A 57,671-nucleotide genomic window follows, 5' to 3' on the forward strand; every position below is an offset into this window, starting at 1 on the left:
ATGTACAAACTTTTTCAACAGTGTACAAACTTTATTGTTCCAAAACATCAGTGTCGATGATAAATTTTTTACCGCTGAACCTGTCGATGGTAAAGCATTGATTGAAGATTTACTGAACCAATACTTGGCTAACTGGTAATCATTAAGGCAGAACCATGTACAGCTCTCAATCTTCATTGTTAACACAACGACGTTTTCTTCCTTATTTTATTACCCAGTTTTTTGGCGCATTTAACGATAATATCTTTAAAAACGTGTTGTTACTGTTTGTTGCTTTTGCCGCAGCAGATACCTTATCCATCTCTAGCCACCTATTTATCAATCTTGCTGCTGGTCTGTTCGTGCTGCCGTTTTTCTTGTTCTCTGCTTCAGCGGGGGTATTAGCCGATAAATTCGAAAAATCATGGTTTATTCGCCGAGTAAAACTGTTTGAGATCGCCATTATGTGCATTGGTGCGGTGGGCTTTATGACTCAAAGCTACGGTTTACTGCTCATCATGCTGTTTTTAATGGGCACCCAATCGGCGTTTTTTGGCCCCGTCAAATACGCGTTGCTGCCTCAGCAACTCAAAACCAATGAGCTGGTCCCAGGCAATGCGTTAGTGGAAACCGGTACCTTTCTCGCCATATTATTGGGCACGATTGGCGCTGGCGTTATTGCTTCACTCGATCATGCCCATTATATTGCTGCTGGTGCAGTGATCTTTTTTGCCTTACTCGGCTATCTTGCTAGCCGCTCTATCCCTGTCGCTCCGGCGAGCGATCCTAACTTGGTGTTTACTTTTCGGCCTATTCAGCATACCCGTACAACGCTGGCGATTGCCAAACAAGACAGAACCATTTTTCAATCCATCATGGCCATCAGCTGGTTTTGGTTTTTAGGCGCCACTTATCTCACTCAGTTTCCCAACTTTACGAAACTCTTTCTTAATGGTACCGAAAGCGCGGTGTCATTTTTGCTCGCGCTTTTCTCAATAGGTATCGCTATTGGCTCTCTCGCTTGTGACAAACTCTCTAATCATCGTATCGAGGTTGGATTGGTGCCGCTCGGCAGCTTAGGTATTAGCTTGTTTGGCTATCTGATGGCGGCGAACGTCCCTGAGAGCTTGCCCCAATTTAGTCAGTTTCACGATTTTATTAGCCATCAATCCCTCTGGCCGCTGTTTATTTATTTGTTGTTACTAGGGGTTTCTGGCGGGATTTTTATTGTGCCCCTTTATGCCCTATTACAACATCGAGCGAAAAGTACTGAACGGGCTCAAGTCATTGCCGCGCTCAATATCTACAATGCGTTGTTTATGGTGGGCAGTGCTCTACTCGGCATTATCTGCTTAAGCGTACTTGAATTCACCATAGTGCAACTGTTTATTTTGCTTGCCGTGCTGAATGTGCTGATGACCACCTACTTGTTTTTACAAGTGCCTATTTTTGTCCTGCGTCTGGTGGTTTGGGCATTGACTCATACTATTTATCGGATGAAACATAAAAACTTGCATCATTTACCAGAGCAAGGCGGCGCACTGATTGTCTGTAATCATGTCAGCTATATGGATGCCTTATTGCTCAGCGCGGTTTGCCCACGCTTGATCCGCTTTGTCATGGAAGAAGATTACGCGAACATTCCTATTTTACGACCGTTACTCAGTCGAGCTGGGGTGATTCCGATTTGTGCCAATAAACGCAGTTCGATTCGCCGCGCCTTTGCTGAAGTCGATCAAGCGCTGCAAGATGGTCATTTAGTGTGTATTTTCCCCGAAGGTCGCCTAACCAGTGATGGTGAGATCGCTCCTTTTATGCGCGGAATAGACGTGATTTTAAAACGTAGCCCAGTACCGGTGATCCCGATGGCAATTAAAGGCTTATGGGGTAGCTTCTTTAGTCGTTATAATGGTCGTGCCTGTCGTAGTTTACCCCGTAAGCTATGGGGTAAAATTGAGATTGAAGCAGGCGAGGCCGTCACCAGTGGACAGGCCAACACCGAGCTAATGCAACAAAAAGTCGCTCAGCTACGTGGTGATTGGCGCTGATAGGTCTAGTCTAGTCTAGTCTAGTCTAGTGGTGTATAACGACGTTGCTGATCGGCAAACCAGTTTTTCACCGCTTGACGTGAAATCTTAATACCGCTCTCGGCCAGAGTGTCAGGCAACTGCCAGTAAGCGATGGGATGTTTAAATTTTTCTAGCTTATCCGCCAACCATGCGGCAAGTTGCGTTTGATCGGGCAAAGATTGGCAACGCAGCACGGCAATGCTGCGCGCGCCAAATTCGACGTCTTGCACTGGGACAACTATCGCTAACTCAATCTGCGGATGACGAGCTAACACGGTTTCAATCTCTTCACAGTGAATATTTTCTCCGCCGGAGATAAACAAGTTATCCGCGCGGCCAATAATGCACAGTTCATCGTTATACCAAGCCCCCAAATCACCACTATCAAACCAACCATCTTGATTGGTTAATGGCGTGAGTATCCCTTGTTGATAATAACCACTGGCTAGGGTTTCCCCTGCTATCCAAATCCGCTTATCGACTACTTTTACTTGCCGTTTCGGTAGCACTTGGCCAGCACTCGCTGTCTCATCTACCGGTTTGGCGGTCACCGTAGACGCTGCCTCTGTCATCCCATAACCAATCCAAGTTTCGATCCCTTGCTGAGCCGCTTGCTGAGCGAGGGTCAGTGGAATATGACTGCCACCCAGTAAAACATGGCTTAAGCTAAGGGGTTGTTGACTGGCTAACAATCGTTGCAGTTGCGTGACGACTAAAGAAGCATGGCTAACCTGCTTTATATCATCGAGTAATTGACCCGTGCCCAGTTTTAAACAGCCGCCCACTGCGAGCCAGCGATACACGATGGCCAGTCCAGAGACATGATAAAGAGGCAAACTCAGGAGCCAAGTATCTTGCTCGCTAAATGCAAACCGCTCTAATAAGCCCTGAGCAGAAGCAAAATGCTGACGATGGGTATGAGCGACCGCTTTAGGGACGCCCATGGAACCAGAGGTAAAAATAAGCGTCGCCAGATTATCCAGCGCATAAGCGGCAGAGCAAGCCACTCCTCCATCTCTATCTCTATCTAATACCGCGATTGAAGAACCTGCGCTTGAAAACACTTGATCGCTAGGCGATTCAATCATTTGCATTTGTGATGGATAAGATGCTTTCAGTTCATCGCTCAAAACGTTGAGTGATGGTGATAACCATAACCAAGCAGGCTGAGAGCCATACAGACGAGTGAGTTTTTCTGTCAGTTGCGCAGCGGGCTGCGGCATAGTGATGGCACACATCACCCCTTGTTGCATCGCCGCTAATAGCCACCATAATATTGATGGCTGATTTTTCCCAACCAAGGTAAGCACATCACCAGAGTGCACTCCGTTTTGCTCGAGTGCGCTGGCGTAACGATTAACTTGCTCACTCAATTGCTGCCAAGTGAAGGTCTGCTGCTCTAGCTGCAACGCAATACGCTGTGGATCGCGCTGCTGCCATTGTCGCCACGGGGTATTCATTAAGCGGATTGCCACACAAGTGTTTGTTGATCTAAGCGGTGTATCGGTAAGGTGCAGCCCGGCCAAGGTGTTTCTAGCTGAGCTTTAAATAAGCCTATTGTATCCAAGCCAGGGACACTCTCTGGTAATAACCAATGAGATAAACGAGCGAGCTGAGTTAAGCCTAAGCTTGATTCTATACTTGAGCTGATCACCGCTTGAATCCCCAGACGGCGCGCTTTTTCAATTAACGCCTGACAAGTTTGCACTGAGCCAATCAGCGTGGGTTTAATCACGATCGCTTTGGCTCCAGTTAACTCTTCTAACTGAAAGTCCGCTTGCTGCACCGCATGTTGTAAGGTTTCATCCCACGCGATGGCAATGCCGCTGTCAATGGCAAAAGCAAGGCTATCGCTTGGTGAGCGACAAGGCTCTTCTAAAAACGCTATCCTGCCGCGCACCGAAGGCGAGACATATTGGGCAAATTTAGCCGCTTTCTCTTTGCTCCATGCTTGATTGGCATCCAATCTTAACTGCAGATCTGGCATCGACTCTAAAAACAAATTCACCAACATGCCATCGCGGATCGGCTCATACAGGCCCACTTTAACCTTAGCGACTTTCTGACCTGGCATAGCGTTAAGTAACGGGATCAACTCATCAGGATCGCCACTACATAATGGAGCGCAATGGTATTGCCCCTCGGAACTAAGCTCGCCTGTTAGCTCCATCTGCGCCATCGATAAACCAAAGGCAACTGAAGGAAAGTCATTGCCAATCTGAACCTCTTTACCTTGTACCCACAAGGCTAACTGCTCTTTCGCTAACGCTCCTGCTTCTTGCAGAGACTCACGGCTAAAACCGGGCAATGGCGCAATCTCTCCGCGACCTACTTGCCCATCTTGCTCTAATTCAACAATAAATCCTTCACGTTGAGTCAATTTTTGCTCACGAAGGATCACGCCGCTATCCATGGGTAATTGGTATTGATAAAGCTTGGCACTGCGCATGATGGATCCTTTTGCTTAAATACGATGGAATGATTTATCTCTCACCGGATCAAACGTGGCCGATAAGAGATAAAGTTTAAAGCGGTGAATTACGGGTTACGGGGGAATTTATTAAAGTCTGGACGACGTTTTTCATTAAACGCGTTGCGTCCCTCCTGCCCTTCTTCGGTCATATAGAACAGCATGGTCGCATTGCCCGCTAACTCTTGCAGCCCCGCCTGTCCATCACAATCGGCATTCAACGCCGCTTTTAAGCAACGCAGCGCCATTGGACTATGTTGCAGTACTTCACGGCACCAACGTACGGTCTCTTTTTCTAAATCTTCAACCGCTACCACCGTGTTAACTAAGCCCATATCTAAGGCTTCTTGCGCATCGTAAAAACGGCATAGGAACCAAATTTCCCGAGCTTTCTTTTGCCCCACGATGCGCGCCATATACGAAGCGCCCCAGCCGCCATCAAACGAGCCGACTTTAGGACCGGTTTGACCAAACTGAGCATTGTCGGCAGCAATGGTTAAATCACACATCATATGTAATACATGACCACCACCGACGGCCCAACCGGCGACAGAAGCAATCACAGGCTTAGGGCAAGTGCGAATTTGACGCTGGAAATCCAGTACATTGAGATGATGAGTCCCACTATCATCTTGATAACCGCCGTAATCGCCACGAATTTTTTGATCGCCCCCAGAGCAAAATGCTTTTTCACCGAGGCCAGTTAAAATGATCACCCCAACACTCTCATCGTAGCGAGCATCGGCTAAAGCATGGATCATCTCTTTCACGGTCAGTGGGCGAAACGCATTACGCACCTGCGGACGTGCAATGGTAATTTTTGCAATGCCATCAGCCGATTTGTGATAGTGAATATCTTGATAATCGCCGCTGCAATCTTGCCATTCAACGGGAGCATAGAGTTCTTGTTCTGAAATGCCTACTGTTTTAGCCATGGTGAATTTCCACTGTTATTGTCTAGGTTTATAATTAACGTTCAGCGTTGCTACATGCCATTAACTCAATCATCAGTTGAGTAAAAGCTTGCGGTTGTTCATGGTGAACATTGTGTCCAGCCTGCTCAACAACGTGGTAATGCAAACCACTGCGCTGAGCAAGTGAATAAAATTTAGCATCATTTTGTCCACATACGTAATGAACGCGAAACGGGACAAGAGATAACGACAAGCGCACATCCGGTTGCCTTGCCAACGAAGTAGCCAATAGCATTTTTGCAACCGCTGGACCAAGGTTATCACTACGTAATGTGACTAAGGTTTGTCTTTGCTCATGATTCAGTGAAGAAAATACCGCTTGCTGATACCAATCGGCGAGAACTTGAGCAATTGGCTGGTGAGCAAAGCGCGTAGCCCAATGTTGGTCGTGCTGCCAACGAGCGTGCTTCTCTTCCTCAGTAATCAACCCAAAGTGACCACCTTCAATGACTAAGCCTTGAATATTGAGCGCGTCAAACCAGCCCTGAGTGCAACCCAGCATTGCCAATCTTGCCCCCAGTGAGTAGCCAACTAACCAGATAGGCGTTGTCGGAGGACAATGAGCGGTGACAACTTGAGCGACCTGCTGACAAGCATCAGCAAAATCACTGCAATCAAGATGGCGACTCTGACCATGTCCCGGCAAATCAATCGATAACAGCGAATACGCGCCACGCAACCGCTGGATAACCATTTGCCAATCTTGACTCGAGCCCAAAAAACCATGCAAAAAAACCACCACTGGTGGCGCTGCATTATTCTGTACAGATTGAGCTGGATCGGTCTTCAGTAACCACTGACTATAAAGCATGAATTTGTGACATCAGTTGCTGAAGGTGCCCTGCTGCTTGTTGTGATGGGGTTATCACCTCAAGCACTAACGTCCCTTTTCCGGCGTTTAAGTGCTGTTCAATGGCTTGTTGATAAGCCACTAGGGTTTCAGGCGCTTGATAATCAAGGGCAAATTGCTTAGCCGCGAACTCAAACGTTAAGCCGTGTGGCATTTGATATAAGGCAGAGCGCTGATCGTCGGGGACAGGTAATAAATCAAAAATGGCGCCGCCATCGTTATTGATCACCACAATCACTAGCGGTTGTGGTGGCGTGCGCACTAAAGCTAACGAATTGAGATCATACAAAAATGAGGTATCACCGAGTAACATCAACATCGGTTTATTCAATGCTCGCTGAACCCCTGCAGCCGTCGCCACCAGTCCATCAATACCGGAGGCGCCGCGATTGGAAAATACTTCGCGCTGTTTGAGCTCACTGAACATATCCACTAAACGCACGATTAAACTATTACCAATAAACAGAGTACTGGCAGCGCCACGTTCGGTGAGATCCAAAGCCACCGCCACTTCACTTAACTGGGGTTGCGATAGATGCAGCTTTGCAAGCTGGGCAATGCTTGAGGCATACGCTTTCAGCTCATCAGCCCAACCAGCATGTCGCGTTTGTAATGGGTGCTGCTTAACCAATTGATGCTCAACCCAAGATACCGCATCGCACAACCAATGCTGCTGCGCCGCATGGCTAGGGTTATTGCGCGCGATTTGCGAGCTAACATAGGTGTAATCACAACTCGCTTTTGTCAGTTGCTGTTCTAACCACTGGTTTAATCGTTTAGAGACAATGCGAGCGCCAAATTGAACCACATGCTGGCATTCACTCAGCAGGGCTCTTGCCGTGCTGTTTTGTAGCCATAAATCGTAATGTGCCCATTCGCTGCTCACCCCAGATTGAGGATCGCACAGCACAGGCCAACCAAGTTGCTCGGCAAACGTTAACGCCGCCTGAGCTTGAACTAAGGGTAAAGAGCCAATGATCACTAGCCCTTTTTGGCTTAACAACGCATTATCACTTGGCAATGGTGCGCTCAGGGTTTGATAACGTTGGCTGTAAGGCTGCTGATCTTGACGCCATGCGTCAACCGTCGCGAGATAGTCTGCGTACAATTCACGTCCATGACTAGAATAAAGTGGCTCTGGATAAGGGCAGTTAATATGAACTGAGCCGCCCAGCATCCTTTGTTGCTGCAAGGCATCGTCAACCGTGGTTAATAACCAAGATAATGGCAAGCGCAAGGTTGGGCTTGGTAAATCAATAGCTTGAGTCACATGCGAGCCATAAATATTATTTTGTACGATCGCCTGATTAGCCCCACAATCTACCAACTCACGTGGCCGATCGGCGGTTAATACTATCAATTGTTCCCCGGTCAATTTCGACTCAGCAATCGCCGGTAGTAAATTAGCCACGGCGGTGCCAGAAGTAACAATCACCGCCACCGGTGTTTGGCTGGCTTTGGCTAAGCCTAAGGCTAAAAAGCCCAGACCACGCTCATCAAAGTGAGTATGGATTTGCAGTTGTTCATTCGCCGCGGCTTCTAAAGTCAGTGGCGTCGAACGTGAACCGGGCGCAATACATACATGACTCACGCCAAAACGAGTCAACTCTTCTAATAGGGTCTGCGACCAAATTCGATTCAATAAGGCTTGGTCTTGATTCATGAAGCCATCCCTAATAATGGTTTATCGGTGATCAAACTCAGCAAGGTCGACATTTTCTTATCCAGTTCTTGCCATTCATGCTCGGCAATCGACCCCGGAACAATGCCGGCCCCCGCATAAAGCTGAACACAATTTTCCACCACCAACGCGCTACGGATAGCCACGCAAAATTGCGCTTGCTGATGGCTAAAATAGCCCATGGAACCTGCGTACCAACCGCGGGCAAACGGCTCATGTTCAGTGATAAAATCTAATGCTGGTTGACGAGGTAAGCCAGCCACTGCAGCGGTAGGCTGTAGCGCACTCAATAGCTGCACGCCATTGATGCTTGGCTTGAGCTGCGCAACAATATCACGCTTTAAATGCTGCACTTGACGCAGAGGAACTAACCGCGCCTCGCTTTCCACTTCGATGTGCTCAGCCAAAGGAGTTAAACGTTCAATGATATCGTCCACCACATACTGGTTTTCATTGAGGTTTTTACCATCATGAATGAGCCAATCCGCCAGTTGTTGATCTTGCTCGGGCGTGTTGCCACGGCCAATGGTCCCGGCCAAGGCTTCCGTTTGTAACTCTTGACCTTGTCGGTAGTATAGACGCTCTGGTGTTGAGCCGATAAAACTGTGTTTACTATCTAGAGCGAATAAAAAATGAAAACTGCGTTGATTATCAGCAACACTGGCTTTGAGTAATTGCGCAGCGCTGATTGGATTATCAAGGGTTAAACGCGTTTGGCGAGCTAACACCACTTTTTTAAACTGCTGCTGCTCAATGCTGGTTAATGCTCGACTAACCAACTCACTCCAATGGCTTTGCTTGGGTAAATGCTCGACTGTCAAAACCTGACTATGCAAGCGCGATAGCGGAGCCACCTCGCGATGTAACTTCTCCAACGTCGCTAACGTGCGCTGGCGATCTTGAGCGATAAAATTGGCTGCCAAGCTCCAACTCTGATCAAAACGGATAATTTCCACTTGCGGTAAGAAAAAAAACGATGACATGCAACGTCGGTTTTTATCCGTTTGCCCATCAAACGAGCGCCCCCCCCAAACACGCTGGTTATCGCCTAATATTGCGTAAGCAGGGGCCGGTTCGGTAAAGGTATACAACTGACCGACAGCCACCACTTCTTCGCGTCCATCACGGCACTGCCAATAAAATTTGGGAAATATAGGCTGAGCTTCAAGCCAATCGATCAACGCAAAAGGCGGTGGGTCTATTAATGTTTGCACAAAACGAACGTCGTTATCCTTTGCGTTCTTGATTTGCTCTATCAACCGAGCAATGGCTTGATGAAAATAAGACAAAGCGACCTCGTCGACTATGAGATTCGATTTAACAGCGGCTACTCTATTGACAGCGTTAGCGTAAATCAAGGTTGCAACTGCTCTTTTTTGACCTTCTCCCGCCTCTAAGAGGATCTTTTTAACAATTTAACATGAGCAGGTGCAATTAAAGTGCACTGAGTCATTTACCAAACGGATATCACTCATCTGCAACCAAAAAGAATATCGTCATGAAAACCGGTTAGCTATAGATTTATATTCTTAAAAAAGGCAATCTAGACTGGTTTAATAAAGTTTTTTAATAATTTTTAGGATTCTTACAATGCAAAATATCGGGATGTCGTCAAAACTCGATAATGTCTGCTACGACATTCGAGGACCTGTACTCAAACATGCTAAACGCATGGAAGAAGAAGGACATAAAATACTAAAGCTCAATATCGGCAACCCGGCCCCGTTTGGCTTCGATGCCCCAGATGAAATTTTAGTTGATGTGATCCGCAATCTACCCACCTCCCAAGGTTATTGCGATTCAAAAGGGATCTACTCTGCCCGTAAAGCGGTGGTTCAGTATTACCAAAAACGCGGTATTCGCAGCCTAGATGTCGAAGACGTCTACATTGGTAATGGCGCGTCTGAACTGATCGTTATGTCAATGCAAGCGTTACTCAACAACGGCGATGAAATGCTGGTGCCAGCTCCTGACTATCCATTATGGACCGCTGCGGTGGCTCTCTCTGGCGGTACTGCGGTGCACTATCTGTGTGATGAACAGGCGGATTGGTATCCGGATCTGGATGATATTAAAAAGAAAATCACCCCTAAAACTCGTGGTATTGTTCTCATCAACCCTAACAATCCGACTGGCGCGGTGTACAGCCGAGATTTCTTGCTGGAAGTGATTGAGATTGCTCGCCAACATAAATTGATGATTTTTGCTGATGAGATTTACGATAAAGTTCTCTACGATGGTGCGGTACACACTTCAGTCGCAACACTAACCGAAGATGTATTAGTGGTAACATTCAACGGCTTATCAAAAGCTTATCGTGTATGTGGCTTTCGTGGCGGCTGGATGTTCTTAACCGGTCCTAAACATCAAGCCGAAGGCTATATCGCCGGCCTTGATATGCTTGCCTCCATGCGTTTGTGCGCTAACGTACCAATGCAGCATGCGATTCAAACCGCCCTTGGTGGTTATCAAAGTATTAATGAGCTGATCTTACCCGGTGGCCGTTTGTTAGAACAGCGCGATCGCGCTTGGGAACTGATAAACCAAATCCCTGGTGTCTCGTGTGTGAAACCCAAAGGGGCGATGTACTTATTCCCGAAAATTGATACCAAAAAATACAGTATCAAAGACGATCAAAAAATGATTTTAGACTTCTTGATCCAAGAGAAGGTACTACTGGTGCAAGGCACTGGCTTTAACTGGCCAAAGCCGGATCATTTCCGCATCGTTACCTTACCTCACGTTGAGGATTTGGAAGTCGCCATCGGCCGCTTCGAACGTTTTTTAAGTACTTATAGTCAATAAATCTTATTTAAATAGAAGCCCTCAAGTTATTGAGGGCTTATTTGATGCAATATTTATAAAAAGTTAATATTTCTTCAGAATCTTCACAATATCATCTTTGCTTTCTGCAGAAATGATTGCATTTATGTCATCATCATTTTGGAATAATTCAGATAAAGCGACAATGGTTTGAATATGACTGTCTGAATCTACTGCTGCTAGAGTTACAGATAAATAAACATCGCCATTATCTTCCGATTCTAGATCTACACCATGTTTAAATATCGTTACTTGCAAACAAGCTTCATTAACCCCATCTTCTGGTCGAGCATGTGGCATGGCAATTTTAGGTGCTAATACATAATATGCACCAATTTCTTTATGTTTTTCTTTGATCGCATCTAGATAGTTTTTATTCACTTTACCTTGAGCGATGAGTGTCGAACAGGCGAGTTCTAATGCAGCATCAACAGTTAAGTTTTTTTCGTTTGAAATAACAATTCCGTTGTCGCCAATTAAATTAAAAATACTCATGAGACAATCCATCCAAGAATCAAGCCTACAACACCGAAATCGAAGTCTGCAAACGTTGTTGCTTCAAGACCCAAACCACCCAGTACAGGTAACAGCATCATCGGCAGGAACGAAATACATAAACCCTGAGTAAAAGAACCAAGGATTGCACCACGCAAACCTCCCATTGCATTGCCGTACACGCCTGCTGCACCGCCGACAAAGAAGTGAGGTACTACACCTGCAACAATGATTGTCCAGTCAAGTGCACCCTGTACTGCCATTGCGACAAGGCCAGCAGCAAATGAGGACAAGAAACCAATTAATACCGCATTAGGTGCTACAGGGAATACCATTGGACAATCGAGAGCAGGACGAGCACCCGGCACTAACTTATCAGAAATGCCTTTAAATGCTGGTACGATTTCAGCAATAAGCATCTTGACACCTTGCAGTACAATATAAACACCACCAGCAAATATTAGCGATTGAATAAAAGTAAATACTATCCAGTGTTGACCACCTGAAACGATTTCTACAAATTCACCACCTGCAAAAATAGAAGAAATCATAAAAAATAGCGACATTGTTACCGCTACTGCAACTGGCGTATCACGTAAAAACATTAAACTTTTAGGAACATTCAAGTCTTCTGTTGACCTTGATTTGTCGCCAAACTTAGAGCCAATAAAACCAGCGATAATATAAGAGAATGTCGAGAAATGGCCCATAGCAAGCTGATCAGTATTCATGACCTTTTCTGTATACTTCTGTACCAGTGCAGGCATAATTACCATTAACGACCCAACAATAACTGAGCCGATTGCTACTAACAATGCGCCTTTGATTTCCGCAGTAGATAGGATGACCGCAACCAACATTGACATAAACATGGTGTGGTGACCGGTTAGGAAAATAAACTTTAATGGTGTAAAGCGTGCTAACAAAATGTTCACCATGAAAGCAAAGAACATAATCAATGCCATTTCATAACCAAAAGCTTCTTGTGCTAGAGCCACAATCGCCTCGTTATTTGGAATAACACCACTTACACCAAACGCTTCAATAAAAACGGTTGAGAAGTTATTGAGAGCCCCCACAAGAGCACCAGCACCAAAACCTAAAATCAAAAAACCCATTACGGTTTTTATTGTCCCTTTTAGGATGGTCGAAATATCAGACTTTTGTGCCACTAAGCCGATAAAGGCAATAAGACCGACCATGATCGCTGGCTCTTTTAACAAGCCAAGCATAAATTCAAAGAAATTTTCCATAGACCATAATTCCTTATATGAATTTTTTTAATTGTTCTTCGATTGAATTTTTATCGAAAATATTTGCTAGGCTTACTATATTTTCTTTACCTTGATCTTTTAATTGATTAGCAATATCCGTTGCTGCTACCCAAATATCCGCTTTGCTTGATGAGGCAGAAGATAAATCTTCATGGTCGATCTCTGCATCTAGACTCATTTTAGCGACGACCTCTTTCACTGCCATTTCCATCATTAATGATGTGCCAAGGCCATTACCACATACAACCATAATTTTTTTCATAATATTATTTCTCTGTAGAGTTAATTAAGAATATTTTTTCATTCCCATTACTGGATGAAAAAATAATAACCAAATGACAAAAAAATAAAATGACAACCATCACAAAGTCAAATTGACCTCGTGATGTAGATCACCAAATAAAAAAGTATTTTATCGATAAAACTCGACACGAAATATCAACATAAAAGATGTGATCGAGAGCTAGTGATTTTTTATGAATAGGGTAAAGCCCCTAAAGAGTACGATAAGATGCCACTATTTACCGTAATCAGAAAGCATCTTTTTGAGTAAGCTATTAACATCTTTAGTTTTTTTACTTCGCTTAGTTAAAGCAGTTAATGATGTGGGTAGTTTAACGGGTTGCTGTGATGGATCCAGTGATTCACTACTCTCTCGAAGTTTTTGTACCGCAGCCATGATCATACGCACTTGCTCGCCTGCGCTATTTTCGAGAACCACAATATTCTCAGACTCAACTTGTACAACCGTGAGAGTACCGTGTTTTACCGATTCAATTTTTTCACCCACCATTGAAGATTGAGGGGGAACTGAACGATCAAAAACTTGACCATTGCGCAACTTAGCCGCTGTAATTGACCGAATATTTCCTGTATTTTCAAAAGCGACAATGACTGTATGGGTATTGTAGTACTCAACAACAACAACATAGCCATGCTTTTTAGTTTCAAATCTCGCACCAACTTGCATATCATGGGGTGCATCCATTTTTTTAATTAACATCCTAAATTCCTAATACTACCTTTGCCACTTTCGTATCGAGACAAAGAAGTGGCTCGTTCAAAGTATATATGCTCTACAGCTTGAGAGAAACGATCAGGTTCTATTGCTAGTCATTTAGCCTCGTTAATGAGAATGCAAAAATAAGATAATGCCATAGCGGCTCCTAATCATGATCCGCTTTTTATGTTCTATGACGTCTTTGCTGGTTGAGAAATTAAGTTTATGGATCCTTGTAGACATCTCAAGCAACGAGACTGGCGTGATATTTTAGATGTTCAATGAAGATCGGAATTTTTTCGCTAAATGCCGGCGGGAAGCATAAAAAGCATACAGCACGAGATCGTCAGGCTGATATTCCATCTCGATGACCTCTAACATGCCAGCTTGTATCTCTGCTTGGCAAAATGCCCTAGGTAATATCGCAAAACCTAAACCAGAAATAGCCGCTGTTTTTGCAAGATGTCCGCTGTTGACCTTAAACGAAGACGCTACTTTCTGCGTAATCAACTGACCTTTAGCATTTTTAAATATCCACGGATTGCCATGTAATACGGTAAAGCTATTGATACAGGGAACCTGTTTCAAATCGGCAAGCTGAAAAGGTCTGGGAAAACGTTGTAGGATTTTTGGTGAGGCCACCACAACACTCGGCCAACGTTGAATTTCCCTAGCTACCCAACTAGTGTCTTCAAGTTTTCCCCGCTGAAAACTTAGCACAATATCAAAGCCATCCAATAAATCCTCTTTAGGATTGATGCTGGTATCGCAACATAATGAAACTGACGGATATTGGTTACAAAAAGAAACCACGGCCTCGGCTAAAGCCGGTGAATCTGGCATTAAAATCTTCAATTCTCCCACAACGGCATGAGAATGCTGAGCGACCTCTTCAAGAGCCTGATTAAGCTTATCCAGCAATGGCTGCGTACACAAATAAAGATGCTCTCCAGCATCTGTTGAAGCAATTCGGCGTGTGGTTCTGGTAAATAATCGAGTATCTAATCGCTCCTCCAATAACGCAATATGACGGCTGACGTTGGATGTCGGTAACCCTAGAAATTCTGCTGCCCGTTTAAAGCTGTTGTGTTCATAAACACAGTGAAAACTGGTTAACCACTGTGGATCAATCTTATCAAGCATCGCACTTAGTCCCATAAAATGGGATTGTAAAACCAATAATCAACACTTTATTACCAGAAATAGGCTTATACAATACCCTTCATTAAAGTTAACTGGATTACAGTTTCCCATGAGTTGGTTAGAAAGACTGTTAGACAAGAAGAATAGAATTAGTAATCGCAAGACATCCATTCCCGAGGGAATATGGACGAAATGTCCGGCTTGCGAACAGATCTTATACCGAATTGCACTGGAGGAAAATTTGGCGGTGTGTCCCAAATGTGATCACCATATGAGAATGACTGCCCGTCAACGTTTGGATCATTTTTTGGATAGTGAAGATCGGATTGAAATTGGCAGCGAATATGAACCTAAAGATGTGCTCAATTTTAAAGATCTACAACGCTACAAAACACGCCTTGCTCTCGCTCAGAAAAATAGCGGAGAAAAAGATGCACTGGTGGCAATGAAAGGGAAACTAATGGGTTTACCTATTGTTGTCTGTGCCTTCGAATTCTCTTTTATGGCTGGCTCAATGGGCTCGGTGGTGGGGGCACGTTTCGTGCGGGCAGTTGACACAGCGATTGATAACCAGTGTGGATTGGTATGTTTTTCTGCTTGTGGTGGCGCTCGAATGCAAGAGTCACTCACCGCTTTGATGCAAATGGCCAAAACCAGCGCGGCTCTCAGACAACTGGCCATGGCTAAATTACCCTATATCTCGGTCCTAACCGATCAAACTTATGGTGGTGTCTCTGCAAGCTTAGCAATGCTGGGTGATATTAATATTGGCGAACCAAAAGCCAGAATCGGATTGCAGGACGCCGAGTGATAGAGCAAACCGTTCGCGAAAAATTACCTGAAAATTTTCAGCAAAGTGAGTTTCTCTTAGCACATGGCGCGCTAGATATGATTGTCGATAGACGTGATATGCGCCAAAGAATCGGCAGCTTAATTGCAAAGATGACCAATGTAACCGTACGCCTACCGCAAAAACGATACTAGCCATCAGAGTAAAAACAGAACCAGCGTTATTGGTATTCATCATACAGATCGTAAATCAACTAAAACCGCTTTTTCAATTCAATAGAAAGTAACCATTGTTTAGATTGTCTTTCAAAAGAATTGTTGATAAGTTGCAAAAATGAAAAACATTTCCAAACCTTCATCATTATTTTTCTGGTGGCGCTCTATTTAGAGCGGCACGGAATTTTTACATTCTTAAGCTGCTGGAAGGTAGCTAAGACTGTAATTTCTCTTGTATCTCCAGTAGCAATCTATTTTTACTAGGAGATCTATCAATGAATACAAGTCAATACACTGAAAAATCGGAAGTCATTTTAACTGGCGATAGAGCTACTGGCCCATTGCACTTGGGGCATTATGTCGGATCTTTAAAACAACGGATCGCTTTACAAGATATTCACGAGCAAACTGTTCTTGTTGCTGATATGCAAGGTCTTACAGACAATGCTCACAATCCAAACAAAGTCTCATCTAATATTCTGAATGTTGTCGCGGATTATCTTGCCGTTGGTATCGACCCCTGTAAAACGACAATTTGCCTTCAATCACAACTCCCTGCTCTTGCTGAATTGACTATGTACTACAGCAATCTTGTGACAATCAGTCGATTAGAGCGAAACCCTACGGTCAAAAGTGAAATACAAAGCAAAGGTTTTGAACGATCAATTCCTGCAGGTTTTTTAACCTACCCTATATCTCAAGCAGCTGATATTACTGGCTTTAACGCAACATTGGTTCCAGTTGGGGATGACCAGTTGCCAATGCTTGAACAAACTAATGAGATAGTTAGAAAGATTAATTTATTAGCAGGACGAGTCGTTTTGAACGAGTGTAGGCCCTTGTTAAGCAATGCATCACGTTTACCTAGCACAGATGGTAAAAATAAGATGTCTAAAACAATGGGAAATACCATTAATCTTGGCGCGACTGAAAAAGAGATCTCCGCAGCAGTAAAATCTATGTATACCGACCCTAACCACCTAAGAATCCAAGATCCTGGTGCTATTAAAGGCAATATCGTCTTTACGTACCTCGATGCGTTTCACCCCGATCAAAACTATATCAACCAGCTAAAAGATCATTATCAACGTGGTGGGCTCGGGGATGGCACAACAAAAAAAGTATTAGAAGAATGTTTACAAGATATGCTCAGACCAATAAGGGCAAGAAGATCTGAATTTTTAAATGATAAGGCTCAATTAATTGATATATTGGTAAAAGGTAGCCAAGTGTCCAGAGAAAAGACGGAAAAAGTACTTTTTGTTGTAAAAGATATCTTTGGACTAAATATTTTCTGAATAAATTAACATTTCAGATACGTATCCTGTGATGTAACCAATTTATCGAGCAAACTTTTACGCCGCGCTAGGCTAACCTTTGGTGAGAGCCATCAATGGCTCTCATATCCCATCAATATAAAAACACATTACCCTCGGGAACGAATGTCACTCTGTTCACCACCGCTGCAAGTTTGTCGCGGCAAAGTGCTAACTTCAAGTCATAGAGAGATAACGTTATACTCAGTTGACGAGATCCATTAATCCCATTAAGCAAGGATGTCTATTGCTATGAAAGAGAGCCACTTTTTTGCTCACCTCGCACGGATGAAATTAATTCAACGCTGGCCGCTGATGCGTTCTATCTCCAAAGAAAACGTTTCTGAACACAGCCTGCAAGTGGCGTTTGTTGCTCACGCGCTGGCTGTGATAAAAAACAAAAAGTTTGCTGGGCAGCTCAACCCTGAGCGTATCGCGTTATTGGCCATGTATCACGACAGTAGTGAAGTGTTAACGGGTGACTTGCCCACACCCGTTAAATACTTTAACCCTGATATTGCTAAAGAATATAAAAAAATCGAAGCTGCCGCTGAACAGCGCCTACTGAGCATGTTGCCGGAAGAGTTTCAAGACGATTTCAAGCCTTTTTTACTCACTGAAGCGGCGCACAGTGAAGATGCCGCCATCGTCAAACAAGCCGACAGTTTGTGCGCGTACCTTAAATGTTTGGAAGAACTGAGTGCTGGCAACCATGAATACGCTCTGGCTAAAAAACGCTTGGATGTCACCCTAAAAGAGCGTCAGACCCCAGAAATGGTGTACTTTCTGCAAACTTTTGCTCCAAGTTTTGAATTAACACTCGACGAGATAAGCTAGCCTACTCTGTAGCTAAACAACTGGTGTACCCAAGCAACTTGGAGTTGCAGCTAGGAAGGGTATCCCTTTTATAAACATCTTTTAGGAGTAGTCCATCATGCAGATCACCCTTCCAGCAGAATGGCACGCGCGTAATGATGATGAACATAAAATTCGCCGTGATGATCATCGCAGCCCTTTTCAACGCGACCGAGCGCGGATCCTCCACTCGGCGGCTTTTCGGCGTTTACAAGCCAAAACTCAAGTCCATGGCACCTACTTAAATGATTTTCACCGCACGCGTTTAACCCATTCTTTAGAAGCCGCGCAAATTGGAACTGGCATTGTGGCTCAGCTGAAACTTAAACAGCCAGAATTTCGTGATCTTTTACCGTCTGACAGTTTAATCGACGCGTTATGTCTTGCTCATGATATTGGTCATCCACCTTATGGGCACGGCGGCGAAGTAGCGCTCAATTATATGATGCGTGAACATGGCGGGTTTGAAGGCAATGCGCAGACGTTTCGGATTGTCACCAGTTTAGAGCCTTATACTGAGCATCATGGGATGAATCTGTCTCGTCGTACTCTGCTGGGGCTATTAAAATACCCCGCACGGTTAAGTCAGACTCGCGCCGAGAAACTGCCTGAAGCCGTGCCCCACCAGCGGCAATTAAAAGCCAAAGCTTGGTCTCCGGCTAAAGGTATTTATGATGGCGATCAGGCTAGGTTTGAGTGGGTCTTATCCCCCTTAAGTGAGCAAGACAAACAGCATGTCAGTGACATGCGCGCAGAGAGCGGCGCCCCTTATCAGCATAAGAAAACCCGTTTTAAATCCATCGATTGTTCGATTATGGAGCTTGCCGATGACATTGCTTACGGAGTGCATGATTTAGAAGATGCGATTGTGCTTGGTTTAGTCACCAAAACGCAGTGGCAACACGCAGCAGAAATTCCGCTGCTTAATACTGGCGATGCTTGGTTTGCAGAGCATGCACACACGCTCACTGACATGCTCTTTTCTGGCCAGCATCATATTCGTAAAGATGCCATAGGCGGTATGGTCAACGCGCTGCTCACCAGTATTAGCATTCATCCGGTTGATCATCCATTTGAAAGCCCACTGCTGGCGTTTAATGCTTATCTACAACCAGCGATGGCCGATGCCTTGCAAGTCTTAAAATCGTTTGTCAGCCAATACGTGATTCAAGTGCCGCAAGTACAGCGTTTTGAATATAAAGGCCAGCAAATTATTATGGATTTGTTTGAAGCACTGGCCGCCGACCCTGAACGTTTATTACCTAATGGTACGCGTGAAAAATGGCAAAGCGCTGAGCAACATCTAGGTGGTGGGATGCGGGTGATTTGTGATTATATCGCAGCCATGACCGACGGCTATGCTCAGCGAATGCATCAAGAGCTGTTTTCCGCTCATAGTCTATGAGCTTAACGCTTTATTGATCTTGGCGATAATGCTTGGCAAAAATCTCTGGTGGCATGTGCTGAATCTGGGTATCGATCATCTGTGAAAACACCGTCAGTAGCGGTGAGTAATCATGCTCTGGTTGCGCTAACTGTAATAGATGATAACCCGCTTCAACGGTCGATAAACTATTTTCACTGGGCGCTTTACGGATCCGATAATTACCTTCGAGATCTGTGGGCAAATGCAAACAAGGTAGCGGATGTAAATTGGTCGATAGCTGCCACATTTTATACGCTTTCTTCCAAGTGCCATCGAGTAAAATGACCCGCAGTTTGTGAGGCCGACCAGACCATGGCTTACTCGAAGCGCAGATGGATTGCGGGCTAGGATACAGCACCATATGCTGCACCTCTTCCTCAGCCAATAGACGATTAAGCTCGGGGTGTGTCGTGAAATCCTCGCCGATCAATAAACGGCTGTTAGGGAGCGATAACGCTAAAATGCGCGCCGTCCCAAGTGGGCGATTCTGCTCAGTTGGGTGCTGGAGTATGATAAGCTCAATGGCTGACTCTAACCGCACGATAGCTGAACAAAAACAAACTTTATGAGCTTTACCACATTGAGAACAATATCGAGACATAGCGTGAATATCTACCTAGGGTTAATTTTTCTGAGCTTAGCCTGTTTAGGCTTACAGTTTTCCCCACTCGCTGAGTTCAGCGCTTGGCAACTGACCGAGATTGAGCGCGGCCAGTGGTGGCGGATCCTAACAGGAAATTTCACCCATACCAACTTTGCCCATTTAGGGATGAACCTCGCCGGTCTCTGGGTTATCGTATTTTTATTTATGCCTAGCATTAAGTCATTATTCTTCGCCTTAAGTATGCTGAGTTTATCGGTGGGGATAAGTATTTTTTTTAGCGACATGACACTGTATGTTGGCCTGTCTGGCGTATTGCACGGTTTATTTGCTTACTTTGCTCTACTAGAGTGGTTACATGGCCGCCGCAGTAGCTTATGGCTAGTGCTTGGCGTCATCGCTAAAGTCGCTTGGGAGCAGTGGTTCGGGGCATCCATGATGACCGCTGAATTGATTCAAGCTCGAGTGGCGACCGAAGCCCATTTAGCGGGCGCTCTAGGTGGCTTGGGTTTAGGCTTGGTTCAGTTTATGCTGATAAAAAAACGCCGCAACACAAGTCACGGCGCTGATTAGTACAAACATGGCTTGTGATTACATCACCGGACGCTGACCACGGCTGAGCAATTTCAGCAGTACCGCATCCGCCGCTTGACTGGCCGTTCCGGCGAGCTTATCGGCAAGCTTTTTCTTACGAACATAACGCACGGCAAGCACCGTTTTTTCCTTGCAGGCATTGACGATCAAATCATCTGAAGTCGCAATCTCATCCACTAAACCTAATGCTTTCGCTTGACTGCCAAACCAATGTTCACCAGTGGCCACTTTTTCAAGATCAAGCGCTGGGCGATGATCACGGATAAAGTCTTTAAACAGGCCGTGGGTTTCTTCTAGCTCTTGTTTAAATTTCTCACGAGCTTTATCGGTGTTTTCACCAAACATGGTCAGAGTTCGTTTATATTCACCAGCGGTAAGCTGTTCAAATTCAATATCGTTGCGTTTAAGTAGTTTATGAAAATTAGGGATTTGAGCGATAACTCCGATTGAACCAACAATTGCAAACGGCGCAGCAACAATTTTATCGGCGATACACGCCATCATATAGCCGCCGCTGGCGGCCACTTTATCGACGGCAATCGTCAAAGGAAGCTGAGCGGCTTTAAGACGATCAAGCTGTGATGAGGCCAGTCCGTAACCATGTACCATGCCACCACCGGTTTCTAAACGAACCAGCACTTCATCGCCAGGTTGAGCCACAGCCAAAATCGCCGTCACTTCTTCACGCAATGAACTGACTTCTTTGGCATCAATACTGCCATGAAAATCGAGCACGAATAGATGCGGTTCGCGTTTAGAGTCTAGCTCACCCTCTTTCTCGGCTTGTTTGAGTGCTTTTTGCTTGGCTTTTTTCTGCTCTTTCTCTGTTTTCTTTTCTGCTTTATCACGTGCTTTCAAAAAGGCTTCATCATGCAGATAAGATTCTAAACGCTCTACGGTTGCTTTATGTTGCTCGGTTAAGTCGGTGATTTCTAGCTCGCCTTTATTGGCGCCTGATTTACCACCACCCGATTTTATCATCACCAAGATCACGACTAACGCCACTAACACCGTGACAATCTTGGCTAGAAACAGCCCGTAATCTAATAAAAATTCCAAAGTACTCATCCTCTTTAATACGAATTGGTGTATTGTAACCACCTTGTCACAAAGACTTAAAGTAAAACCTCATCTCGGACGGTTGAACTGCCAAAGTTGGATTAGATTCGAGATTATAACCAAAAGGAATCTGACGTGAATTACTCTGTTGCTGTTGATGCTTTACAAAATAAGGTTATTTTAGTCACTGGTGCCAGTGATGGTATTGGCAAACAAGCGGCTATCACTTACGCCGCCCATGGAGCAAGGGTCATTTTACTCGGCCGCAGCGAAGATAAACTGCAGCAAACCTACGATGAAATTATCAACGCTGGCTACCCACAAGCCTTAGCGATCCCCTTAGATATGCAACATGCCAGCAAAAACGATTATCAAGCCTTGATGCGCAAGATAGAGCAACAATGTGGTCAACTGGATGGTTTATTGCATAGCGCTGGGTTATTAGGCGACATCAGCCCGTTTGAAGCAATTAGCGAACATACTTACGATCAGGTAATGCAAGTCAATGTCAAAGCTCAGCTTTTACTTACCCAAGCCGCTTTACCCTTGATTAAACGCTCGCCACAAGGCCGAGTTGTCTTTACCAGCTCGACCGTGGGTCACAGTGGCCGTTCAGGTTGGGCGACCTACTCTATTTCCAAGTTTGCCACTGAAGGGATGATGCAAATCCTCGCCGATGAGCTACGTGATACCCCATTACGCGTCAATGCGATTAATCCCGGTGGAACACGCACCGCCATGCGCGCCAAAGCCTATCCGCAAGAAGATGCTAACCGCTTAAAAACACCGCAAGAGATTATGCCGCTTTATCTCTACTTGATGGCCAATGAGAGCCAACACGTGCATGGCCAGTGTATTGACGCACAACCGAAATAAGCCACTTCAAGCACATTAATTCGGAAAATAAAAACCCCGTCGCTAGCTCGAGGTCAAGGACGGGGTTTTCAGTCATTAATGAATTATGCGCTGATTATAAGGTATCACGTAAGCGATCTTGTACCGCTTGCACCAGTAAATCAGGCTGGAATTTGGAGATAAATTTATCACAGCCGACTTTTTGTACCATGGCTTCATTAAAGCTGCCACTGAGTGACGTATTTAAGGTAATGTACAAACTTGCCATTCTCGGATCGTTACGCACTTCATAAGTGAGCTTATAACCATCCATTTCTGGCATTTCTGCATCGGTGATCATCATCAACAGCTCTTGATTGATATCTTTACCTTCATCACACCATGATTTCAGTAGCTTCAATGCTTCTAAGCCATCCCAACACTCGATTATGTTTAATCCAAGCTGAGATAACGTATCTTTAATCTGCTTACGGGCAGTGGAAGAGTCGTCAACAATCAAAATGTTACGCCCAACCATTTCACCTAATATGTCATGATCTAACACATGTTCAGAAATCGATACATCATAGTCGATGATTTCAGCGAGCACTTTTTCTACGTCAATCACTTCGACGATATGAGTTTGATTTTGCTCTTTAATATGCGTTATCGCCGTCAGGTAGTTGGAACGGCCTACCGATTTGGGTGGGGGCTGAATTTCTGTCCACGCCGTATTAATAATATTGCGTACCTGACCAACCAAAAAACCCTGCACCGTACGGTTGTATTCGGTAATGATTAAGTTGTGCTCTTGATTGTCCAGCTTGGTTTCAGGAAAACCAATCGCTCGACGAAGATCAATGATCGGGACAGCGACACCTCGTAAAGAGGCGACCCCCATAATATTCGGATGAGAGCCGGGCATTTTAGTCGTTGGCGGCACCTTGATCACTTCACGTACCTTAAATACGTTGATCGCAAAAATCTGTCGACTATTTAGACTAAACAGCAACAGTTCTAGGCGGTTCTCTCCCACCAAATTGGTACGCTGATCGACCGTATTTAAGATACTCGACATAGAAAATCCCGCTAATAGAAAAGCACCATCGTTTACAGTATATACCTAAATTTCTGTGAGGCACTTGGGTAGATCATTAATTTAGGCGAACAATGTAAACTGTCGTGCAAAAAAAACGAAGAAAAATTATCCTTCAACCACTTTCATTAATAATAAACCATCGTAGAGCGCTTGCTTGATTAATGCGGCTCCTGGCATTGTGGCTTGTTTATAAAAGCGAGATTCAACCAACTGTAAATGTTGGTGATAAGCAGGAAGACTGTGCTCTTCAATACAGCGCTGAATTGCCGGGTATAACACCGTTTTTGCTTGATTCATTACCCCACCAATCAGTACTTTGTCAGGGTTAAATAAATTGATCACTATTGCAATGGCTGCGCCTAAATAACGTCCGAGTTGCTCAATCACTTCCACCGCGAGCGGATCACCATTAGCCGCTGCTAAACAGATGTCTTCAATCGAAATGTTCTCTTGTCCAGATAATGAAGACGCTTCTCCTTGAGCAATTCGTAACGACACCTGATCACGAATCGCTTGTGAACTGGCTACCGTTTCAAGACAGCCAATATTGCCGCAATGACAACGTTTACCTTGAGGATCAATTTGAATATGACCAAGCTCACCAATATTACCATAGCGGCCTTGTAATACCCGACCATCAACGATAATCCCGGCCCCTAATCCGTGATGAATAGAAATCAATATCGAATTATCAACATCTTGCGAGTGACCAAATAGTTTTTCGGCTAACGCCCAAGCTCGAGTATCGTTAGCGACAAACACTGGTAATCCAGTCGCTTTATAAATTTCTGGGCCTAGCGCCAAGTTTTTCACATTATAATGCGGCATTTGTAATACCATGCCTTGCTGTGAATTGACTAACCCCGGCAGAGTAATCGCAATACTGGTCACTCGGTCCAATTGGGCGGCGTAAGTTTGAAAAAACTCTTCTATTTCAAATAATAACCGTGCTAACACATCATCTTGATCGATTTCATGAATATCAATTTTGGTGTCAATCAATACCTCACCACCCAACTCATGCAACGCAATCGTCAGATAGCCTCGGCCTAAACGCATGGAAAGAAATTGCCAGCCTTGATTATTGGTTTGCAGACCAACGGCAGGTCTGCCACGACTGATCGCTTCTTGAACGGTCGTTTCATGGATCAAATGGGCATCAATTAATTCGCGAGTAATTTTAGTAATACTTGCCGGAGCTAATTCACTCTCTTTAGAAAGGTCAATGCGCGATATAGGGCCTTTTTGATCTATCAATTTATATACACGACCAGCATTGACCTGTTTAATATGATCAATATGGCCTGGTTGAGCCATATACATGGTGCACTCCAGATTTCAATAACCTGCCAATTTTTTTACTTTGCGAACTAATTGTGAAGCAACTTGATGTATAGCCGTGACAGCCATCACGCATATAAATTTGAGTTTGTGTTTTTAACCCCAAAACAGCCAATTTCGCTCTCAGGATAGCTAAGATGAGGGTTAGATCGATAAATTATCATTTTTTTTCTAAACCCTCTATTTTTATAGACTTAGGTCTATACTGAGATCCAAGAGGTTGCGATTATCGACTGGATTTTCAAGGAGAAAAGTATGACCGCCGCATTAAGAAGAACAAAAATTGTCGCTACATTAGGTCCATCGACAGATCAAGGAAACGTGTTAGAAACGATTATTCGTTGTGGTGTAAATGTGGTCAGAATGAACTTCTCCCATGGTTCAGGGGACGATCATCGATTACGAGCAGAAAAAGTTCGCGAAATTGCGCGGCGATTAGGTCGACATGTGGCGATCTTAGGTGACTTACAAGGTCCTAAAATTCGAGTATCGACCTTCAAAGAAGGCAAAGTTTTTCTCAATGAAGGCGATAGTTTCATTTTAGATGCCGAGCTCGGACTCGGTGAAGGCACGCTGCACGCCGTCGGCATTGATTACAAAGCTTTGCCAAATGACGTTGTCGCAGAAGACATTTTATTACTCGACGATGGCAGAGTTCAGTTGCAAGTCACTGCTGTAGAAGGAAGTAAAATTCACACTACAGTGCTTATCGGCGGACCATTATCCAATAATAAAGGCATTAACAAAAAAGGCGGTGGCCTTTCTGCTGAAGCCTTAACAGAAAAAGATAAGCGAGATATTATACTGGCGGCAGACATTGGTGTGGATTATTTAGCGATCTCTTTTCCACGCAATGGAAAAGATATGGATTATGCTCGTCGTTTAGCTCGCGAAGCCGGACTGAATGCCAGATTGGTGGCCAAAGTTGAGCGCGCAGAGACCGTCTCTTGTGATGAAAATATCGATGATATTATTCGCGCCTCTGACGTCATCATGGTTGCACGAGGCGATCTTGGAGTAGAAATTGGCGATCCAGAATTAATCGCGGTGCAAAAGAAACTGATTCGTCGTTCTAAAGAGCTCAATCGCATCGTCATTACAGCCACACAGATGATGGAATCGATGATAACCAACCCGATGCCAACTCGGGCAGAAGTGATGGACGTAGCAAACGCAGTACTCGATGGCACTGATGCGGTCATGCTTTCAGGGGAAACAGCCGCAGGTAAATACCCAGTAGAGACCGTCAAAGCAATGGCCGAAGTCTGTGTCGGCGCAGAAAAAATGATCGAAGCGAGCCAACAAAATTATCGTATCGATCGCGCTTTCCAAACCGAAGAAGAAACCATCGCCATGTCAACCATCTATGCAGCCAATCACCTTGAGGGAGTCACAGCGATGGTTACATTAACCGAGTCAGGGCGAACAGCGCTAATGACCTCACGTCTTAACTCGATATTACCTATCTTCGCCATGTCTCGTAATGAGCATGCTCTGAACCGCTGCGCCCTCTATCGAGGAGTCACTCCATTCTATTTTGATAGCAATCACGGTCAGGGAGCAGAAGTTGCTCAGGCGGCTCTACAAGCCCTAAAAGACAAAAAACTCCTCGAATTTGGCGATCTGGTGATCATTACTCAAGGCGATATTATGGATGTGGAAGGAACCACCAACTGCATGCGTATCTTGCCAGTATTTTAATTGCAGAGGTAGGCACAAACCGTGCCTACCTTCTAGTCAAATGATTTAATCTTTCAAGAACGAGAAAAACGGCGATAAATCACCATTCTCCTATTGATCGCCATAAAAAGGATCAATAACTGGCGGATTAGCTCGCTGAATGGCAAGCTGCTTAGCCTGCTCATAAGTTTCAATAAAACGATAACCAGCTTGTAGCCCTAACTCATAGTCATAGAGCAATGCTCCCTGACTACTGAGTAAAGAGCTTGATTTCAGTGGTTCACTTGGCACAATTTGTAAAATAAACGCATCATCTGGCGGGGTATGAAGAAAGTCACTGGTTAATGAATAGGTTTGATAATGAACCATTAACATATCGGCAAGACCCGCATCGAATTTATTGCCTAATAAATGACTTAACCGATAAATATTGTCAGCCCCAAACAGCCAGCGTCCTCCATTTAACACATCGAGATGCTTTTGCTCTTTCTTGATCTCTTGTGCTTTGGCGAGTTGTTGCTGCAGGAAACCATTCCAATCTTGTCTCCATTGCAGTATTTTATTTTGCCAATGTTGCTGAATATGGTTTACCGATTCACGTAACCACTTAACTTGAGAATCAGACTCTTGCTCTACCAAAGCGTTTTGCTGATCTTCTTCCTCTAACGTTTCCGTCCGGATGACGGTGATAAATCGCGCTTCTTGACGCCAAGCTTGCTGAACGGGGATAGACGCTGACACCCCACCATCAATATAGCAATGTTGACCTAATGAAACTTCTTGAGTGTATAAACCCGGAATTGCGCAGGTCGCGATAAGGACTTCTCGCCAATCATTATCCAGCATCGGAAAATAAGCATCGGTTAATGACTGAGCCTCCGTCACCGCAGCAAAGGCCTTTCGCTGGCCCAATACATGCCGCCCCATGTCCAAATCTAAACGGTAAGGATAATCACTGATTTTATCGAGCGCCCAGTCTAAATTCATATACTGTTTGCGTCGGATATAACTGAATAAATGAAAAAACTGAGGATCGGTCGTGAGTTCGAGAATGAAAGCTTTACCTAAACCGTGTTGACGACATAGATAAGAACAAAGATTTAATGCGCCCGCTGACGTGCCATAAAATTCATCAAACGGGTCAAAATTAGACAACATAAAAGCATCTAACACCCCTGCGGTAAAAATCCCCCGCTGCCCTCCACCTTGGGCAACTAAACTATTTTTACCAGTCAGAAACTTCGAGAGCCGAACAGTGTCGACTCTCGATTCTAGCCCTGAGACTGTTCCACTGTTCACCATAAGCAGAACCTCTAGCTTTTAATTAGCGATAGTAATTAAACCATAGCCGATAAGAACAGCAAAGATTGCTGCGGTAATCATTAATGCGTGTTTAAGATCGCGTTCCATACACCTCTCCTTGAGAATCACTGAATGACAACATAAGCATACACTAATCCTTTATACTGTCGTTTTTTACCACACAAATATCAAGTGATTATCACATTTATCTTCACTAGCGAGGGAGAGTAAAGCTTTTATTCTCGATGACTAAAGTAACGATAGTATTCACTCACTCTCCTATCCTATCCTATCCTATCCTATAGTAGGATAGGCAGTTATGCAGAAGGAGTATTACATGCGACTTAATGGATTCCCGCTCTACCGTTCGTTTATACCATCTCTCCTATTGAGCTTACTCGCCTTCCCGGTAAAAAGTGAACTGTATGTGACGCCTTATTTTGGCTATACGTTGGGTGGCAAAGTGGAGGATTTTCAACAACGTCAATACGACATCAAACCATCGGAAAATATTGCATTAGCCATCGAAACCCCCTTTCAAACTGGACGCATCGGTTTTTTCTATAGCCATCAATCATCACAAGTTGAACAAATCGATAATCAAGCCACCATGCATTATCTGCACTTCCAAAGTAGTATTTATTACCCTTTAGAATCTAAAAGCTCTGCATTTATTGGCGTTGGGCTAGGTGGCTCATACGTTGATGTTGACTGGGTTAATAAAAAATATGGTTTCTCGTCTAGCGTGTTTGCCGGTATAGACTATAAGATTGCCTCTAACCTCACCATTACATCGCATTTTCGATGGCTTGGCACTATGGTTGACAACGATACCAGTGCTATTTGTCAGCTTGAACAAAATAGCGGTTGTTTGATTGGTTTTCACTCCAACTGGATGAATCAATTTGCTTTTAATCTAGGGCTCAGCTTACGTTTTTAAGCTGTTCATCGCTGATTAGTATGGAAATGGCTTTATCGTCTCCCTGATTGCGAATCATAGATATCAAGCCGTTTATCTCAAACCAAATTTAACCTTGCAAGATCAACCGCAGCTAGAAGCACTGACCACTAACTGCTGTTTTTTTGGTCAAGCACTCTGTTGTTAAATACAGTTTTATCAATGGACAATGACTTTTAATAGAGTGGATTGATTCAGTTAACGACGAAAAACACAAATATACCCCTATATTTTTGTATAAATAACTTGGATGCCGCTATCTATCACTGACAACAAACCGTTTACATTGTATTGCCATTTTTAAAAGTTCTCTGTAGTCTCTCAATTAATGCGCAGCTGATTATTTCAGATTACGCAAACACACATCGACAACAACAGAATAATATTCCAATAAATAACCATATAGACCACAGGTAAATCTACGTTTTTACACATTCACGGATGATGGAACAATATTTTAACAATTAGACCTATACTCATACGATGATCTTTTCGTCAGTCGACTCTGGCAAAAGTGAGCGGTAACGGGAAGGCTTGCTTCCACATCTCAATGAATGAGTAAACAAGGTCTAATGAGGCTTCATACCTCAGGGAATGATTAAGGAGAAATAAATGAAGCGAGAACAATGGGGATCCCGTACAGGATTCATTTTAGCCGCCGTAGGTTCTGCGATTGGCCTAGGTAACATTTGGCGTTTCCCCTACATGGCTTATGAGAATGGAGGGGGCGCTTTTTTCATCCCTTATCTATTTGCTATGTTAACGGCAGGCATTCCTTTTATGATCCTCGAATTCAGTATGGGCCAAAAACATCGCGGATCTGCACCAACAACTCTCGCCAAAATTAATACAAAATTTGAATGGCTTGGTTGGTTTCAAGTGGGTATCGCAGCAACCATTGGGGTGTACTATGTGGCTGTGATTGGCTGGGCAATTTCCTACTTCGGCATGTCATTTACCCAAAGTTGGGGAACGGATACCAATAGCTTTTTCTTTAGCGAATACCTAGGTCTTGGTGATAACTCGCCGACTAACCTTGGATCGATTCAGTGGAAAATTGCTTTTACGATGGCGATTGCTTGGGCTATTACTTATGCAGCTATTGTCGGCGGAGTGAAATCTGGTATTGAGCGTGCTTCCAAAATCATGATGCCGGTATTGTTCATCATGGTACTACTCCTAATTGCACGTATGATTTTCTTACCTGGTGCATTAGATGGCGTCAACTATATGTTCGAGCCAGATTTTAGTAAAATTTGGGATGTTAAAGTCTGGGCTGCCGCTTATGGGCAAATCTTCTTTACCCTCAGCATTGGCTTTGCGATTATGCTAGCCTATTCCAGCTATCTACCACAGAAATCTGATATCACCAATAATGCTTTTATGACCGTCTTGATCAACTGCGGTTTTTCCATTCTCGCCGGTATCATGATTTTCTCAGTTCTTGGTTACATGGCTCAAGAACAAGGCAAACCGCTGACTGAAGTTGTTTCTGCTGGCGTTGGTTTAGCTTTTGTCACTATTCCTGCTGCCATCAACTTACTACCGATCCCTTACATTTTAGGTCCACTATTTTTCTTAGCCTTAGTCGTTGCTGGACTGAGCTCACACATCTCTATCTTAGAAGCCGTCACCTCCGCGGTGATTGACAAACTTGGTTGGAGCCGTAAGAAAGCAGCCAATATTGTAATCGGTTCAGGATTTATTATTTCTATGGCATTTGCGACTAATGGCGGCTTACTGCTACTCGATTTAGTCGATCACTTTGCGAACAATGTCGGCATTATGGCGAGTTGCCTAGTTGAACTCATTCTCATGACTTGGTTGCTGAAAATTTCCGACGTGCGTAAATATGTTAACTCCATTTCTGATTTTACGATTGGAGTATGGTTCGACATTTGTTTGCGCTTCGTTTCCCCTGTCGTGTTGGCAATCATTGTCGTAACTAAATTACGTGCACTACTTACTGAAGGGTATGGTGGCTATAATTTAACTTTAGGTTGGACGATTATTATCGCATTGCTGGTGATGGGTGCCATCGTGAACTTAACGAATCGTAAGGAAGCAAACTAATGACTACTGGTGCTATTATTATGATGATTATCGGTCTTGGGCTCACTTGGGGCGGTGCAGCCATCTGCATTAAAAAAGCTATGGCGAAACAAGAAGAATAATCTCCTCTTAATAAGGCCACGAGCAGCTAATCTGCTGTGGCCTTATCGATTTTAGAAGCGATAAGTGATCCCTAACGCCGCACCCAATTGCAAATTGACACCTGAATGAAGGTTTAACTCTGGATGAACTTGACCATAGACATCAATATTACTGTTAATTGGCCAGTTAACCCCTAATGGTACGCGCGCACCAAAATCACCATCCCACTCACCCCAAGCACCAATTCCAACGTACCAATCCAAAGGAACGTCAGCTCGGTCAAAATTGCCACGTCGCATCAAATAATCAAAAGCGGCACCTTCATTACCAAGAATAAAACGATATTGCTCATCAACCTCAATGACTGCACTCAACTGTTGATCTACGGCCATACCCACTTTTAAACTCGGCTCTTGTTGAGCATAAACACTTACTGGTACGCTGAATAACATCGCCACTGCAGCTATTTTTTTCATAAGTCACTTATCCTATATCGTCTGGTATTTACTCAAATTTCTAAGATTGAGAAATAAACTCCCAAATGATGTCCAATTGCAGCAAAGTCGGCTCCGCCAGAAGAAAGAATAAACATGACACGAATAATCCAACCAAGTGCAAAATAAAATCAAAGGAAATAACGGCAGTCTAACGAGGAGTGTACTGATCAATGTCAGCAAAGAGGTAAAGATAGGTTAAGATAGAGTATAGGTAGAGGTTAAAACATCATTGATAATGGGCACTTTCAGCAGACCGATAAAAAGGAGACCGAAGTCTCCTTATTTATAGGGGAAAGAATGAGAATTAACCGTGGTTACGAATCCACTCATCCATGTCTGTTCTCAAGTTATCTGACTTGGTACCAAAGATAGCTTGTACACCACCAGATACGACAACAACGCCAGCTGCACCCAGTTGTTTTAGTTTCGCTTGATCAACCAATTCGGTATCCGCTACAGACACACGTAGGCGAGTGATACAAGCATCTAGGTTAGTGATGTTTTCTTTACCACCAAATGCCGCAACTAACTCACCGGCTAACTCTGTTCCTGTTGAGGTATTCGCATCAACAGATTCATCTTCACGACCCGGTGTTTTTAGGTTCAAAGTACGAATAACAAACGTAAATACCACATAGTAAAGTACAGCGTAAGCGATACCTAAACCTACCAGTAGTAACATATTTTCCGCACGAGGAGACTGAACAACAAAGTCAATAAACCCGTTAGAGAACGTATGACCATGCACAACGCCTAACGAGTTAGTTAGGACATACGCTAAACCAGCAAGTACCGCGTGGATTGCATAAAGTACAGGAGCAATGAATAGGAAAGAGAATTCAATTGGCTCAGTAATACCAGTTAGGAAAGAAGTTAATGCTGCAGAAGCCATGATACCCATGATTTTTGCACGGTTTTCAGGTTTAGCACAATGCGCGATGGCAAAGGCTGCAGCAGGAAGACCAAACATTTTAAACAGGTAACCACCCGCTAACTGACCGAAACCATTACCCGCTTCGCGAGTCACATCATTCGCAGTCAAGAAACAAGTCATAATGCCCGTTGCAGGTTGGCCTGAGTTAGTAACGCATGAACCCGCTTCGTAGAAGAATGGTACGTTCCAGATATGATGCAAACCAAATGGAATCAATGAGCGTTCAACAATACCGTAGATACCAAATGCGGTTACTGGGTTTTGGTGTGCTGCCCAATCAGAGAAAGAAGCAATAACGCCACCGATTGGAGGCCAGATTACTGATAAAATAATACCCAAGGCAATCGATAAGAAGCCAGTAATGATTGGTACTGCACGTTTACCGGCAAAAAAGCCCAGATATTCTGGTAGCTGAATTTTATAAAAGCGATTGAACGACCAAGCGGCAACACCACCCGCAAGAATACCGCCAAGTACGCCTGTTTCGATGCCATCAACCCCCATCACCTCAGCCATAACATTCAAGGTAGCAACCATGATGCCATAACCAACAATAGCAGAAAGTCCTGATACACCATCGTTATTGGTAAAACCTAAGGCCACACCAACGGCAAACAAAAGTGCCATTTGACCAAATACCGAGCCACCGGCTTGCTCCATCAAATGCGAGACGACTTCTGGCAGCCAACTAAAGTTTGCCGCCCCAACACCAAGCAAAATACCTGCAACGGGTAAGACTGATACTGGTAGCATCAGTGCTTTACCTACTTTTTGCAGGTTAGCAAAAGCGTTCTTTAACATGTTTATGCTCCTGATTAAGTTATTAGAATTTTTCGGGTTCCAACGGCACACCCCCGTAGCCTAAATGTTAGCACCCAATGAAAATGTAACCACAAATGTATTATATTTTCCGCCTCTAAATATATCTTGATGCCCCTCAAACTTTCCAGTTCGTAAAGAAATTTAGTTTCAAAGTAATAGACAGATCACACAGCCATCACTTATCAACAAGGCAACAGAAGCATTCTATCCTATTGTTTATATTAATAATAATTTTCCATCAATTAATTTTACTTGGTAAATTAAATTGACAGGGTTGTTATTTTTAGTAACAAAATTACCAATTACTGATTTTAGAACGAATATTCAACAAATTAAGTAAACAAGCCTAGTTTTTGATAGTAATTTGAAGTTAAGCACGTAAAACAACGATTTACGACACGTTATGCCCACAAAATTTGATTTTCATCGCAAAAAAAGATCTTGGAAATTTTTGCTGGTTTTTTCTGCAACTTCGCCTAAAGAAAGCCCTTTAAGTTGAGCAATATAAGCTGCGACCTCAACCACATAGGCTGGTTGATTCTCTTTACCTCGATGGGGTACTGGCGCTAAATAAGGTGAATCGGTTTCAATTAGCAGTTTCTCTAATGGCAATTCCTTAACCACCGCTTTGAGTTCTGTCGCTTGGCGAAACGTAACAATCCCAGAGATCGAAATATAGAAACCCATCTCCATTGCGGCCTGCGCAAAAGCCCAATCTTCAGTAAAACAGTGTATAACCCCACCACAACGATCAGCATGATGCGCTTTTAGTATAGCTAAAGTATCTTCTCGTGCTTGACGAGTATGAATAATCAATGGCTTATTAAGTTCAACGGCAGTATCAATATGCTGAATAAAACGCTGTTGTTGTAACGCCAGCGTTTCTGGTTGATAGTGATAATCGAGCCCAGTTTCCCCAATCGCCACCACTTTAGGGTGACGAGCATAAGTGTGAAAACGCTCTAGATCAAAATCACTTTGCACGTCGAGAGGATGAACCCCGCAAGAAGCATGGATATTATCGAAGGGAGTAATCATTGCTAACATATTGGGAAATGAGTCTAACGTCACCCCCACAGAAAGTAACTGTGTCACTTTAGCCCGTTCGGCTTTAGCAAGAACATCGCTGATATCTTGGTGTAAATCTTGATAGTTCAGTTTATCAAGATGGCAATGTGAATCTACAAACATGTTTCCTCATTAAATTTAAATAACCAATCAGCAATTAAAAGTTCACTATTTAACCCACTAAATCCCTGTAATTGATTGATCAACTGCGCCAATGAATCCGTTTGTTGTTGTAATAAAGACAAAGAACGAGCTTGAGCAAGCCACTGACTTTGCGGAGTAAAATAAGGCTGCCATACGCCAAAAGCGGTTTTCTGAGCATCGGTTAAGAGATACCAAAGCCAACGTAATCCACGAAGAGGCTGACCACTGATCGTTTTAGCGCAATGTAATAATGCCGATATATCACCTTGCAAGGCCTGAACAAATTGTTGTTCTATCGCCAAATAATCATTGAGTTGACCTTGTAAAATAAACTCACGCGTAAGCAAGGGAGCATTACCATGAAGATGAGCAGCAAACGCTGGGATCGCTTGTTGGCACTGCTCGGTTAACCACGGCATAACAGCTTGTGGCTTCGGCTCAGGAATAATAATCGGTTGGCAACGGCTGACGATTGTCGCCAATAAACGACTAACTTGATGAGTCAGTAAAACAAAAACACACTTTTCAGCAGGCTCTTCAAGCGTTTTCAGTAAAGCATTTGCTGCCGATTCATTCATTGCCTCAGCCGGTTCAATCACAATTAACCGGAAACCAGATAGCTGTGAAGACTCTTGTGCTAACCGATTCGCTCCACGAATTTGCTCAACCGTAATTGACTTACCTTCTTTTTCAGGTCGGATAGTATGATAATCAGGATGCGTTGCCGATGACATCAAATCACAACCATGACAAAAACCACAGGGCTCACTACGCTGCGTAGTACACATTAATGCCTGCGAAAATTTCTCAATTAATTGCTCTGCGCCTACTCCTTGTGGTGCATTGATTAACGTCGCTGAAGCAAAGCGTTGATGATCCATCTGTTGTTTCCAACGCCCCCATGCCTCATTTAACCAAGGATATACTGCGTTCATCATTAACCTTTATGTTGATTTAACCAGTTTAATAACGCTTGCTGAATATCTTGTGTCACCGCTTGTAAGGTTTGCTGCGCGTTAATAATCGTAACGGATGGATTGTCCTTAGCCAGCTCTAGATAACGCTGGCGAGTACGCTCAAAAAAACTCAAATCCATTCGCTCAATACGATCTAACTCCCCTCGTCCACGAGCTCGCTCTAACCCGACTCTTGGGTCGATATCTAAATATAAAGTAAAATCTGGCGCAAAATCCCCCAATGCTAACTGCTTAAGTTGCTGCATAGTAGCAAGATTAATCTGCCGTCCACCACCTTGATATGCTTGGGACGACATATCATGACGATCGCCTACCACCCAACATCCTGTTGCCAATGCAGGTTTAATGACATTTTCTACTAATTGCACTCGTGCAGCATACATTAACAACACTTCAGTCACATCTTGTAAAATTTCACCAGGATGCTCCTCTTTGACTAACGCACGCATCTTTTCAGCCAATGCGGTGCCACCAGGCTCACGAGTTTGGATAATGGAGCCAATGCCAAAAGCTTGCAGTGTATCGATAACAACTTGGATAGCCGTGCTTTTACCAGCCCCTTCCAACCCTTCTACTACGATAAATTTTGCGTTCATTGTCGACTTCTGATCACTTGTAAATAGGCGCGTACCGCGCGATTATGTTCGGCTAACGTTTTTGAAAATACGTGATCACCATGGCCACTGGCTACAAAATACAGATAATCACTTTGCTCGGGATTTAAAGCAGCCTTAATCGAAGCTGGGCCAGCCATCGCAATCGGCGTTGGAGGTAGTCCGTTGATCACGTAAGTATTATATTCTGTCGCTTCACGCAGATCGGCACGGCGAATCCGCCCCTGATAGCGATCACCCATACCATAAATAACCGTGGGATCCGTTTGCAAACGCATTCGCTTATTTAATCGATTAATAAACACCGAAGAGACTCGCTCACGCTCTGCATCAATCGCTGTTTCTTTTTCAATAATCGACGCTAAAATAAGTGCTTCGTAAGGCGTTTTCAATGGTAAATCTGGTTGACGATGTTCCCACTCTTGCTCTAATAGACGATTGAGTTTACGGTGCGCACGACGAAGGATATCAATATCCTTCTCTCCTTTAGTAAAATGGTAGGTTTCCGCTAAAAATAGACCTTCTAGCTTTGTATTCTCGATACCCAATAATTGAGCAATCTCCACCTCAGAATACTCAGTCATCGTTTGTTGTAAGTTAGGATTTTGCGCTAAACTAGCACGCCACTCTGAAAAACGGCTTCCCTCAACAAAAGTGATCGAAAACTGAAACTCTCGTCCAGAAACAAATAATGCTAAACCATCGCGTAACGAAAACCCTGGTTGTAATTGATAAGTTCCCGCTCGAATTGATGTTAATTCGGGGTACAGACGACGTAATAACTTAGTGGCTAAAGCATCCTCAACCAGCCAAGTTTGCTCCGTCATTAATGTCAATGCTCTATTTACACTCGCCCCACCATGAAGGGTGATCAACTGTGGCTCAGTGATCAACAAAGGCTGCGCGAGATAGTCATTGGTCTTTTTAACCGCATAAAAATAACTTGCAATAGTAAAAACAATGATGACTAAGATTAAGGCCAGTAATTTTTTAATCACGGATTAAAACTCTCCTGAAAATATCGTACATAGCGACCGATGGCGTACGGATGGTTAACAATACCAATAATCGGGGCGACCTCAATAATGGCATTAGAAATAAAAACTTCATCGGCAGCAATCAAATGCTCCATTGAAAACTGACCGATTTCTACGGTCAATCCGAATGATGTTGCCGATTGTAAAATCATCCGTCGAGCGACGCCTGCAACCCCGGCATTATCAAGACTCGGCGTATATAAAGTCTTCTTTTTTACCCAGAACAAGTTCGCCATCGTGGTTTCAACGATGTGATGATTAAGATCCAAACAAACCCCATCGGCATACCCTGCTCTATCCATTTCACCGCGCAGTAACACCTGTTCTAAGCGATTATTATGTTTATGACCAGCGAGTAACGGATTAAGGCCCATTCGCTGCTCACACACGCCTAACATAACCCCGTGACGTCGCCATTGATGGTAATGTGCAGGGAAGTCAAAACGGCTGAGGGTGATCTTCGCTGGATGCCGTTGACTGGGACTATAACCTCTTCCTCCATCACCACGACTAATATGCAGTTTTATTCCTGCTTGTTGCTCATCCTTGGCGATATGATTAAGTGCATCCTCAATGATTGACCAATCAGGAGATGGAATAGCCAAGCACTGTAAACATGCTTGTATACGCTCTTGGTGATAATCCCAGAGCTGAATTTTACCTTGTTTAATCAATAGGGTACTAAAACAACCGTCGCCATATTGAAAAGAGCGATCACTTGCGGTTATGAGCGGGTCATTCAATCCATGTTGTCTAATCATGCTTGCCTCCCTGAAAAAATAAACGGCCTAATGCAAAGCACCAAGCCGTTTAAACTCAAACTAAATCAGATAAACTAATTATACGCGTTTAAAAATCAATGAACCGTTAGTGCCACCGAAACCAAACGAGTTACATATAGCATAATCCATACCTGACACTTTACGCGCCGTATGAGGCACTAAGTCAATATCTAACCCTTCTTCAGGGTTATCAAGGTTAATCGTTGGTGGAACGATTTGATCAACCAAAGACATAATGGTAATGATTGCTTCAACAGAACCTGCTGCGCCGAGTAAGTGACCCGTCATTGATTTGGTTGAAGAAACCAATACTTGCTGACTACCTTCTTCACCTAATGCCCGTTTAATTCCTTTCACTTCAGCGACATCACCAGCCGGCGTTGACGTTCCGTGAGCATTAACATAACCGATTTGAGTACCAGTGACTCCAGCATCACGCATCGCAGCTTCCATCGCTAGAGCGCCACCAGAACCATCTTCACTTGGTGAGGTCATATGGTAAGCATCACCTGACATACCAAAACCAACCAGTTCAGCATAAATTTTAGCACCACGAGCTTTAGCGTGTTCATACTCTTCAAGCACAATGACACCAGCGCCATCACCCAAAACAAAACCATCACGGTCTTTATCCCAAGGACGTGACGCTTTTTGAGGTTCATCGTTACGAGTGGATAACGCTTTGGCAGCACCAAAACCAGCCATACCTAAAGGCGTAGACGCTTTTTCGGCACCACCAGCGACCATTGCATCGGCATCGCCATAAGCGATCATACGTGCCGCATGGCCAATGTTGTGCAAACCTGTGGTACAGGCAGTGGAAATCGCAATATTTGGGCCACGTAAACCACGCATGATAGAAAGGTTACCAGCAACCATATTAACGATGGTGGATGGAACAAAAAATGGGCTAACCTTACGTGGACCTTTTTCGAACAATGCCTGATGACCCGACTCAATTAACTCCAGACCACCAATTCCTGAACCAATGGCGACACCAACGCGTGGAGCATTAGCTGGGGTGATTTGCAGACCTGAGTCGTCTAAAGCTTGAATACCCGCTGCAATGCCATACTGAATAAAAAGATCCATTTTTCTGGCATCTTTTTTAGACATATACTCTTCGCAATTAAAGTCTTTGACTAGACCTGCGAAACGAGTTGAGAAATTTGTAGTATCAAAGTGCTCGATATTAACGATACCACTTTGACCAGCTAGCAGGGCTTTCCAAGAAGATTCTACAGTGTTGCCTACTGGTGACAACATACCCATGCCAGTGACAACGACACGACGCTTGGACACGATCATATTCTCCGGAATAGAAATGTTCTATGAGAGGGATAGATGACTAAAAAACTCAGGCGGCCAGAGGGCCGCCTGGGGAGAACATTACTGAGCGTTGCTGGTCACGTAATCAATCGCAGCTTGAACAGTAGTGATTTTCTCTGCTTCTTCATCAGGAATCTCAGTATCAAATTCCTCTTCAAGAGCCATAACTAATTCAACAGTGTCTAGAGAATCTGCACCTAGATCTTCAACGAAAGAAGATTCATTTTTTACTTCTGCTTCGTCTACACCTAGCTGTTCAACGATGATTTTCTTTACGCGTTCTTCAATGTTGCTCATGTTTTCTTTTCCTTTACAGATTTCGCCTAATGCGATGATTCCGTAGTTTATTCGAACTAGTGAAAGTTGCAAGGGGGACCTTGCTGGTCAAACCACAAATTTACCGATTTTAACCGAAATTCACACCATTTTTGACATAAATCATGCACAAATGTTGCGCACCTAAAAACCAACTGTTAAGAAAAGTCGGCACTTATTGACGACTTTTGCCTAACTTCTCCAAACACTTGGCATTAAACCATGTACATTCCGCCGTTGACGTGGAGAGTTTCACCCGTAATGTAAGCGGCTTCATTGGACGCCAAAAAAGCTACCGCAGAAGCGATTTCATGAGGTTCACCAAGACGACCAGCTGGAACTTGCGCTAGTGTAGCAGCACGTTGCTCATCATTCAGCGCTTTTGTCATATCTGTGGCGATAAAACCTGGTGCAACTGTGTTCACAGTCACACCACGGGATGCAACTTCACGTGCCATCGACTTGGTAAAGCCAATTACGCCCGCTTTTGCCGCAGCATAGTTGGTTTGCCCAGCATTACCCATGGTACCAACAACCGAACCAACATTAATGATTCGACCATGGCGTTTTTTCATCATGCCACGTAATACGGCTTTCGATAAGCGAAAAATTGATGTCAGGTTGGTATCTAAGATATCCATCCATTCTTCGTCTTTCATACGCATCAATAGGTTATCACGTGTAATACCCGCATTATTCACTAAAATGTCGATGCTGCCAAACTCTTCATTGATCGCTTTGAGTACTAAATCGATCGAAGCTGGGTCAGTCACATTCAGAGCAAACCCTTTCCCTTTATCACCCAGATAAGTACTGATGGCTTCTGCTCCACTATCGCTGGTTGCTGTTCCGATGACAGTAGCACCGCGCGCAACAAGCACTTCGGCGATTGAACGGCCAATCCCACGACTGGCTCCCGTGACTAGAGCGACTTTACCTTCAAGGCTCATGAATTCATTCATGTTTGATTCCTACTTTATTGCACAGCTTCGAGTGAAGCGCTATCGTTTACTGCTACCGCATCTAGTGTTTTTACAATGCGTTTAGTTAATCCAGTTAATACCTTACCTGGGCCAACTTCAATAAGTTTTTCAACCCCTTGCTCACTCATATTTTGTACCGCTTCCGTCCAACGTACCGGATTATAAAGCTGACGTACAAGAGCATCTTTAATTTTTGCAGGGTCCGTTTCTGCCATCACATCAACGTTATTAATCACTGGAATTGATGGGGTATTAAACTGCAGTCCCGCTAGAGCAATAGCTAATTTTTCTGCGGCAGGCTTCATTAATGCACAATGCGATGGTACTGAAACTGGTAGTGGTAATGCTCGCTTAGCACCCGCTTCTTTGCATAATACACCAGCGCGCTCAACAGCTTCTTTTTGTCCCGCAATCACGACTTGTCCCGGAGAGTTAAAGTTAACCGGAGACACAATTTGCCCTTGAGCAGCTTGTTGGCATGCTGTGGCAATCGCCTCATCATCAAGACCAATGATCGCATACATCGCACCGGTACCTGCAGGTACGGCTTCTTGCATTAGCCGACCACGTAATTCAACTAAACTGATCGCTTGCTGAAAATCAATCACACCGGAGCATACTAACGCAGAATACTCACCTAAACTGTGTCCCGCTAAAACTTCTGGTTGAGGTAAGTTCAGTGACTGCCAAACGCGCCAAATAGCGACTGATGCAGCCAGAATAGCGGGTTGCGTACGATGCGTTTGGTTAAGCTCTTCTGCTGGGCCTTGTTGTGTCAATGCCCATAGATCGTAACCCAAGACTTCTGAAGCTTGGCTAAACGTCTGTTTGACAACCTCGTGCTGCTCACCAAGCTCCGCAAGCATACCGACAGCTTGCGAACCTTGACCAGGGAATACAATAGCAAATTTGCTCATGTTTTTTCCTTAAAATAAAATGGACAAAGAGTCGAATGACTCCTCAACGTCAAATGAGTGATTCAAGAATAATCAGAACTTAACCAAAGCAGAGCCCCAAGTGAAGCCACCACCAAACGCTTCTAACAACAATAGCTGTCCACGTTGAATGCGCCCATCGCGCACGGCTTCATCTAATGCGGTTGGTACCGTTGCAGCTGAAGTATTACCGTGTCTATCTAAGGTCATGACAACTTGATCTAATGACATGGAAAGTTTCTTTGCAGTAGCAGAAATAATCCGATAATTGGCTTGATGCGGCACTAACCAATCTAATTGTGATTTATGCAAATTATTCGCTGCTAAGGTATCTTTAACTAATTTAGACAATTGAGTAACGGCAACTTTAAATACTTCGTTACCTGCCATGTGCAACCACTTATCAGCATTACCACCACGCTCAGGCACTTCAAGGCTGAGTAATTCACCAAACTCGCCATCTGCATAAATATGGGTAGATAAAATGCCCGGTTCCTGACTTGCACCAATCACCACGGCTCCAGCTGCATCACCAAATAAAATAATGGTCGAACGATCCGTTGGATCACACGTTTTCGAGAGTGCATCCGCACCAATTACCAATACTTTTTTACACATACCAGATTTAATGTGCTGATCAGCAACGGACAATGCATACACAAAACCAGAGCATGCTGCTGCTAAGTCAAAGGCCGGACAACCTTTAATTCCCAATTTCGCTTGAACCTGACATGCAGAAGAGGGAAAAGTATGACTGCCACTTGTCGTAGCAACGATGATCAGATCAATTTCATTTTTATCAATTTGTGCCATTTCGATGGCTTTTTCAGCAGCATAAAATGCCATATCGGCGACGGTTTCGTTATCAGCGGCAATTCGACGTTCACGAATCCCCGTCCGGGTCACAATCCATTCATCATTGGTGTCTACCATTTTCTCTAAATCTGCGTTAGTACGCACCTGAGATGGCAAGTAGCTGCCAGTACCTAAAATTTTGCTATACATGAAGACTAATAATGCCTCTCGAGTAAAACCGCTTCCAAACGATCGCTTATGCGGCTGGGGACTTGTCGTTTCACTTCATGAACCGCTTCACCTATCGCATTGACGACTGCGGATACATCGGCACTTCCATGACTTTTAATGACTATGCCGCGTAATCCTAACAAACTTGCGCCGTTATACTGGTCGGGGTTCAAGGTTTTTAATTCATAAAACAGCTCAGAAAACACTTTTCGAGCAATCCAACCCTTTATGGATGAGGCTAAAAAAAGATTTTTTAACTTATCAATAAAGAGTTGTGCTGTCCCTTCACAGGTTTTTAAACAAACATTACCGACAAATCCATCACACACCACAACGTCGGCGGCATCAATCAATAACTGATTCCCTTCAATATAGCCAATAAAATTCACGGCTTGAGTTTGCTTGAGCAACTGTGCACAACCTTTAACGAGATCATTGCCTTTTATCTCTTCTGCACCGATATTTAAAATTGCCACACGAGGTGAACGTTGTAAATGTTGCTCTGCTAACGCAGCCCCCATAACCGCAAATTGAAACAGTGAGTCTGCATCACTAGAGACATTTGCACCAAGATCTAATAACCACGTCTTTCCCCCTGATACCGTGGGTAAGGCCGTCACTAATGCTGGGCGTTCTATCCCCGGGAGAAGCTTTAAACGAAAACGGGACAGTGCCATCAACGCGCCGGTATTACCAGCACTGACACAAGCATCGGCCTGCTGCTGAGCAACCAGGTCGATAGCTAAACCCATCGAGCTATCGTGGCTATGGCGTAACGCTAATGAAGGTTTTTCTGAGTTAGCAATGACTCGGTCACTATGCACAATACTCAGACGAGAATTGGTTTGGTAACCTAGCAAAGATAATTGTTGAGTGATAGCGGTATGATCACCCACTAAAATCACTTTTAGCTCTGGGAAATGCGACAGTGCCTGCACGGCGGCAGGCACTGTTACGCGAGGACCGAAATCCCCGCCCATTGCATCAAGTGCAACGGTTAAATTTTGCAAAGGTCAACCTTACTTGTTGATAACCTTTTTGCCACGGTAGTAGCCTTCAGCGGTCACATTGTGACGTAGGTGAGTTTCACCTGAAGTTGCATCTACAGATAATGCAGCTGAAGTTAGCGCATCATGTGAACGACGCATGCCACGCTTAGAACGTGTTTTACGGTTTTGTTGTACGGCCATGGACCCTACTCCTATGTTAATGTTTAAAGATTTACTTCTTTAAACTTTTTAAAACATCGAATGGATTCGGCTTGTCTTCCAACAAGGCTTCTTCTGGAAGTTCACCAAATACCAAATTGTTTGATTGAACGCTACAATCCGCTTCATCATGCATCGCTACTTGGGGTAAACCAAGAATGAACTCGTCTTCAACTAACTGTATTAAATCAACTTCACCGTATTCGTTAGGATCTACCAAATCGTACTCATCCGGTGCATCTTGTTCACTTTTTTCACTATAATAAGGAGTGTAAGTGAACTGAACTTCACACTCATGTGCGAAGGTTTCATTACAGCGTTGACACTCTAAATCAACTTCGATGTTAGCTTTACCAGAGATAACAACCAGTTGCTGTTCATCCATCCCAAATGACAATGAGACTTGAGCGTCGCGTTTTACGCCATCGACTGACTCTTCTAAGCGTTTTAAAAGACTGGCTTGGATGATACCATCATAATCCAATCGTTTTTGAGCAGCTTTCGCAGGGTCAATCGTCCGCGGTATTTTTACCTTTTGCATAGGGCGCGAATATTATCTTCCAAAATTGTTTTAGTCAAAGAAAAAGGCAAAAAAGTTGCTATGCCTTATTTCGCTATTGGCTTAAGAAGCACGTTACGGTGTTATGCTAAACAGAAGATTAACCGTTCGTAATGTGTATCCTATCGCTCACTTTGCTTGAGACGATCGGCCAGTTTCCGGTATGCTATTCATACACTGGAGATAATTGTAAATCAAAATGCAAAATTACCAACTAGTTTTGGCTTCAACCTCACTTTATCGGCAACAATTGCTAGAAAAACTTGCGATCCCTTTTATTACGGCAACGCCTGATTGTGATGAAACACCTTTAACGGATGAAACACCTGAACAACTGGTGATGCGCTTAGCAACGAACAAAGCACGCTCTTGCCACTTATTAGCACCAAGCTTAGTGATTGGCTCTGATCAAGTATGCGTCATCAATGGTCAGATCATTGGTAAACCCTACAACCGAGAAACGGCAATTCATCAGCTATTGCAACAAAGTGGTCAAACCATCACTTTTTATACCGGTCTCGCATTACACAATACTCAAACCAAACAGACTCAAGTCACAATCGATACTTTTAAAGTACACTTTCGTTCGCTTACACCAGAGATGGTGGCTCGATACGTTGATAAAGAACAGCCTTTTTACTGTGCTGGTAGTTTTAAAAGCGAAGGACTTGGCATTGCTCTCTTTGAACGTTTGGAAGGTGATGACCCCAATTCATTAATCGGCTTGCCACTGATTAAGCTGATTCAACTCTTAGAGAAAGAACAGGTTAACGTCATTTAACGAACGAATGAATCTCATCAGTAAAAACTAAAAAGATTCATCCATAGCAATCATCAAGCTTGACGCATTTGTCCTAATGCCCGCTCTAACGAAGTCTCTAGTGGAGCACTGATGTCCATTTTATCCCCTGTTGCTGGATGGATAAATTGGATATTGGCGGCATGCAAAAATAGGCGATTTATAGCAAATTGACTCACATACGCGTCAAATCGGCGGTCACCATATCGGTCATCCCAAGCAATGGGGTGACCTGCGTATTGAGTATGCACACGTATTTGATGTGTTCGCCCCGTAATCGGACTGGCTTGAACTAGAGTCGCTTGCGCAAATTGTTCGAGCACTCTAAAACGAGTTTCTGATGGTTTACCATTAGGATTAACCCGAACAATACTATTAACTTCATTTTTAAGTAATGGTGCATTAACGACTTTAACCTCGCTCGGCCAGTGTCCCATCACTAACGCAAAATAGTATTTTTGTACCGTTTTCTCACGAAACTGTGCCTGTAAATGACGCAAAGCCGAACGCTTCTTAGCAACTAATAAGATGCCAGATGTGTCTCGGTCGATACGATGTACCAGCTCTAAAAAACGCGCTTGTGGACGCAAAGCTCGTAACGCTTCGATCGCACCAAACTTTAAACCGCTACCGCCATGCACTGCCGTCCCAGAAGGTTTGTTAAGAACCAAAAGATGGTCGTCTTCGTAAACGATACACGCTTCTAATTCAGCAACGCGATTCAGCTTCACACTCGGTGCGGCCTGCTCTGATTCATCCACCTCCATAGTTACGGGAGGAATGCGGATACTATCTCCTGCTGCCAGTTTATATTCAGCTTTAACGCGCTTTTTATTAACTCGCACCTCTCCCTTGCGCAAGATTCGATAAACCACGCTCTTAGGAATACTTTTTAATTGGTTACGCAGAAAGTTATCAATGCGTTGGCCAGCCATATCTTCGTCGATATCGACGAACTGGACTTGGGTTTTAATTTCGCTCATACCCGCCATTTTAACCTTAATTGACGGAAAATCATCTTTTTCTTCACAGAAAAACCACGTTTACAATGAATGCCGCCTCAAGCTGGTGAAAATAACAGCAAATCTTCGTTACACCTTGAAACACCTATGACAGACAATCAAAGAATCACAAAGTTATTGACGTTTTTCGTAACGCTGACCTAGTGAACTGTGATCTTTTTGTACAGACCGTTAAAAAAATAAGGAGTTTCTTACAATGCCGATTGCTGAGTTTCGCAGTCACTGCTATAGTTCACAGCTGCAAAGTATGAAAGGTTTGGCATGTTGTTTAACCTTTTATCCCGCGCAAAAATGTGAGTAGTTCTCTGACTATTGATGTGCAGCATATGGCGTAAGACACGATTGATAGCGGTTTTCTTGTTGTTCTACTCCTCGCCTTTTCATGTTGAGTATCTACCGCCACTGTGCGGTTCACAAGCAATCGTATGCTTGTGGTGACTGAAGTGCCCTCAGAGCATCCCCTCCAGCCGGGAGGCTGCAATCAATAAGCCATGGGATCTGGCACCGTGAAAACGAAATACAACAACAAGAATAATAATCAAAACAAAGAAAAGATAACGAGATTTTAAATGAAAAGAATGTTAATTAACGCAACTCAAAAAGAAGAGTTGCGTGTCGCTTTGGTTGATGGCCAGCGACTGTTTGATTTAGATATTGAAAGTCCTGGGCACGAATCCAAAAAAGCCAATATCTACAAAGGCCGTATCACTCGTATTGAACCAAGTCTCGAAGCTGCTTTCGTTGACTACGGTGCAGAAAGACACGGTTTCCTCCCTCTTAAAGAAATTTCCCGCGATTATTTTCCTGAAGGTTATACCTACCAAGGCCGCCCAAGCATTAAAGAAGTGCTTCGTGAAGGCCAAGAAGTAATTGTACAGGTCGAGAAAGAAGAGCGTGGTAGCAAAGGCGCAGCCTTAACCACCTTCATATCATTGGCCGGAAGCTATTTAGTCCTTATGCCAAACAACCCTCGTGCTGGTGGAATTTCTCGCCGAATCGAAGGCGATGAGCGTACGGATCTCAAAACCGCATTAAGTACTTTAGTGTTACCACAAGGCATGGGACTTATCGTCCGTACGGCTGGAGTCGGTAAAAGTGCTGAAGAACTAGAATGGGATTTAAATGTACTTCTTAATCATTGGAGTGCGATTAAACAGGCTTCGGAATCGAACCCTGCTCCATTTTTAATTCACCAAGAAAGTAACGTCATTGTCCGTGCAATTCGTGATTACTTACGTCGTGATATTGGTGAAATTCTCATTGACAGTAATACTATTTATGAACGAGCGCTTGAACATATTCGTCTCATTCGTCCAGATTTTGCCAGCCGCGTAAAGAAATACGATGGCGATGTGCCTCTATTTAGTCACTTCCAAATAGAGAGCCAAATTGAGTCCGCTTTCCAACGCGAAGTCCGTTTGCCTTCTGGTGGTTCTATTGTAATCGACCCAACTGAAGCCTTAACGTCAATCGATATCAACTCTGCTCGTGCAACCAAAGGCAGTGATATTGAAGAGACAGCGTTAAATACCAACTTAGAAGCTGCAGATGAAATTGCCCGTCAATTACGTCTTCGTGACTTAGGTGGTCTGGTGGTGATCGACTTTATCGATATGACCCCAGTTCGCCATCAACGTGAAGTTGAAAACCGTTTACGTGAAGCGGTGCGTTTAGATCGCGCGCGCGTACAAATTGGGCGTATCTCTCGTTTTGGTCTGTTAGAGATGTCTCGCCAACGTTTAAGTCCTTCTCTGGCAGAAGCAAGCCATCATATTTGCCCACGTTGCTCAGGCACAGGCGTGATTCGTGATAACGAATCATTGGCATTATCGGTACTGCGTCTTATCGAAGAAGAAGCGCTAAAAGACAATACCGTGCAAGTTCTTGCCGTGGTACCCGTTTCTATCGCATCTTATTTGCTGAATGAAAAGCGCCGTTCAATTAACCACATTGAGCGTAATCAAGAAGTAAGAATCACCATTGTCCCTAACTCGGATATGGAAACGCCACATTTTGAAGTATTGCGTGTTCGTGAAGGTGAAGAACAAGAAATTCTCTCTTATTTAATCCCGAATAAGCTTGAAGCCATGAGAGAAGCCGAAGGGAAAGAGCTCACTGACGCTGAAATCAAACCTAAACGTATTGAAGAACCAGTTCTGAAAGGCTTTGCTTCCCCAGCTCAAAATGCACCAGCACCTAAAGCTCAAGTAGAAACACCGCCAACGACGCCTGTAGAAAAACAACCGACCCTTGTCGGTCGCTTCTTTAAAGCGTTAGCCGCGCTATTTAGCTCAACACCTGAAGAAGCTAAAGAGCCCGTTACGCCAGCCAAAGTGGAAACAAAACCATCACAGCCCCGTCGCGAGCGTAATGAACGTCGCCGTAACCCACGTGATAAACACAATAAACGTAAAACGGATGAAGTGGTTGAAAAGGTAGAGAAAGAAACAACAACGCCTACCACACGTAAGCAACAGGATCGCAAACCTGTCCAAGAGCGTACTGAACAACCTCGTCGTAATAAACCACAACGTGACAATAGCCAATCGCTCAAACTTCAAGAGCAAGGCCGTCAGTTAGCTGAAGAAGCACAAAAAGAGGTGATTCCATCTCGTGCCGAGAAAGCCGCCTCAGTAGAAGCTCAAGAGGTCAAACCTGCCGTTGTCAAAGAACGTCGTCAGCGCCGTAAATTGGAAAAATCGATCCGAGTTAAAGATCAACAAACGTCAAATACTGTTATTGAGGAAGCGGTATTACCACTAGTGGAAGCTGAGCAAGCGATAACCAAAGTTGACTCAACCCCATTAGCAACGGTCGACAACCTCGTTAATCAAGAGCAAAACAACCCTACCGATGCTCAAGATCAAGACGAACAAAAACAACGACGTAATCGCCGTTCACCTCGCCACTTGCGTGCCAGTGGACAACGTCGTCGCCGTGGTCGCGATCGCCGCCCAAATCCTTTCCGACTACGTAAAGGAGGAGTGGCATCGCCTGAGATGGCAATGGGTAAAGTCATGCCTCGTTATGATCTTGCTAAACCACATGGACAACAGCAGCCAGTGATCGCAACGCCAACTGAGGTCACGACTCATCAACCATCTGTTGAGGCTAATACTGATATTTCGCCAGCGACATCAAATGTCGTACTCGGTGGATTTGCCTTCCCAGAAATGGCCATGGGTAAAGTGATCATTCGTCGCACTGAAACAGAAGTTGCATCACAAGATACGGCAGTCGCAGCCGTTGATAGCCAGCACAATGTTGTTGAGCCTATGGCGAGTGAAGTAACGCCTAATACAGAAGTACAGCCTATCGTCGCTAACGAGTCTATAGAGACTGCGGTAGAAACCATTGAAAATAATGCTCTACAATCGGAGACACAAGATGAAACTGTTGAAGAGCTGCAAGAGCCATTGGTGATCAGCGATACGGATGTTGAACCTGTGATCGTTGAAACCGATGATTTATTACCTGAAGAAGCACCGATTGTCATTAACGCTCCTGCGTTAACCAATCATGCTCGTAAACAAGGTTATGCATTTGCTCCAATGGCTAAAGCTCCGGGTTCAGCGGACTTAAAAGAGATCAATGTTGTAGCAGCTCCAGCCCGTGACCAACGTTATCAGCCTCAAGGTGCTGGCAGTCAAGCAGCACGTACACAAGCGGGCGCAGGCATGACTAAACCTCAGTCCTTCTAGTCAATCATTATGATTAAAAAGGCGTCCTTAATAAGGACGCCTTTTTTATTACTCAACTAACCACTAGTAAATCAATCTCGACAACAAACTAAAAGGCATAGCTTAAACTAAGCGTACTATAAATTTCATCACGGCTCTTTCCTTTAGCAACCGTGCTGTTATTGATGTACTCGGTATCAAAAACCAAGGCTAGGCGTTCAGCCAATTTATTGGATAACGAACCTTTTATACTCGTCGTTGTATTGCTATCACCATAATCAACTCGAGCTGACGCACCAACCGCTAAATTTTGGCTAATCGTACTTTGTGCTTGTACAAATGCATTTGCAACCCATTCATTATCACTACGTGAACCCTGCACTGCCGAAGAAGGCTGGCGGACCGAATGACGAAAACCGGGACCTAAACCTAGGTCCACTTTAGTGGTTTCTGTATCCAGTAATGTCGCCCCAAGTCCTCCAACCGCTAAGGCTTGATGACGATAGGTCGCGTACTGATCATGCTCATACTTGCTATTACCAAACACGAATAGATGCTGGCTGACATCGTGTTTAATATCGTAAATAAGACGATATTTATTTGTACCATCATCGTTGCTATTAGATTTATAGGAATAAAACGTTGCTAATGCTAACTGCTGCCGCCATTGCTCCTGTTGATATTTAACCAGTGCACCTGAATTTACCGAAACTGTTGATGCACTATTTTTAGAATAAATAAACCCAAGCTTAGCATCGCCACTCCAAGGACTTTTTGCCTCGGTAGCATCTGCCATCGCAAAACTAGAAGTCAACAATCCGATCCAAAGTGTACTCAACGAAAATGGGATCGCGTATTTCATCATCTCTATCCATTTATAATCAAAATAACCGTTACTCTAACAAACGCACTTAATATTTAAGTAAGATCTTTGTTAAAATCGAACGCATAAAAAAAGCAGCCCGACTACTGGCTGCTCAATCATGACCGTGAACAATTAAGTGTTTTTGAACATTTTAATAGCTTGCAAATGTTGAGAGATCTTCTTGAATTTGTGTGGTTGCTCTTCATCCCATACAATCGAATAATAGGCTTTTAACTGCTGCTCCGTTTGCTGGTTATCTAAAACTGCATCCTGGCGTGATAAGAAGACTAGACAACGGTCTTTATTTTTCATGCGATATTGCTCAACACATTTCGTGGCTATATCTTCATACTCTTCTGGCCTATCAATTTTACCTTGCATATTGCGTTCTGGGTGCAAGTTGGGGTTAAACATTACTTGCTTAATACCACACAGAAAACCTATTCGCTCAGCCCAGTATCCGCCTAACCCAACACCGCAAATCAGTGGATGAGGATCATCTGAACGTTCAATCGCACGATGCACTTCTTTCAATAAATGCTGCATATCATGCTTAGGATGTTGTGTGCTATAACTGATAAAACGAACATCGTCATCAATAAATTGCAGCTGTAAAATTTTCTCGTGATTGCCCGGACTGGTTGAATCAAATCCATGTAAATAAATAATCATATACATCCCCCACTGCTTTGAATGTTTAATCTACCACGAAAACTAGGGATTAAAACGTTATCTACGACATTATTCATGACTTCGATTCAAGCTTGCTGAGAAAAAACCGCTAACGCTTGTTGTAATTTAACCGCTTGCTGTAAATAAGAGTCATCGCCCCAAAGTTGAAAAGCTAACAAATACCACAGCATCGCCATCAGTTGACAGCGAGGTTGCCACATTTTTACGCCAGCGATCCATTCGTCAACCTGATCGATCTGACGATAGTGGCAATAACGAAATACAGATTCCAATAGTGGCAGCTCACTCGCTTCAATCATCAAAGCAAGATCCAAACGAGGATCAGCAAGAGTTGCATATTCCCAATCGATTACTCGATAGCCTATATGGGTTTGGATAATATTGTAACCAGCAAAATCGAAATGACACAAACTCACAGGTATTGACGGACAGTTTGGTGCCGTTCGCCATTGCTGATAAAGAGTTTCATACTCCGCACTCTTCAATTCATCGGGTAACTGCAACCAATAGTGATCAACACGTGCCGTGTAATTAAAAGGGGCAACAGGGAGACGAGTAACCGAGGTCTGATGGATCTTGGCGAGTAATGGAATTAGTGAGTCTGAGGCCATCCCCTCCATCAATGCCTGGCCGGCTATCCATTCAACCAATAGCCCTTGATCATTAACCGTAATGGCTTTAGGTCCAAGTTGGGTATGTTCGATCGCTTTAAGAATTTGATACTCTTGAAAACGAGAAATAGCAAACGCTTTAGTGATCGCGGTCACCGGACGCCATACATAGTGCTCATCAGCAGAGTGTTCAATCCGCCAACACCGATTGGTTAAACCACCGACCAAGGTTTGTGCGTACTCAGGAGGGGAAGAAAAAAAGTGAGTTAATGACGCTAACGTTGCATCAAGTCGGCATGCTTCACGCCATGACATTTTCGCCATTACTCACCTCGTTTTATGTGCTTACCAACCAAATAAGCTTCTAGACTGCTGCTTACGTATTTCGGTTTCATCAGCCCACTCAATCAAACCCGTTCTTAGGTCCATTAAGCGCATAGTCATTTTGTAATAGACATCTTTGTCATTACCGGCACTCTTCACAATACTGGATAAGTTACCGTACAGCATGTATTGCGCACCGACCATTTGTCCAAATTGAATCGCCGAACGTTGATCGACTAACTCATCAGTATTTTGGAAATTCAGTTGCTTACGCACCGCTTCGACACGATCCATATCGACAAACCGGAATTTACCTGAATTAAGCATTTTTGTACTAATGGTGTCAGTGATCGACTCAGTATCAATATGCTCACTGGTTTTATTCTTAATCCGTTCCACAAAAACGATTGGACGTGCATCACGAGTAATCGCGGCTACCGAACCCGACATCATCATGCTATCAACCATCTCCGCTGCAATTTTTTGTAAATCGGTAGAGCCAAAGTCGACAGTCACGGTTTCTACTGCTTGTGCATCACCGTAACTGACTCGGTTCGAACATCCGCCTAATAAAACCGCGACACCAAGCAGTGCAATTACACTCTTTCTCATGTTGTTTCCTCAATTCATCTGATCAATTAATTATTTAACTCACGGATTTGCAATCGAAACTGCGTTCCTTGCGGATTCACCGACACTTCCGACATGGTGCGTTGTTCACCGCCACGTAGCATCAGTGCTTGCCAAGTCCCTGGCTGTGGGTTCACTTCAAGCCCATTATCGTCATACCAATAAAAACGGTATTGAAGATGTTGATCCCCGCGATAACGGCTCAGTACCTGTACCACGCCTCGAGTATGACCATGAGCTTGAATCGTTTTAATGTCTTCTATTTGTACTCTTCCCGCTAGAACATTATCGGCAAATAATACGCGCTGACTCATACCATCAACTCGCATACCGGCGGTATTACTGGCACAAGCGGTCAAAAAAAAGAGCGCCAATACACTTACTATGATTGTTTTCATCATAACCTTCCTAGTTGTCGGTGCCAGATGGTGGCTTTATTCCCCTGTCGCGAGACCCACACCAGGGTGGTTCCTCCATCTGGTACATTAAAGGTATAGCTTAGACCATCGAAAGTCAGAGTTTGCTCACCTGATTGTACTTTATGATGCGTTGCATAAACTCGCCCCGGCAAAGTTATCCAACTTCGCGTATCCGGTTGCTCTGTTAAGGTATTAAACACATTCAACAAAAGGCTACTCACGCCATCACCTTGTGTACTCTCTTTACGAATTTGATCTTTGGCGACCACTCGCAATGCTTGACGAATCACCATACTCGGCATGCGTTCAGAGAGATCATGCCGCGCCATCAAATTAACATCGGTCAGTAAATCACTTGATAACACTTGTTGATTTAATAGTAGTGGAGAAAAACGCGTCGGCGCGACTGTTGGATAATAAGGCAATGCCAAAGAGTATAATACCGTATTACCCCGTCGATCCGAGAGAGGAAGAGTGAGTCGCCAACTCTGTCGCACATCGACAACATCCTGCTCTTCAATAATGATCACTTGACCTTGTTGAGCATGAAGTGCGGTTCTTTCACCATAACGTTGCGTCAGTTGAGATAGATGTTCACTCATCCCTAAGCGCTTCGCGACCCGCATCGTACCATCAATAACGGCCCGATTAGATGGCACTACGGCTAAGGCTCGTCGGTAATCAACATAAGCGCTGTTTAGGTCATCCGCAGCTTCGTACAACAAGGCTGACACGTACAACAGATAACCACTCTGCACCGCTTGTAAGGTCTCTCCTGCATCAGGGTATTGCGCTAAAATACTGCCTATATTCGGTGTAACACCGCTCGAACGTAATTGTTTTTGCGCTTTTTCTAATTGCGCTTGGCGGTTTTTACGAGCTTGCTCTTGCACCTGATTCGCACGACGCATCTCAACCAATGCACTTTCTAGTTGATTAGCATGCAGATAGTTCAGCCCTAGATAAAGGTGTAGAAAACCAAGTTCATAATCCGCAGGCGTATATTCTTGCAAATTATCATTAATCGCCAATGCACCAGCACTGGTTGCTGTCGCGCTCAATGAAACCACGGCCTGATCTTGCTGACGTTGAATAGCAGCATCAGATAACGCAAACGCCGAACGACTCTGTTCAAACTGCTCGGCAAGTAAATAGACTCTCCCTCTCTCAAGATTATCTAAAATATCACCAGCCACATAATCCGATAATGTGGTGCGAGCTTGAGCATAATCGCCCTCTTTTACGGTCTGGTATAACCGAGCGTTTTGCGCACTGTAATGACTAAATAAGTTACCAGCCGTAAAACTGGCACAAGCACTCAATAATAGACAAACCGAGAGTAGGCCGCTGCGCAGCAGATAAACGTTCACTCGGTGCTTTCTCCCCCGCAAAGTCAGCATCAACTCATCAACAACGGGCCTAAAGGTCGACCACCAACCAAATGCATGTGGATATGGTAAACCTCTTGGCCTCCGTGGGCATTACAGTTGACAATAAGACGATAGCCGTCGGCTGCGATACCTTCTTGCTTGGCTATTTTTTTCGCCACGGTAAAAAGGCGTCCCAAAGCGAGTTCATCCTCATCGGTCACATCATTCACAGTCGCAATCAAACGGTTAGGGATAATTAAAATATGGCTTGGTGCACGTGGGTTAATATCGCGAAATGCGGTAACCAGTTCGTCTTGATAAAGAATATCAGCAGGGATTTCTTTACGGATGATTTTGCTAAATAGGGTTTCTTCAGCCATGACATACTCCATTAATCGAGATGAATAAAATCGTTTCCGTTGAGTATGCGACAAGGGACAATAAAGCTCAATACAAAACACGGTCCACTTAACAGAATAGCTTTCAACTACTTACGCAACCGACGTTTTGTTGTGCGGATCATGAAATGCGTTTGTCATTATCAATACAATACTGACTAATTTGTTAATTTTTTATGACTGCCATTCAAACCATTTATTCTCGCTAGTCAACCTCCAGAAACATCGCCCAATTGACCATGTTCAATGGTGCCAAGGAGCAACGAATTTCGCGAGTGGCGCAACCTCAAATGGAATGAATTTTGTTGAGTCATTTTGCTAAAAGTACTTCATGGAGAGAAATATGCAAGGTTCTGTTATTCGGCGAATGTACGCTGGGTTTACGCTGATCATCATTATGTTTGCCATTACCGTTACCATCATGATGGACAGTATGCGTCAAATCCATCACAACTTTGAAACGGTGACAAGTTCGGTTTTACCACTGGTTTCCTTATCTAATCAAACCAGTGTCCAACTCCTTTCTGCAGACAAATCGTTTAAAGATTTTTTGACCACTCAGAATGTTGAACTGATGAATGAACGACGTCAGGAATTTACCCAAGCACAAAGTGAATTTCAGCTTTTGATTGATAAGCTGGCCGCAGCGAGTACTCAACATTCGGCACTCGAAGAGCGAATCAACGAATTAAGAACACTTGAACAACGCTACTTTAACGAAGCGTACTTAGCGATGACTAATTATCAAGCGATGTTTGATGCACAAGCCAAAGTGCAGCAATCAACTCGTGAGTTTCAACGTCTGCATTCATCGCTCAGTGTTGGCATGAGAGAATTGGTTGACCAACAAACCAGCGTATCAATAAAGATGATGGCGAATGGCTATTTTATGCGCTTAAGGGATGCAGAGTTAATCACCTCTGACGCACTGGCAAGTTCAGATCGAGAGTTTGTCGATAAATCTCTCGCCAGAAACCGACGCGCAGTCTCTCAATTAAATGATGCATTTAGAGGCTTAGCGGCTCAATTACCAGAGCTTAACCGAAATTTTAGCGAGTCGATTCAGCAATTTACCCTAGACGTGGGCCATAAAGGAGGCGTGCTTGACCAGCATAATGAATATCTACAAGCCCGCTATGCTCTGTATGACAATATTGCCAACCTAGCGAAGGATGTCGATAACGCAATGGTCATTTTAGACACCTTTAACCAAGCAGCAACGCAAGATTTAAATTACGCCTTGTATGACGCTGGAGAAGTGTATGACTCTGGCGTCTATCGAGCGATTGCGATCGGTTTATTGGTCACGCTACTGGCAGCAGGAATTGGTTATCATATTGCTCACAGTGTAAGAAGCCCACTTAAATATATCCTCACAACCTTAGAAAGCTTAACTCAAGGGGACATGACCAAACGCATTAAAGTTCGCCATAATAATGAATTTGCTCGAGTTAGCTCGCACATTAACTCTTTAGCCGATAATCTGCATGATATTCTAATGAAACTCAACACCGCGTCTGACGAGCTCACTCTGACTGCGAATACTAACCAATCCACATCACAACGAGCACAAAGTCAGCTGAATAGTCAACGTGAGCAAACCGCGAATGTTGCAACAGCGATGACCGAAATGGCGCATTCCGTGCAAGAAGTCGCGAATAATGCCCAAAACTCTTTGCACATGGTCCAGCAAGTAGAAAGTGCCTCCGAGTCTGGCCGACAGATCATGAATGACAATATCACCACCATCAACCAACTTGAATCTCGCTTGACCGATTCAGTCAGTGCGGTTAGTGAACTGCATAAAATGAGCAGTAAAATCGGTTCGATTTTAGATGTGATTCGCAATATCGCCGAGCAAACGAATCTGCTCGCATTAAATGCCGCTATCGAAGCGGCACGTGCAGGAGAACAAGGACGAGGCTTTGCGGTGGTTGCAGATGAAGTACGAGTACTGGCGCAGCGTACTACACAATCGACATCTGAAATCGAAACCATGATCAGCAACTTACAATCCAGTTCAAATACGGCCAGTAAGGTGATCGAGAGTTGCATGCAAGAGATGGATCAATCGGTCGAAAAAGCCTCAACAGCTAATAGTGCTATGGAAGAAATCCAAGCTCTGATCATCGAGATTAGTCAAATGAGCACCCACATTTCTCAAGCAGCGCTTGAACAAAGTGAAACCACGAACTCAATGGCACGTAGTATCGAAGATATTAATCATATTGCCGATGCAAGCTATCAAGCGATGAACGAAATCGCCCAAACCAGTGCAAATTTAACTCGTCTCGCCGAGCAACAAGGGCAATTAGTACACCGTTTTACCTTATAATTTATCCAACCATTATGCCCTGAGTAATCAGGAGCAATACCAAGCCCCATGACCATAGATACAGCTTGTGAATGGGGCGCTCACTCCTCCCTCAGCCACATCTATTGTTCTCCAGCTTTGGGTTAGCTCTGTGTCAAAACTGCACATCTCAGGTACTTTTATTCACTCTTCTGGTTGTTTTTTCACTGCCTCACCGTTATATCAACACAAAGGCTTGCACACTTCCTATTTCCCTTCTCCACTTTGCAAGCCAAACATGAGGATTATCTATGGCCGTTCATGTTGGCATTATTGACCAAGACCCAGTGCGTTT

At 44.0% G+C, this 57,671-nt stretch carries 54 protein-coding genes and 2 pseudogenes (1 of these 56 running past the window's edge); 16 read left to right on the forward strand and 40 right to left on the reverse strand.

The window, feature by feature from the left end; all coding sequences use genetic code 11:
• Window positions 1-155 precede the first annotated feature (155 nt).
• The gene (locus tag BSR11_RS00160) at window positions 156-2,027 is read left to right on the forward strand and encodes an MFS transporter (RefSeq protein WP_072668513.1); all 1,872 of its coding nucleotides are present in this window, start codon (window positions 156-158) and stop codon (window positions 2,025-2,027) included.
• 20 nt (window positions 2,028-2,047) lie between these two features.
• On the opposite strand, the gene menE is transcribed toward BSR11_RS00160, so the two are convergent.
• The 6 genes from menE to BSR11_RS00190 all read right to left on the reverse strand — a co-directional run bounded on the left by menE (window position 2,048) and on the right by BSR11_RS00190 (window position 9,312).
• Entirely contained in the window at window positions 2,048-3,508 is a 1,461-nt protein-coding gene (menE, locus tag BSR11_RS00165; protein WP_072668514.1) for an o-succinylbenzoate--CoA ligase, read from the reverse strand.
• Window positions 3,508-4,497: an o-succinylbenzoate synthase gene (gene menC / locus BSR11_RS00170; protein ID WP_072668515.1), complete on the reverse strand. Its 990-nt coding sequence runs from the start codon at window positions 4,495-4,497 to the stop codon at window positions 3,508-3,510. Before menC ends, menE begins: the two co-directional genes overlap by 1 nt.
• 89 nt (window positions 4,498-4,586) lie before the next feature.
• Window positions 4,587-5,453, reverse strand: a complete 867-nt coding sequence (menB, locus tag BSR11_RS00175) for a 1,4-dihydroxy-2-naphthoyl-CoA synthase (RefSeq protein ID WP_072668516.1) — start codon at window positions 5,451-5,453, stop codon at window positions 4,587-4,589.
• 34 nt (window positions 5,454-5,487) lie between these two features.
• On the reverse strand, window positions 5,488-6,303 hold the full coding sequence (gene menH / locus BSR11_RS00180; RefSeq protein ID WP_072668517.1) for a 2-succinyl-6-hydroxy-2,4-cyclohexadiene-1-carboxylate synthase: 816 nt from the start codon (window positions 6,301-6,303) through the stop codon (window positions 5,488-5,490).
• Window positions 6,293-8,005, reverse strand: a complete 1,713-nt coding sequence (gene menD, locus BSR11_RS00185; protein WP_072668518.1) for a 2-succinyl-5-enolpyruvyl-6-hydroxy-3-cyclohexene-1-carboxylic-acid synthase — start codon at window positions 8,003-8,005, stop codon at window positions 6,293-6,295. Before menD ends, menH begins: the two co-directional genes overlap by 11 nt.
• Entirely contained in the window at window positions 8,002-9,312 is a 1,311-nt protein-coding gene (locus tag BSR11_RS00190; RefSeq protein ID WP_072668941.1) for an isochorismate synthase, read from the reverse strand. The genes menD and BSR11_RS00190 overlap by 4 nt, the downstream gene beginning before the upstream one ends.
• Window positions 9,313-9,613: 301 nt before the next feature.
• On the opposite strand from BSR11_RS00190, the gene BSR11_RS00195 reads away from it, so the two are divergent.
• Window positions 9,614-10,828 (forward strand): pyridoxal phosphate-dependent aminotransferase, encoded by a 1,215-nt coding sequence (locus BSR11_RS00195; RefSeq protein ID WP_072668519.1) that lies wholly within the window; start codon window positions 9,614-9,616, stop codon window positions 10,826-10,828.
• A 63-nt stretch (window positions 10,829-10,891) separates the two neighbouring features.
• Here the strand turns inward: BSR11_RS00195 and BSR11_RS00200 are convergent, their stop codons facing one another.
• The 5 genes and pseudogenes from BSR11_RS00200 to BSR11_RS00220 form a co-directional block, all read right to left on the reverse strand.
• A complete protein-coding gene (locus tag BSR11_RS00200; protein ID WP_072668520.1) occupies window positions 10,892-11,341 on the reverse strand; it encodes a PTS sugar transporter subunit IIA in 450 nt (149 codons plus the stop codon).
• A complete protein-coding gene (gene ulaA, locus BSR11_RS00205; RefSeq protein WP_072668521.1) occupies window positions 11,338-12,594 on the reverse strand; it encodes a PTS ascorbate transporter subunit IIC in 1,257 nt (418 codons plus the stop codon). The genes BSR11_RS00200 and ulaA overlap by 4 nt, the downstream gene beginning before the upstream one ends.
• Before the next feature lie 13 nt (window positions 12,595-12,607).
• Window positions 12,608-12,877: a PTS sugar transporter subunit IIB gene (locus BSR11_RS00210; protein WP_004395565.1), complete on the reverse strand. Its 270-nt coding sequence runs from the start codon at window positions 12,875-12,877 to the stop codon at window positions 12,608-12,610.
• Window positions 12,878-13,132: 255 nt separating this feature from the next.
• A complete protein-coding gene (locus BSR11_RS00215) occupies window positions 13,133-13,618 on the reverse strand; it encodes a hypothetical protein (RefSeq protein WP_072668522.1) in 486 nt (161 codons plus the stop codon).
• A gap of 241 nt (window positions 13,619-13,859) precedes the next feature.
• A pseudogene (locus BSR11_RS00220) lies at window positions 13,860-14,758 on the reverse strand (LysR family transcriptional regulator).
• 109 nt (window positions 14,759-14,867) lie between these two features.
• Here BSR11_RS00220 and accD point away from each other — a divergent pair.
• The 4 genes and pseudogenes from accD to BSR11_RS00240 all read left to right on the forward strand — a co-directional run bounded on the left by accD (window position 14,868) and on the right by BSR11_RS00240 (window position 19,339).
• Window positions 14,868-15,742: pseudogene (accD, locus tag BSR11_RS00225) on the forward strand (acetyl-CoA carboxylase, carboxyltransferase subunit beta).
• A 296-nt stretch (window positions 15,743-16,038) separates the two neighbouring features.
• Entirely contained in the window at window positions 16,039-17,061 is a 1,023-nt protein-coding gene (trpS, locus tag BSR11_RS00230; RefSeq protein ID WP_072668523.1) for a tryptophan--tRNA ligase, read from the forward strand.
• Window positions 17,062-17,331: 270 nt separating this feature from the next.
• Entirely contained in the window at window positions 17,332-17,916 is a 585-nt protein-coding gene (gene yfbR / locus BSR11_RS00235; RefSeq protein ID WP_072668524.1) for a 5'-deoxynucleotidase, read from the forward strand.
• 97 nt (window positions 17,917-18,013) lie between these two features.
• A complete protein-coding gene (locus tag BSR11_RS00240) occupies window positions 18,014-19,339 on the forward strand; it encodes an anti-phage deoxyguanosine triphosphatase (RefSeq protein ID WP_072668525.1) in 1,326 nt (441 codons plus the stop codon).
• Between the two features lie 10 nt (window positions 19,340-19,349).
• Here the strand turns inward: BSR11_RS00240 and BSR11_RS00245 are convergent, their stop codons facing one another.
• A complete protein-coding gene (locus BSR11_RS00245) occupies window positions 19,350-19,961 on the reverse strand; it encodes a tRNA-uridine aminocarboxypropyltransferase (RefSeq protein ID WP_072668526.1) in 612 nt (203 codons plus the stop codon).
• On the opposite strand from BSR11_RS00245, the gene rrtA reads away from it, so the two are divergent.
• Window positions 19,926-20,534: a rhombosortase gene (rrtA, locus tag BSR11_RS00250; protein WP_072668527.1), complete on the forward strand. Its 609-nt coding sequence runs from the start codon at window positions 19,926-19,928 to the stop codon at window positions 20,532-20,534. The genes BSR11_RS00245 and rrtA overlap by 36 nt on opposite strands.
• Before the next feature lie 18 nt (window positions 20,535-20,552).
• On the opposite strand, the gene sohB is transcribed toward rrtA, so the two are convergent.
• Window positions 20,553-21,614, reverse strand: a complete 1,062-nt coding sequence (gene sohB, locus BSR11_RS00255; protein WP_072668942.1) for a protease SohB — start codon at window positions 21,612-21,614, stop codon at window positions 20,553-20,555.
• A 135-nt stretch (window positions 21,615-21,749) separates the two neighbouring features.
• Between sohB and BSR11_RS00260 the strand changes: the two genes are divergently transcribed.
• On the forward strand, window positions 21,750-22,490 hold the full coding sequence (locus tag BSR11_RS00260) for a YciK family oxidoreductase (protein ID WP_072668528.1): 741 nt from the start codon (window positions 21,750-21,752) through the stop codon (window positions 22,488-22,490).
• Between the two features lie 94 nt (window positions 22,491-22,584).
• Here BSR11_RS00260 and BSR11_RS00265 read toward each other — a convergent pair whose 3' ends face one another.
• Together BSR11_RS00265 and mlc are read right to left on the reverse strand one after the other, a co-directional pair.
• Window positions 22,585-23,526 (reverse strand): chemotaxis protein CheV, encoded by a 942-nt coding sequence (locus BSR11_RS00265; RefSeq protein WP_072668529.1) that lies wholly within the window; start codon window positions 23,524-23,526, stop codon window positions 22,585-22,587.
• A gap of 126 nt (window positions 23,527-23,652) precedes the next feature.
• The gene (gene mlc / locus BSR11_RS00270; RefSeq protein WP_072668530.1) at window positions 23,653-24,870 is read right to left on the reverse strand and encodes a sugar metabolism global transcriptional regulator Mlc; all 1,218 of its coding nucleotides are present in this window, start codon (window positions 24,868-24,870) and stop codon (window positions 23,653-23,655) included.
• Between the two features lie 273 nt (window positions 24,871-25,143).
• Here mlc and pyk point away from each other — a divergent pair, with 273 nt between their 5' ends.
• The gene (gene pyk / locus BSR11_RS00275) at window positions 25,144-26,589 is read left to right on the forward strand and encodes a pyruvate kinase (protein ID WP_072668531.1); all 1,446 of its coding nucleotides are present in this window, start codon (window positions 25,144-25,146) and stop codon (window positions 26,587-26,589) included.
• 90 nt (window positions 26,590-26,679) lie between these two features.
• Here pyk and BSR11_RS00280 read toward each other — a convergent pair whose 3' ends face one another.
• Together BSR11_RS00280 and cydH are read right to left on the reverse strand one after the other, a co-directional pair.
• Window positions 26,680-27,870 carry a patatin-like phospholipase family protein gene (locus BSR11_RS00280; protein ID WP_072668532.1) on the reverse strand — a complete coding sequence of 397 codons (1,191 nt, stop codon included), beginning with the start codon at window positions 27,868-27,870 and terminating at the stop codon, window positions 26,680-26,682.
• 18 nt (window positions 27,871-27,888) lie between these two features.
• Window positions 27,889-27,978, reverse strand: a complete 90-nt coding sequence (gene cydH, locus BSR11_RS17000) for a cytochrome bd-I oxidase subunit CydH (RefSeq protein WP_110167917.1) — start codon at window positions 27,976-27,978, stop codon at window positions 27,889-27,891.
• Window positions 27,979-28,207: 229 nt separating this feature from the next.
• On the opposite strand from cydH, the gene BSR11_RS00285 reads away from it, so the two are divergent.
• The 3 genes from BSR11_RS00285 (at window position 28,208) to BSR11_RS17005 (ending at window position 31,002) form a co-directional block, all read left to right on the forward strand.
• Window positions 28,208-28,810 carry a hypothetical protein gene (locus BSR11_RS00285; protein ID WP_072668533.1) on the forward strand — a complete coding sequence of 201 codons (603 nt, stop codon included), beginning with the start codon at window positions 28,208-28,210 and terminating at the stop codon, window positions 28,808-28,810.
• Between the two features lie 630 nt (window positions 28,811-29,440).
• Window positions 29,441-30,901, forward strand: coding sequence for a sodium-dependent transporter (locus BSR11_RS00290; protein WP_072668534.1), 1,461 nt, complete (start codon window positions 29,441-29,443; stop codon window positions 30,899-30,901).
• Window positions 30,901-31,002, forward strand: coding sequence for a MetS family NSS transporter small subunit (locus BSR11_RS17005; RefSeq protein ID WP_110167920.1), 102 nt, complete (start codon window positions 30,901-30,903; stop codon window positions 31,000-31,002). Before BSR11_RS00290 ends, BSR11_RS17005 begins: the two co-directional genes overlap by 1 nt.
• Before the next feature lie 51 nt (window positions 31,003-31,053).
• Here the strand turns inward: BSR11_RS17005 and BSR11_RS00295 are convergent, their stop codons facing one another.
• From BSR11_RS00295 to yceD, 15 genes are all read right to left on the reverse strand, one after another.
• Window positions 31,054-31,458 (reverse strand): hypothetical protein, encoded by a 405-nt coding sequence (locus BSR11_RS00295; RefSeq protein WP_072668535.1) that lies wholly within the window; start codon window positions 31,456-31,458, stop codon window positions 31,054-31,056.
• A 325-nt stretch (window positions 31,459-31,783) separates the two neighbouring features.
• Window positions 31,784-33,214 (reverse strand): PTS glucose transporter subunit IIBC, encoded by a 1,431-nt coding sequence (gene ptsG / locus BSR11_RS00300; RefSeq protein WP_072668536.1) that lies wholly within the window; start codon window positions 33,212-33,214, stop codon window positions 31,784-31,786.
• Between the two features lie 444 nt (window positions 33,215-33,658).
• Entirely contained in the window at window positions 33,659-34,426 is a 768-nt protein-coding gene (locus BSR11_RS00305) for a TatD family hydrolase (protein WP_072668537.1), read from the reverse strand.
• Window positions 34,417-35,382, reverse strand: a complete 966-nt coding sequence (holB, locus tag BSR11_RS00310) for a DNA polymerase III subunit delta' (RefSeq protein ID WP_072668538.1) — start codon at window positions 35,380-35,382, stop codon at window positions 34,417-34,419. The genes BSR11_RS00305 and holB overlap by 10 nt, the downstream gene beginning before the upstream one ends.
• 2 nt (window positions 35,383-35,384) lie before the next feature.
• Window positions 35,385-36,020, reverse strand: coding sequence for a dTMP kinase (tmk, locus tag BSR11_RS00315; protein WP_072668539.1), 636 nt, complete (start codon window positions 36,018-36,020; stop codon window positions 35,385-35,387).
• Window positions 36,017-37,036: an endolytic transglycosylase MltG gene (gene mltG / locus BSR11_RS00320; protein WP_072668540.1), complete on the reverse strand. Its 1,020-nt coding sequence runs from the start codon at window positions 37,034-37,036 to the stop codon at window positions 36,017-36,019. Before mltG ends, tmk begins: the two co-directional genes overlap by 4 nt.
• On the reverse strand, window positions 37,033-37,836 hold the full coding sequence (gene pabC / locus BSR11_RS00325) for an aminodeoxychorismate lyase (RefSeq protein WP_072668541.1): 804 nt from the start codon (window positions 37,834-37,836) through the stop codon (window positions 37,033-37,035). The genes mltG and pabC overlap by 4 nt, the downstream gene beginning before the upstream one ends.
• Window positions 37,837-37,914: 78 nt before the next feature.
• Entirely contained in the window at window positions 37,915-39,159 is a 1,245-nt protein-coding gene (fabF, locus tag BSR11_RS00330) for a beta-ketoacyl-ACP synthase II (RefSeq protein ID WP_072668943.1), read from the reverse strand.
• Between the two features lie 87 nt (window positions 39,160-39,246).
• Window positions 39,247-39,483, reverse strand: coding sequence for an acyl carrier protein (gene acpP, locus BSR11_RS00335; RefSeq protein ID WP_000065130.1), 237 nt, complete (start codon window positions 39,481-39,483; stop codon window positions 39,247-39,249).
• A 233-nt stretch (window positions 39,484-39,716) separates the two neighbouring features.
• Window positions 39,717-40,451: a 3-oxoacyl-ACP reductase FabG gene (gene fabG / locus BSR11_RS00340; RefSeq protein ID WP_072668944.1), complete on the reverse strand. Its 735-nt coding sequence runs from the start codon at window positions 40,449-40,451 to the stop codon at window positions 39,717-39,719.
• Window positions 40,452-40,477: 26 nt separating this feature from the next.
• Window positions 40,478-41,401 carry an ACP S-malonyltransferase gene (gene fabD / locus BSR11_RS00345; RefSeq protein ID WP_072668542.1) on the reverse strand — a complete coding sequence of 308 codons (924 nt, stop codon included), beginning with the start codon at window positions 41,399-41,401 and terminating at the stop codon, window positions 40,478-40,480.
• A 72-nt stretch (window positions 41,402-41,473) separates the two neighbouring features.
• A complete protein-coding gene (locus tag BSR11_RS00350) occupies window positions 41,474-42,424 on the reverse strand; it encodes a beta-ketoacyl-ACP synthase III (protein WP_072668543.1) in 951 nt (316 codons plus the stop codon).
• A gap of 5 nt (window positions 42,425-42,429) precedes the next feature.
• Complete coding sequence (gene plsX, locus BSR11_RS00355) at window positions 42,430-43,455, reverse strand: phosphate acyltransferase PlsX (RefSeq protein ID WP_072668544.1); 1,026 nt, start codon at window positions 43,453-43,455, stop codon at window positions 42,430-42,432.
• Window positions 43,456-43,464: 9 nt separating this feature from the next.
• Window positions 43,465-43,635, reverse strand: coding sequence for a 50S ribosomal protein L32 (rpmF, locus tag BSR11_RS00360; RefSeq protein ID WP_072668545.1), 171 nt, complete (start codon window positions 43,633-43,635; stop codon window positions 43,465-43,467).
• A gap of 31 nt (window positions 43,636-43,666) precedes the next feature.
• Complete coding sequence (yceD, locus tag BSR11_RS00365) at window positions 43,667-44,194, reverse strand: 23S rRNA accumulation protein YceD (protein WP_072668546.1); 528 nt, start codon at window positions 44,192-44,194, stop codon at window positions 43,667-43,669.
• 217 nt (window positions 44,195-44,411) lie between these two features.
• Between yceD and BSR11_RS00370 the strand changes: the two genes are divergently transcribed.
• Complete coding sequence (locus BSR11_RS00370; RefSeq protein ID WP_072668547.1) at window positions 44,412-44,993, forward strand: Maf family protein; 582 nt, start codon at window positions 44,412-44,414, stop codon at window positions 44,991-44,993.
• Window positions 44,994-45,046: 53 nt separating this feature from the next.
• On the opposite strand, the gene rluC is transcribed toward BSR11_RS00370, so the two are convergent.
• Window positions 45,047-45,994: a 23S rRNA pseudouridine(955/2504/2580) synthase RluC gene (gene rluC, locus BSR11_RS00375; RefSeq protein ID WP_072668945.1), complete on the reverse strand. Its 948-nt coding sequence runs from the start codon at window positions 45,992-45,994 to the stop codon at window positions 45,047-45,049.
• Between the two features lie 608 nt (window positions 45,995-46,602).
• Here rluC and rne point away from each other — a divergent pair.
• A complete protein-coding gene (gene rne / locus BSR11_RS00380) occupies window positions 46,603-49,734 on the forward strand; it encodes a ribonuclease E (protein WP_208604763.1) in 3,132 nt (1,043 codons plus the stop codon).
• 88 nt (window positions 49,735-49,822) lie between these two features.
• On the opposite strand, the gene BSR11_RS00385 is transcribed toward rne, so the two are convergent.
• From BSR11_RS00385 to hinT, 7 genes are all read right to left on the reverse strand, one after another.
• On the reverse strand, window positions 49,823-50,578 hold the full coding sequence (locus BSR11_RS00385; RefSeq protein WP_139299772.1) for a DUF481 domain-containing protein: 756 nt from the start codon (window positions 50,576-50,578) through the stop codon (window positions 49,823-49,825).
• Between the two features lie 132 nt (window positions 50,579-50,710).
• Entirely contained in the window at window positions 50,711-51,250 is a 540-nt protein-coding gene (ycfP, locus tag BSR11_RS00390; RefSeq protein ID WP_072668947.1) for an alpha/beta hydrolase YcfP, read from the reverse strand.
• Between the two features lie 86 nt (window positions 51,251-51,336).
• Complete coding sequence (locus tag BSR11_RS00395) at window positions 51,337-52,206, reverse strand: phosphotransferase (RefSeq protein WP_072668549.1); 870 nt, start codon at window positions 52,204-52,206, stop codon at window positions 51,337-51,339.
• A gap of 21 nt (window positions 52,207-52,227) precedes the next feature.
• Window positions 52,228-52,818, reverse strand: coding sequence for a penicillin-binding protein activator LpoB (gene lpoB / locus BSR11_RS00400; RefSeq protein WP_072668550.1), 591 nt, complete (start codon window positions 52,816-52,818; stop codon window positions 52,228-52,230).
• A 26-nt stretch (window positions 52,819-52,844) separates the two neighbouring features.
• The gene (locus BSR11_RS00405) at window positions 52,845-53,234 is read right to left on the reverse strand and encodes a YcfL family putative periplasmic lipoprotein (protein WP_072668551.1); all 390 of its coding nucleotides are present in this window, start codon (window positions 53,232-53,234) and stop codon (window positions 52,845-52,847) included.
• Window positions 53,234-54,655, reverse strand: coding sequence for a COG3014 family protein (locus BSR11_RS00410; protein ID WP_240004024.1), 1,422 nt, complete (start codon window positions 54,653-54,655; stop codon window positions 53,234-53,236). Before BSR11_RS00410 ends, BSR11_RS00405 begins: the two co-directional genes overlap by 1 nt.
• Window positions 54,655-55,005, reverse strand: coding sequence for a purine nucleoside phosphoramidase (hinT, locus tag BSR11_RS00415; RefSeq protein ID WP_004395614.1), 351 nt, complete (start codon window positions 55,003-55,005; stop codon window positions 54,655-54,657). The genes BSR11_RS00410 and hinT overlap by 1 nt, the downstream gene beginning before the upstream one ends.
• Window positions 55,006-55,366: 361 nt before the next feature.
• Between hinT and BSR11_RS00420 the strand changes: the two genes are divergently transcribed.
• Window positions 55,367-57,358, forward strand: a complete 1,992-nt coding sequence (locus BSR11_RS00420) for a methyl-accepting chemotaxis protein (protein ID WP_072668553.1) — start codon at window positions 55,367-55,369, stop codon at window positions 57,356-57,358.
• A 269-nt stretch (window positions 57,359-57,627) separates the two neighbouring features.
• Window positions 57,628-57,671, forward strand: partial view of a DUF1887 family protein gene (locus tag BSR11_RS00425; RefSeq protein WP_072668554.1) — the 5' end (the start) only. It continues 1,117 nt past the right edge of the window; only the first 44 of its 1,161 coding nucleotides appear in the window; its start codon is at window positions 57,628-57,630; its stop codon lies beyond the right edge, outside the window.

The organism is Vibrio injensis, from assembly GCF_001895205.1.
In the GTDB taxonomy this organism is placed as follows: Bacteria; Pseudomonadota; Gammaproteobacteria; order Enterobacterales; family Vibrionaceae; genus Vibrio; species Vibrio injensis.

Bases quoted from the DNA above. Each gene is read 5' to 3' on its own strand.
- BSR11_RS00160 (WP_072668513.1), top strand. From the start codon at position 156: ATGTACAGCTCTCAATCTTCATTGTTAACACAACGACGTTTTCTTCCT.
- menE (WP_072668514.1), bottom strand. From the start codon at position 3,508: ATGAATACCCCGTGGCGACAATGGCAGCAGCGCGATCCACAGCGTATT.
- menC (WP_072668515.1), bottom strand. From the start codon at position 4,497: ATGCGCAGTGCCAAGCTTTATCAATACCAATTACCCATGGATAGCGGC.
- menB (WP_072668516.1), bottom strand. From the start codon at position 5,453: ATGGCTAAAACAGTAGGCATTTCAGAACAAGAACTCTATGCTCCCGTT.
- menH (WP_072668517.1), bottom strand. From the start codon at position 6,303: ATGCTTTATAGTCAGTGGTTACTGAAGACCGATCCAGCTCAATCTGTA.
- menD (WP_072668518.1), bottom strand. From the start codon at position 8,005: ATGAATCAAGACCAAGCCTTATTGAATCGAATTTGGTCGCAGACCCTA.
- BSR11_RS00195 (WP_072668519.1), top strand. From the start codon at position 9,614: ATGCAAAATATCGGGATGTCGTCAAAACTCGATAATGTCTGCTACGAC.
- BSR11_RS00200 (WP_072668520.1), bottom strand. From the start codon at position 11,341: ATGAGTATTTTTAATTTAATTGGCGACAACGGAATTGTTATTTCAAAC.
- ulaA (WP_072668521.1), bottom strand. From the start codon at position 12,594: ATGGAAAATTTCTTTGAATTTATGCTTGGCTTGTTAAAAGAGCCAGCG.
- BSR11_RS00210 (WP_004395565.1), bottom strand. From the start codon at position 12,877: ATGAAAAAAATTATGGTTGTATGTGGTAATGGCCTTGGCACATCATTA.
- BSR11_RS00215 (WP_072668522.1), bottom strand. From the start codon at position 13,618: ATGTTAATTAAAAAAATGGATGCACCCCATGATATGCAAGTTGGTGCG.
- trpS (WP_072668523.1), top strand. From the start codon at position 16,039: ATGAATACAAGTCAATACACTGAAAAATCGGAAGTCATTTTAACTGGC.
- yfbR (WP_072668524.1), top strand. From the start codon at position 17,332: ATGAAAGAGAGCCACTTTTTTGCTCACCTCGCACGGATGAAATTAATT.
- BSR11_RS00240 (WP_072668525.1), top strand. From the start codon at position 18,014: ATGCAGATCACCCTTCCAGCAGAATGGCACGCGCGTAATGATGATGAA.
- rrtA (WP_072668527.1), top strand. From the start codon at position 19,926: ATGAGCTTTACCACATTGAGAACAATATCGAGACATAGCGTGAATATC.
- BSR11_RS00245 (WP_072668526.1), bottom strand. From the start codon at position 19,961: ATGTCTCGATATTGTTCTCAATGTGGTAAAGCTCATAAAGTTTGTTTT.
- BSR11_RS00265 (WP_072668529.1), bottom strand. From the start codon at position 23,526: ATGTCGAGTATCTTAAATACGGTCGATCAGCGTACCAATTTGGTGGGA.
- mlc (WP_072668530.1), bottom strand. From the start codon at position 24,870: ATGTATATGGCTCAACCAGGCCATATTGATCATATTAAACAGGTCAAT.
- pyk (WP_072668531.1), top strand. From the start codon at position 25,144: ATGACCGCCGCATTAAGAAGAACAAAAATTGTCGCTACATTAGGTCCA.
- BSR11_RS00280 (WP_072668532.1), bottom strand. From the start codon at position 27,870: ATGGTGAACAGTGGAACAGTCTCAGGGCTAGAATCGAGAGTCGACACT.
- cydH (WP_110167917.1), bottom strand. From the start codon at position 27,978: ATGGAACGCGATCTTAAACACGCATTAATGATTACCGCAGCAATCTTT.
- BSR11_RS00285 (WP_072668533.1), top strand. From the start codon at position 28,208: ATGCGACTTAATGGATTCCCGCTCTACCGTTCGTTTATACCATCTCTC.
- BSR11_RS00290 (WP_072668534.1), top strand. From the start codon at position 29,441: ATGAAGCGAGAACAATGGGGATCCCGTACAGGATTCATTTTAGCCGCC.
- BSR11_RS17005 (WP_110167920.1), top strand. From the start codon at position 30,901: ATGACTACTGGTGCTATTATTATGATGATTATCGGTCTTGGGCTCACT.
- BSR11_RS00295 (WP_072668535.1), bottom strand. From the start codon at position 31,458: ATGAAAAAAATAGCTGCAGTGGCGATGTTATTCAGCGTACCAGTAAGT.
- ptsG (WP_072668536.1), bottom strand. From the start codon at position 33,214: ATGTTAAAGAACGCTTTTGCTAACCTGCAAAAAGTAGGTAAAGCACTG.
- BSR11_RS00305 (WP_072668537.1), bottom strand. From the start codon at position 34,426: ATGTTTGTAGATTCACATTGCCATCTTGATAAACTGAACTATCAAGAT.
- holB (WP_072668538.1), bottom strand. From the start codon at position 35,382: ATGAACGCAGTATATCCTTGGTTAAATGAGGCATGGGGGCGTTGGAAA.
- tmk (WP_072668539.1), bottom strand. From the start codon at position 36,020: ATGAACGCAAAATTTATCGTAGTAGAAGGGTTGGAAGGGGCTGGTAAA.
- pabC (WP_072668541.1), bottom strand. From the start codon at position 37,836: ATGATTAGACAACATGGATTGAATGACCCGCTCATAACCGCAAGTGAT.
- acpP (WP_000065130.1), bottom strand. From the start codon at position 39,483: ATGAGCAACATTGAAGAACGCGTAAAGAAAATCATCGTTGAACAGCTA.
- fabG (WP_072668944.1), bottom strand. From the start codon at position 40,451: ATGAGCCTTGAAGGTAAAGTCGCTCTAGTCACGGGAGCCAGTCGTGGG.
- fabD (WP_072668542.1), bottom strand. From the start codon at position 41,401: ATGAGCAAATTTGCTATTGTATTCCCTGGTCAAGGTTCGCAAGCTGTC.
- BSR11_RS00350 (WP_072668543.1), bottom strand. From the start codon at position 42,424: ATGTATAGCAAAATTTTAGGTACTGGCAGCTACTTGCCATCTCAGGTG.
- rpmF (WP_072668545.1), bottom strand. From the start codon at position 43,635: ATGGCCGTACAACAAAACCGTAAAACACGTTCTAAGCGTGGCATGCGT.
- yceD (WP_072668546.1), bottom strand. From the start codon at position 44,194: ATGCAAAAGGTAAAAATACCGCGGACGATTGACCCTGCGAAAGCTGCT.
- BSR11_RS00370 (WP_072668547.1), top strand. From the start codon at position 44,412: ATGCAAAATTACCAACTAGTTTTGGCTTCAACCTCACTTTATCGGCAA.
- rluC (WP_072668945.1), bottom strand. From the start codon at position 45,994: ATGAGCGAAATTAAAACCCAAGTCCAGTTCGTCGATATCGACGAAGAT.
- rne (WP_208604763.1), top strand. From the start codon at position 46,603: ATGAAAAGAATGTTAATTAACGCAACTCAAAAAGAAGAGTTGCGTGTC.
- BSR11_RS00385 (WP_139299772.1), bottom strand. From the start codon at position 50,578: ATGATGAAATACGCGATCCCATTTTCGTTGAGTACACTTTGGATCGGA.
- ycfP (WP_072668947.1), bottom strand. From the start codon at position 51,250: ATGATTATTTATTTACATGGATTTGATTCAACCAGTCCGGGCAATCAC.
- BSR11_RS00395 (WP_072668549.1), bottom strand. From the start codon at position 52,206: ATGGCGAAAATGTCATGGCGTGAAGCATGCCGACTTGATGCAACGTTA.
- lpoB (WP_072668550.1), bottom strand. From the start codon at position 52,818: ATGAGAAAGAGTGTAATTGCACTGCTTGGTGTCGCGGTTTTATTAGGC.
- BSR11_RS00405 (WP_072668551.1), bottom strand. From the start codon at position 53,234: ATGAAAACAATCATAGTAAGTGTATTGGCGCTCTTTTTTTTGACCGCT.
- BSR11_RS00410 (WP_240004024.1), bottom strand. From the start codon at position 54,655: ATGCTGACTTTGCGGGGGAGAAAGCACCGAGTGAACGTTTATCTGCTG.
- hinT (WP_004395614.1), bottom strand. From the start codon at position 55,005: ATGGCTGAAGAAACCCTATTTAGCAAAATCATCCGTAAAGAAATCCCT.
- BSR11_RS00420 (WP_072668553.1), top strand. From the start codon at position 55,367: ATGCAAGGTTCTGTTATTCGGCGAATGTACGCTGGGTTTACGCTGATC.